50 protein-coding genes and 2 tRNA genes (1 of these 52 cut by a window edge) are annotated in these 56395 nt (G+C 74.0%); 28 read left to right on the top strand and 24 right to left on the bottom strand.

What is annotated here, in order from left to right; genetic code table 11:
* Positions 1-497, top strand: the end of a protein-coding gene (locus ACIQ9P_RS22860) for a DegT/DnrJ/EryC1/StrS family aminotransferase (RefSeq protein ID WP_402359028.1). It extends 637 nt beyond the left edge of the window; 497 of the gene's 1134 nt are visible here — the last part of the coding sequence; its start codon lies off the left edge, out of view; it ends in the stop codon at positions 495-497.
* Between the two features lie 71 nt (positions 498-568).
* Here the strand turns inward: ACIQ9P_RS22860 and ACIQ9P_RS22855 are convergent, their stop codons facing one another.
* The 4 genes from ACIQ9P_RS22855 to ACIQ9P_RS22840 form a co-directional block, all read right to left on the bottom strand.
* Positions 569-1738, bottom strand: a complete 1170-nt coding sequence (locus tag ACIQ9P_RS22855; RefSeq protein WP_402359025.1) for a UDP-N-acetylglucosamine--N-acetylmuramyl-(pentapeptide) pyrophosphoryl-undecaprenol N-acetylglucosamine transferase — start codon at positions 1736-1738, stop codon at positions 569-571.
* A 305-nt stretch (positions 1739-2043) separates the two neighbouring features.
* Positions 2044-2127, bottom strand: a tRNA-Leu gene (locus tag ACIQ9P_RS22850).
* 43 nt (positions 2128-2170) lie between these two features.
* Positions 2171-2311, bottom strand: coding sequence for a DUF397 domain-containing protein (locus ACIQ9P_RS22845; RefSeq protein WP_402359022.1), 141 nt, complete (start codon positions 2309-2311; stop codon positions 2171-2173).
* Positions 2268-3209, bottom strand: a complete 942-nt coding sequence (locus tag ACIQ9P_RS22840) for a Scr1 family TA system antitoxin-like transcriptional regulator (protein WP_402359019.1) — start codon at positions 3207-3209, stop codon at positions 2268-2270. The genes ACIQ9P_RS22845 and ACIQ9P_RS22840 overlap by 44 nt, the downstream gene beginning before the upstream one ends.
* 184 nt (positions 3210-3393) lie before the next feature.
* Between ACIQ9P_RS22840 and ACIQ9P_RS22835 the strand changes: the two genes are divergently transcribed.
* Positions 3394-3870 (top strand): ATP-binding protein, encoded by a 477-nt coding sequence (locus tag ACIQ9P_RS22835; protein ID WP_402359016.1) that lies wholly within the window; start codon positions 3394-3396, stop codon positions 3868-3870.
* A 17-nt stretch (positions 3871-3887) separates the two neighbouring features.
* Here the strand turns inward: ACIQ9P_RS22835 and ACIQ9P_RS22830 are convergent, their stop codons facing one another.
* The 3 genes from ACIQ9P_RS22830 to ACIQ9P_RS22820 form a co-directional block, all read right to left on the bottom strand.
* Entirely contained in the window at positions 3888-4388 is a 501-nt protein-coding gene (locus tag ACIQ9P_RS22830; protein WP_402359013.1) for a cupin domain-containing protein, read from the bottom strand.
* Between the two features lie 199 nt (positions 4389-4587).
* The gene (gene gltX, locus ACIQ9P_RS22825; protein WP_402359748.1) at positions 4588-5964 is read right to left on the bottom strand and encodes a glutamate--tRNA ligase; all 1377 of its coding nucleotides are present in this window, start codon (positions 5962-5964) and stop codon (positions 4588-4590) included.
* Positions 5965-6135: 171 nt separating this feature from the next.
* Positions 6136-7251 carry an FAD-dependent monooxygenase gene (locus ACIQ9P_RS22820; protein ID WP_402359010.1) on the bottom strand — a complete coding sequence of 372 codons (1116 nt, stop codon included), beginning with the start codon at positions 7249-7251 and terminating at the stop codon, positions 6136-6138.
* 220 nt (positions 7252-7471) lie between these two features.
* Here ACIQ9P_RS22820 and ACIQ9P_RS22815 point away from each other — a divergent pair, with 220 nt between their 5' ends.
* A complete protein-coding gene (locus ACIQ9P_RS22815) occupies positions 7472-8407 on the top strand; it encodes a TetR/AcrR family transcriptional regulator C-terminal domain-containing protein (RefSeq protein WP_402359007.1) in 936 nt (311 codons plus the stop codon).
* Between the two features lie 37 nt (positions 8408-8444).
* Here ACIQ9P_RS22815 and ACIQ9P_RS22810 read toward each other — a convergent pair whose 3' ends face one another.
* Both ACIQ9P_RS22810 and ACIQ9P_RS22805 read right to left on the bottom strand, forming a co-directional pair.
* Positions 8445-9035: a hypothetical protein gene (locus ACIQ9P_RS22810; protein ID WP_402359004.1), complete on the bottom strand. Its 591-nt coding sequence runs from the start codon at positions 9033-9035 to the stop codon at positions 8445-8447.
* A 100-nt stretch (positions 9036-9135) separates the two neighbouring features.
* On the bottom strand, positions 9136-10101 hold the full coding sequence (locus ACIQ9P_RS22805; protein WP_402359001.1) for a GlxA family transcriptional regulator: 966 nt from the start codon (positions 10099-10101) through the stop codon (positions 9136-9138).
* Positions 10102-10186: 85 nt separating this feature from the next.
* Here ACIQ9P_RS22805 and ACIQ9P_RS22800 point away from each other — a divergent pair, with 85 nt between their 5' ends.
* The gene (locus ACIQ9P_RS22800) at positions 10187-10810 is read left to right on the top strand and encodes a cysteine hydrolase family protein (protein ID WP_402358998.1); all 624 of its coding nucleotides are present in this window, start codon (positions 10187-10189) and stop codon (positions 10808-10810) included.
* Here the strand turns inward: ACIQ9P_RS22800 and ACIQ9P_RS22795 are convergent.
* Complete coding sequence (locus ACIQ9P_RS22795) at positions 10797-11654, bottom strand: SDR family oxidoreductase (RefSeq protein WP_402358995.1); 858 nt, start codon at positions 11652-11654, stop codon at positions 10797-10799. The genes ACIQ9P_RS22800 and ACIQ9P_RS22795 overlap by 14 nt on opposite strands.
* Before the next feature lie 174 nt (positions 11655-11828).
* Between ACIQ9P_RS22795 and ACIQ9P_RS22790 the strand changes: the two genes are divergently transcribed.
* Positions 11829-12743 (top strand): sigma-70 family RNA polymerase sigma factor, encoded by a 915-nt coding sequence (locus tag ACIQ9P_RS22790; RefSeq protein ID WP_402359746.1) that lies wholly within the window; start codon positions 11829-11831, stop codon positions 12741-12743.
* A 112-nt stretch (positions 12744-12855) separates the two neighbouring features.
* Here ACIQ9P_RS22790 and ACIQ9P_RS22785 read toward each other — a convergent pair whose 3' ends face one another.
* The 3 genes from ACIQ9P_RS22785 to ACIQ9P_RS22775 form a co-directional block, all read right to left on the bottom strand.
* The gene (locus ACIQ9P_RS22785; protein WP_402358992.1) at positions 12856-14361 is read right to left on the bottom strand and encodes a trypsin-like serine peptidase; all 1506 of its coding nucleotides are present in this window, start codon (positions 14359-14361) and stop codon (positions 12856-12858) included.
* 109 nt (positions 14362-14470) lie between these two features.
* The gene (locus tag ACIQ9P_RS22780; protein ID WP_402358989.1) at positions 14471-14989 is read right to left on the bottom strand and encodes a DinB family protein; all 519 of its coding nucleotides are present in this window, start codon (positions 14987-14989) and stop codon (positions 14471-14473) included.
* 26 nt (positions 14990-15015) lie between these two features.
* On the bottom strand, positions 15016-15594 hold the full coding sequence (locus tag ACIQ9P_RS22775) for a nucleosidase (protein ID WP_402358986.1): 579 nt from the start codon (positions 15592-15594) through the stop codon (positions 15016-15018).
* Between the two features lie 458 nt (positions 15595-16052).
* On the opposite strand from ACIQ9P_RS22775, the gene ACIQ9P_RS22770 reads away from it, so the two are divergent.
* The 10 genes from ACIQ9P_RS22770 (at position 16053) to ACIQ9P_RS22725 (ending at position 29826) form a co-directional block, all read left to right on the top strand.
* A complete protein-coding gene (locus tag ACIQ9P_RS22770; RefSeq protein ID WP_402358983.1) occupies positions 16053-17360 on the top strand; it encodes a hypothetical protein in 1308 nt (435 codons plus the stop codon).
* Between the two features lie 13 nt (positions 17361-17373).
* Positions 17374-18393 carry a glutamate ABC transporter substrate-binding protein gene (locus ACIQ9P_RS22765; RefSeq protein WP_402358980.1) on the top strand — a complete coding sequence of 340 codons (1020 nt, stop codon included), beginning with the start codon at positions 17374-17376 and terminating at the stop codon, positions 18391-18393.
* Between the two features lie 283 nt (positions 18394-18676).
* Entirely contained in the window at positions 18677-20152 is a 1476-nt protein-coding gene (locus ACIQ9P_RS22760; protein WP_402358977.1) for a hypothetical protein, read from the top strand.
* Positions 20153-20157: 5 nt separating this feature from the next.
* Entirely contained in the window at positions 20158-22806 is a 2649-nt protein-coding gene (locus tag ACIQ9P_RS22755; RefSeq protein ID WP_402358975.1) for a tetratricopeptide repeat protein, read from the top strand.
* Between the two features lie 3 nt (positions 22807-22809).
* Positions 22810-24156, top strand: coding sequence for a PP2C family protein-serine/threonine phosphatase (locus ACIQ9P_RS22750; RefSeq protein ID WP_402358972.1), 1347 nt, complete (start codon positions 22810-22812; stop codon positions 24154-24156).
* 284 nt (positions 24157-24440) lie between these two features.
* A complete protein-coding gene (locus ACIQ9P_RS22745; protein ID WP_402358969.1) occupies positions 24441-25796 on the top strand; it encodes a VWA domain-containing protein in 1356 nt (451 codons plus the stop codon).
* A gap of 73 nt (positions 25797-25869) precedes the next feature.
* Positions 25870-27096: an FHA domain-containing protein gene (locus ACIQ9P_RS22740; RefSeq protein ID WP_402358966.1), complete on the top strand. Its 1227-nt coding sequence runs from the start codon at positions 25870-25872 to the stop codon at positions 27094-27096.
* Positions 27097-27254: 158 nt separating this feature from the next.
* Positions 27255-28172 carry an ATP-binding cassette domain-containing protein gene (locus tag ACIQ9P_RS22735; protein WP_402358963.1) on the top strand — a complete coding sequence of 306 codons (918 nt, stop codon included), beginning with the start codon at positions 27255-27257 and terminating at the stop codon, positions 28170-28172.
* A complete protein-coding gene (locus tag ACIQ9P_RS22730; protein WP_402358960.1) occupies positions 28169-29317 on the top strand; it encodes an ABC transporter permease in 1149 nt (382 codons plus the stop codon). The genes ACIQ9P_RS22735 and ACIQ9P_RS22730 overlap by 4 nt, the downstream gene beginning before the upstream one ends.
* Before the next feature lie 104 nt (positions 29318-29421).
* Positions 29422-29826, top strand: a complete 405-nt coding sequence (locus tag ACIQ9P_RS22725) for a globin (protein ID WP_402358957.1) — start codon at positions 29422-29424, stop codon at positions 29824-29826.
* Positions 29827-29856: 30 nt separating this feature from the next.
* Here the strand turns inward: ACIQ9P_RS22725 and ACIQ9P_RS22720 are convergent, their stop codons facing one another.
* From ACIQ9P_RS22720 to ACIQ9P_RS22700, 5 genes are all read right to left on the bottom strand, one after another.
* The gene (locus ACIQ9P_RS22720; protein ID WP_402358954.1) at positions 29857-30552 is read right to left on the bottom strand and encodes a hypothetical protein; all 696 of its coding nucleotides are present in this window, start codon (positions 30550-30552) and stop codon (positions 29857-29859) included.
* Positions 30553-30634: 82 nt separating this feature from the next.
* On the bottom strand, positions 30635-31075 hold the full coding sequence (locus ACIQ9P_RS22715) for an acyl-CoA thioesterase (protein WP_402358951.1): 441 nt from the start codon (positions 31073-31075) through the stop codon (positions 30635-30637).
* Between the two features lie 113 nt (positions 31076-31188).
* Positions 31189-32853, bottom strand: coding sequence for an energy-dependent translational throttle protein EttA (gene ettA / locus ACIQ9P_RS22710; protein ID WP_402358948.1), 1665 nt, complete (start codon positions 32851-32853; stop codon positions 31189-31191).
* Between the two features lie 462 nt (positions 32854-33315).
* Positions 33316-34806, bottom strand: a complete 1491-nt coding sequence (locus ACIQ9P_RS22705; protein ID WP_402358945.1) for a Cys-Gln thioester bond-forming surface protein — start codon at positions 34804-34806, stop codon at positions 33316-33318.
* Positions 34807-35165: 359 nt separating this feature from the next.
* On the bottom strand, positions 35166-35687 hold the full coding sequence (locus tag ACIQ9P_RS22700) for a single-stranded DNA-binding protein (protein ID WP_402358943.1): 522 nt from the start codon (positions 35685-35687) through the stop codon (positions 35166-35168).
* Positions 35688-36323: 636 nt separating this feature from the next.
* Between ACIQ9P_RS22700 and ACIQ9P_RS22695 the strand changes: the two genes are divergently transcribed.
* A tRNA-Arg gene (locus ACIQ9P_RS22695) sits at positions 36324-36399 on the top strand.
* Between the two features lie 219 nt (positions 36400-36618).
* Here ACIQ9P_RS22695 and ACIQ9P_RS22690 read toward each other — a convergent pair.
* Complete coding sequence (locus ACIQ9P_RS22690; protein ID WP_402358940.1) at positions 36619-37233, bottom strand: TetR/AcrR family transcriptional regulator; 615 nt, start codon at positions 37231-37233, stop codon at positions 36619-36621.
* A gap of 77 nt (positions 37234-37310) precedes the next feature.
* Between ACIQ9P_RS22690 and ACIQ9P_RS22685 the strand changes: the two genes are divergently transcribed.
* Positions 37311-37871: a GNAT family N-acetyltransferase gene (locus ACIQ9P_RS22685; RefSeq protein ID WP_402358937.1), complete on the top strand. Its 561-nt coding sequence runs from the start codon at positions 37311-37313 to the stop codon at positions 37869-37871.
* Positions 37872-37933: 62 nt separating this feature from the next.
* Here the strand turns inward: ACIQ9P_RS22685 and ACIQ9P_RS22680 are convergent, their stop codons facing one another.
* Positions 37934-39448 carry an MFS transporter gene (locus ACIQ9P_RS22680; protein ID WP_402358934.1) on the bottom strand — a complete coding sequence of 505 codons (1515 nt, stop codon included), beginning with the start codon at positions 39446-39448 and terminating at the stop codon, positions 37934-37936.
* A gap of 150 nt (positions 39449-39598) precedes the next feature.
* On the opposite strand from ACIQ9P_RS22680, the gene ACIQ9P_RS22675 reads away from it, so the two are divergent.
* The 3 genes from ACIQ9P_RS22675 (at position 39599) to ACIQ9P_RS22665 (ending at position 41918) form a co-directional block, all read left to right on the top strand.
* Positions 39599-40279 (top strand): TetR/AcrR family transcriptional regulator, encoded by a 681-nt coding sequence (locus ACIQ9P_RS22675; protein ID WP_402358931.1) that lies wholly within the window; start codon positions 39599-39601, stop codon positions 40277-40279.
* 71 nt (positions 40280-40350) lie between these two features.
* Positions 40351-41163, top strand: a complete 813-nt coding sequence (locus ACIQ9P_RS22670; protein ID WP_402358928.1) for an enoyl-CoA hydratase/isomerase family protein — start codon at positions 40351-40353, stop codon at positions 41161-41163.
* Positions 41164-41318: 155 nt separating this feature from the next.
* Positions 41319-41918: a hypothetical protein gene (locus ACIQ9P_RS22665; RefSeq protein WP_402358925.1), complete on the top strand. Its 600-nt coding sequence runs from the start codon at positions 41319-41321 to the stop codon at positions 41916-41918.
* A 43-nt stretch (positions 41919-41961) separates the two neighbouring features.
* Here the strand turns inward: ACIQ9P_RS22665 and ACIQ9P_RS22660 are convergent, their stop codons facing one another.
* The gene (locus ACIQ9P_RS22660; protein WP_045939259.1) at positions 41962-43179 is read right to left on the bottom strand and encodes an acyl-CoA dehydrogenase family protein; all 1218 of its coding nucleotides are present in this window, start codon (positions 43177-43179) and stop codon (positions 41962-41964) included.
* Positions 43180-43352: 173 nt separating this feature from the next.
* On the opposite strand from ACIQ9P_RS22660, the gene ACIQ9P_RS22655 reads away from it, so the two are divergent.
* Together ACIQ9P_RS22655 and ACIQ9P_RS22650 are read left to right on the top strand one after the other, a co-directional pair.
* Positions 43353-44027, top strand: coding sequence for a TetR family transcriptional regulator (locus tag ACIQ9P_RS22655; protein ID WP_402358922.1), 675 nt, complete (start codon positions 43353-43355; stop codon positions 44025-44027).
* A 126-nt stretch (positions 44028-44153) separates the two neighbouring features.
* Entirely contained in the window at positions 44154-45608 is a 1455-nt protein-coding gene (locus tag ACIQ9P_RS22650; RefSeq protein ID WP_402358919.1) for a cellulase family glycosylhydrolase, read from the top strand.
* Positions 45609-45676: 68 nt separating this feature from the next.
* On the opposite strand, the gene ACIQ9P_RS22645 is transcribed toward ACIQ9P_RS22650, so the two are convergent.
* On the bottom strand, positions 45677-47701 hold the full coding sequence (locus ACIQ9P_RS22645) for a M3 family metallopeptidase (protein WP_402358916.1): 2025 nt from the start codon (positions 47699-47701) through the stop codon (positions 45677-45679).
* 192 nt (positions 47702-47893) lie between these two features.
* Here ACIQ9P_RS22645 and ACIQ9P_RS22640 point away from each other — a divergent pair, with 192 nt between their 5' ends.
* A complete protein-coding gene (locus ACIQ9P_RS22640) occupies positions 47894-49609 on the top strand; it encodes a bifunctional 3'-5' exonuclease/DNA polymerase (RefSeq protein ID WP_402358912.1) in 1716 nt (571 codons plus the stop codon).
* A gap of 44 nt (positions 49610-49653) precedes the next feature.
* Here the strand turns inward: ACIQ9P_RS22640 and dhaM are convergent, their stop codons facing one another.
* The gene (gene dhaM / locus ACIQ9P_RS22635) at positions 49654-50046 is read right to left on the bottom strand and encodes a dihydroxyacetone kinase phosphoryl donor subunit DhaM (protein WP_402358909.1); all 393 of its coding nucleotides are present in this window, start codon (positions 50044-50046) and stop codon (positions 49654-49656) included.
* A gap of 157 nt (positions 50047-50203) precedes the next feature.
* On the opposite strand from dhaM, the gene dhaK reads away from it, so the two are divergent.
* Both dhaK and dhaL read left to right on the top strand, forming a co-directional pair.
* The gene (dhaK, locus tag ACIQ9P_RS22630; protein WP_402358906.1) at positions 50204-51199 is read left to right on the top strand and encodes a dihydroxyacetone kinase subunit DhaK; all 996 of its coding nucleotides are present in this window, start codon (positions 50204-50206) and stop codon (positions 51197-51199) included.
* Between the two features lie 61 nt (positions 51200-51260).
* Positions 51261-51947, top strand: coding sequence for a dihydroxyacetone kinase subunit DhaL (dhaL, locus tag ACIQ9P_RS22625; RefSeq protein WP_402358903.1), 687 nt, complete (start codon positions 51261-51263; stop codon positions 51945-51947).
* On the opposite strand, the gene ACIQ9P_RS22620 is transcribed toward dhaL, so the two are convergent.
* Positions 51944-53134, bottom strand: coding sequence for a PP2C family protein-serine/threonine phosphatase (locus ACIQ9P_RS22620; RefSeq protein ID WP_402358900.1), 1191 nt, complete (start codon positions 53132-53134; stop codon positions 51944-51946). The genes dhaL and ACIQ9P_RS22620 overlap by 4 nt on opposite strands.
* Before the next feature lie 148 nt (positions 53135-53282).
* On the opposite strand from ACIQ9P_RS22620, the gene ACIQ9P_RS22615 reads away from it, so the two are divergent.
* From ACIQ9P_RS22615 to ACIQ9P_RS22605, 3 genes are all read left to right on the top strand, one after another.
* A complete protein-coding gene (locus ACIQ9P_RS22615) occupies positions 53283-54224 on the top strand; it encodes a PrsW family glutamic-type intramembrane protease (RefSeq protein ID WP_402358897.1) in 942 nt (313 codons plus the stop codon).
* 375 nt (positions 54225-54599) lie between these two features.
* Positions 54600-54818, top strand: a complete 219-nt coding sequence (locus ACIQ9P_RS22610; protein WP_402358894.1) for a heavy-metal-associated domain-containing protein — start codon at positions 54600-54602, stop codon at positions 54816-54818.
* Between the two features lie 264 nt (positions 54819-55082).
* Positions 55083-56395 (top strand): heavy metal translocating P-type ATPase (locus ACIQ9P_RS22605; RefSeq protein ID WP_402358892.1); only part of this gene is annotated, 1313 nt, incomplete at its 3' end.

Here is a 56395-nt window from a genome sequence, read left to right as displayed (position 1 = left end):
GGATGCTCGGTGTAGTGCAGTCCCAGGCCGAACGCCAGGCCATCACCAGTTACAGCGTGGAAGGCTTCGGCCTGCGCTACCAGATGTCCTCCATCAACGCCGCCATCGGCCTCGCGCAGCTGCGCCGCTTCACCGAGACGGAGACGACCCGGCGGGAGCTGTGGGTCGCCTACCGCGACGCGCTGCGCGACATCCCGGCGGTGGAGCTGGTTGACGTGGACGTGACCCGCACGGTGCCGCACCTGTGCGTGGTCCGGGTGCCGCACCGCGAGAACGTGTTCCGGCTGATGAAAACCCAGGGCATCGCGGTGGGCGTCCACTACCCGCCCAACCACCTCCAGTCAGCCTTCAAGCCCTGGCACCGGCCACTGCCGGTCACCGAGAAGATCAGCAAGGAGATCCTGAGCCTGCCGTTCCACCAGCACCTCACCCAAACCGACATCGACCGCGTGGTGAACTCACTCGAACAGGCCCTCACATCGGCAGGAGGACCGTGATGCGCACGACCCTGGCCGTATGCCTTGGCGACAGCCCTGCCCATCGGAGGTCGAGGCCCCAGACCTGCTGATCAGGCGGAGGCGGCGGAAAGCAGCACGTCGACCAGTCGCTCGGCAGCGTCGGGGCGGCCCATCTGCCGAGCCTGGTAAGCGATCTGTCCCCGGAGCCCGGGGTCGGTGAGGAGCGGCTCGATCGCGTCTTGCAGCAAGGTGGCGTTGACCTCTCCGGTCAGCGCCACCGCTGCGCGTCGCCGCTGCAGGTGCATCGCGTTCTGGGCCTGTTCGTTGCCGGCCGACGTCGCGAGCGGCACAAACACAGCGGCCTTGCCCAGGGCGGTGAGCTCGGCGATCGTTCCGGCGCCGCTGCGGGACAGGACGACGTCGGCCAGCGCCAGCACGTCGGGGAGCTCGGGGCCGACGTATCCGGTCAGGTGGTAGCGGGCGGCCAGGTCCGGCTGCAGGGCGTTCACCGTCGCGCTGAGGGCGCCGAGGTTCGCGGGCCCGCACTGATGGATCACGTTCGCCCGCGAGAGGAGCCACGGAAGGGAGTCTCGCACCAGTTCGTTGATCTGCTGCGAGCCCTGGGCGCCGCCGGTCACGTACACGGTCGGCAGTCCGGAGGTGAAGGAGTGCAAGCCGAGCGCGTCGACTGCCTTCCGGGCGTGGCCGGCCAGCACCTCGGGCCGGACCGGATTGCCCGTCACCACCGTGGTGCCGCGCACCGACTCCGGCAGAAGTTCGAGGGTGGCCTCCGAGGAGACCGCGAACCTGGTGGCCGCGCGCGCGAGCGACCGGTTCGCCAGCCCGAGTCGCACAGTCTGCTCGTGAACGACCAGCGGCCTGCGGCACATCTTCGCCGCCAGACCGACCGGCACCGCCACGTACCCGCCGGTGGCGAGGACGACGTCCGGCCGGAAGCCGGCGACGATCGCGCGGGCCTGGGCCACGCCGAGCGGAACGCGGCTCATGTCGCGCACGTTCGCGGGCGACACGAGCTTGAGGGGGTTGGACGAGCGCCGGACCTTGCCCGTAGCGACCGCGCGAAAGGGGATGCCCTCGCTGGCGGCGACTCGGTTCTCCAGGCCACCGTCGACGCCGACCCACAGCACCTCCAGCGCGCGACCCGCCGCGGCGAGCCGAGTCTGGAGGGTCCGGACCGCGGTCAGGGCCGGGTACGTGTGGCCGCCGGTCCCGCCTCCGGTCACGATCAGCCGGAACGGCTCGCTGCTGTGCTGCGTCACGGGGTGCTTCCTCTGTTCGCGGACGTCGTCCAGTCCACGCTAGCCCCTGCTTGGAGAGCCCATTGGGACCGTCCCAGACGCCTTCGCGGCCGTCGACCTGCACGCCGACCCGGACCGCTGGGCTGCCGAGCCTTACACGAGCCAGGACGCAGCTGCCGCCACCCAGGTCTGCTTCGCAGGGGTGACCGAATCCGCTAACAAGCGCGAACGCGGATCGCCCCGCACGCCGCCGCGAGGGGTGATCCACAGGTCCGGAAACTGGAACGGCCGGTCGGACCCGAGGGTCCGACCGGCCGTTCTCTGTGTGCGCGAGGGGGGAGTTGAACCCCCACGCCCTTTCGGGCACTGGAACCTGAATCCAGCGCGTCTGCCTATTCCGCCACCCGCGCAACTGGGTGATGGGTAAATAGTAGCCCATCTCCCGGGGTGGTCTTAACCAACCGGGAGGGTGCCGTCCCGGAGGGCGGAGACGAAGGAGTCCCAGGCTGCGGCGGGGAAGAGGAGGACCGGACCGGAGGGGTCCTTGGAGTCACGCACCGGGACGAGGGCGGGGGTAGGGGATGTGAGGGCCACCTCGACGCACTCGCCCCCGTCGTCCCCGCTGTAGCTGCTCTTGCGCCAGCCGGCAGTCACGAGATTGACGTTCCTCATAGCGGTACTCCTCCATCGCATCGGCGATCAGGGCACTGGATTCACCGACCGAGAGTACATCTCCCCGCACGAGGTCGAAGTCCCGCCGAGCCTCGGCCACCACGGCCGGGGCGTCACTCATGTGCCCGCGGTACAGGCTCTCCGAGTAGACCCACTCCCGCCCGTCCGGCAGCAGGAGCAGGGACAGGGAGGTGGCGGGCATCTTCGTCACCGGGCGGGCGAACGGCGCCACTTGGATGAAGATGTTGTACCGCTCGCCGACGGAGAGGAGGTGCTCCATCTGTCGCCTCATCACACCCGGTCCACCGACGACGGTACGAATAGCGCTCTCATGGAGAGTCACCAGCAGTGTCGGACCACCGGCGGCCAGGAACCGGCGCTGCCGGCTCAACCGGGTGGCGACCCGCTCGGCCACCATTCGCGGGTTGTTGCGGGCATCGCCGAGACTGAAGATCGCATGGGCATAGTCCGCGCACTGCAACAGGCCATTGAGTCGGCAGTACTGGAGCACACGGACAGCTTCGGCTTCCTCCTCCAGTTCGACGTACTTGTGGAACCAGTCGGGGTGCTCGATATCGGCTTGCCAATCCACGCGTTCCCACAGCGTTCGCAGCAGCCCGCCCGTTCCGAGGATGTCGTCACAGGCGATCACCGTGTCGAGGTGCATCGTCCGGCGACCACCCTCGATACGCGTGACCACGGTCCGGTCACAGTGCAGAAGCTTCGCCAGCGCCTCCTGCGTGAGCCCCGCCCGTTCCCGAGCGAACCGCACTGCCTCCCCGAAGAGTTCCGCCGGACTCGCTGTGGGTGCGGCGCTCACCTTCCGATGTGCCACCTCGGTCCCCCTCTTGTGCCTTGGCCTCATACACCACGAATCGGCAGTCACCGTACCCGGGAACCCGCGATGATTGATGGCGGAACGCAGTTATTCGCTCGCACAGTGTGAATTCCGCGCCCCACTCGCGAGCCTGTTCCACTCCCCCCTCCCACCGGAAGGCTTCGCCATGCCCTGTCTCCGCCTCCCCCGCCGGCCCCGCGAGTTCGCCGCCCGGTTCCCCTCCCGGGCCGACTCCGCCCCCCTCGCCCGCTCTTTCCTCCGCGCCTACCTCGCCGGGCTCCCCCGCGGTGAACGCTATTCCGACGTCGCGGAGTTGCTGCTCGGCGAGCTCGTCACCAATGCCGTCCGGCACTCCGACGCCCCGCCGGACCGCCTGATCGAAGTCCGGTTCGCCGTCGCCCCCGCCGACCGCCTCCGGCTGGAGGTGCACGACGCCGGCGGCGGCCGCCCCGTCCTGCGGCCCGACGTCGACCCCGAGGAGGAGTGCGGACGCGGCCTCCTCCTCGTCGACGAACTCGCCGAGCGCTGGGGCTGCTGCCCCCGTGCCGGGGGGATCGGCAAGTTCGTCTGGGTGCTGGTCTCCCCCGCGTCCGGGTTCACCGATCTCGTCTTCGGCCGCTCACCGAGACTCGTCACGGTCTGAGGGTGACGGGCCGGGCGTCACTTCCCGGCCGCGGCCTCCAGGGTGGCGCGCCACAGCGGGCTGTCGACGTAGTGGTTGTCGTACAGCTCGGACGAGTCCTTGATCTCCTGCGGGCTCGCCTCGCCCCGCATCACCCGGCCGAGCAGCCGAAGGTAGTCGAAGCGCGGCATGCCCGGGGTGAAGACGAACAGCACGTCGGCCTCCGAACCGGGGGCGGCGGCGAAGGCGTGCGGGGTGCGCGGCGGGACGAGCAGGAAGTCGCCGCTCTCCAGGGTCTCGACCTTCTCGTCCAGCAGGACCCGGAGCTGGCCGCCGATGACGAAGAACAGCTCGGAGGCCCGTGTGTGGAAGTGGGCCGGGGCACCGACCGCGCCCTTGGCGAAGGTGGACCGGTAGCTGGTGACCGGGCTGCCGTCGGTGCCGTGGTCGGCGAGCAGGGTCATCACGCTGCTGGGGTCGCTGGTGGTCTCGGCGGTGGCGGCGCGGGTCAGGATCGGCTTGGTCGGGCTGGCGTTCATGGTGGTTCTCCCCGTCTCGGGCGGCTCCGGCTCCCCTGCCGTCGCCTTGTGATGATCACTCTATGAGTGTGATCGACCGGCCGAGGGGTTCATTCAGGCGGCAGAATCATGGGTCAATTCGGCCGCGCGACCAGCCCCGGGAACGCCCGAGGGCCGCACCCCGCCGATGCGGGGTACGGCCCTCGGAACAGCGCTCGCGTCAGGCGGCGGCCAGGCGCTCCGCCGCCGCGTCCAGACGCGCCAGGGTCCGCTCGCGGCCCAGCACCTCGATCGACTCGAACAGCGGCAGGCCCACGGTGCGGCCGGTGACCGCGACCCGGATCGGCGCCTGCGCCTTGCCCAGCTTCAGCCCGTGCTCGGCCGCGACGGCCTCCAGCTCGGCCTTCAGCGGCTCGGCCTTCCAGTCCGCGAGGGCGGTGAGCTTCTCGCGCGCGGTGCGCAGCAGGGCCAGCGCGCCGTCCTTGTCCTTCATGGCCTTCGCCCAGGACTGCTCGTGCTCCACCGGCTGCGGCAGGAACAGGAAGTCGACCTGCTCGACGATCTCGCCCAGCACCGCGATCCGGGACTGCGCCAGCGGGGCCAGCTCGGCGAACGCGGCGGCGTCGAAGTCCTCGGCCGCCCACGGCGCGCGGTCGGCGGCCAGGAACGGCGCGCAGGCCGCGACGAACGCGTCCACCGTCAGGGCGCGGATGTACTCGCCGTTGAACGAGCGCAGCTTCGCCACGTCGAAGAACGCCGAGGCGGCGTTCACCTCGGAGATGCTGAACAGCTGCTCCAGCTCGGCGTACGGACGGATCTCGACGTCGTCCTTGGGGCCCCAGCCCAGCAGCATCAGGTAGTTGACCATCGCCTCGGGCAGGTAGCCCTCGGCGAGGTAGTCCTCCAGCGCCACCTTGTCGCGGCGCTTGGAGAGCTTCTGCCGCTTCTCGTTGACGATCACCGGCAGGTGCGCCCAGACCGGCGGGGTGGCGCCGAGGGCCTCCCACAGCAGCTGCTGCTTCGGCGTGTTGGAGAGGTGCTCCTCGCCGCGGATGACCTCCGTGACGCCCTGCTCCAGGTCGTCGACCACGTTGGCGAGCAGGAACACCGGGCTGCCGTCGCCGCGGGCGATCACGAAGTCCTCGATCGCGGAGTTCGGGAAGGCCGGCTCGCCGCGGATGAGGTCGACCACGACGGTGGCGCCCTCGTCCGGGGTGCGGAAGCGCATGGCCCGGCCCTCGGCGTACTCCAGGCCACGCTCGCGGCAGAAGCCGTCGTAGCCGGTCTGGGCGGAGCCGGTGCGCTCGGCGGTCTGCTCGCGGGTGCAGTCGCAGTAGTAGGCGCGGCCGGCCGCGTACAGCTTCTCGGAGGCGGCACGGTGGATGCCCGCGTTGGCGGACTGGAAGTACGGGCCCTCGAAGGACGGGTCGCCCTCGTGGATGCCGATCGCGGCGAGGGCACTGATGATGCCGTCGGTCCACTCGGGCTTGTTGCGGGCGGCGTCGGTGTCCTCGATCCGCAGGACGAAGACACCGCCCTGCTGTCGTGCCGTCGCCCAGTTGTACAGCGCCGAGCGGGCGCCGCCGACGTGGAACATGCCGGTGGGGCTCGGAGCGAAACGGACGCGGACGGGACGGGAAACCTCGGTCATGGAACCAAAGGGTATCGGGCCGGGAGGCCGTCCCCGTCACACGCACCCCGCCCCGGAGCCGCGCGCGTCCCGTCCCCGAGGCGCGCGCGTCCCGCCACGGACGTCGCGCGCACCCGGCTACGCGGCGTCCAGGTCGATCGCGTTCTTCGCCCGCTCGACCGACTCCTCGGCCGCCGGGCCGCCCGGGTTCTCGGTGGCGAGGGCCTGGTTGAGGGTGACGAACGGGCGCATCCGGCGCTCGTAGCTCCCGAGCGCGGCCCGGTGGTCGGCTCCGGCCTCCCGGGCCCGCTCCAGTTCCTGGGCGAGCACGTAGGCGCCGACCAGGGCGAGGCTGGTGCCCTGACCGGAGAGCGGCGAGGCGCAGTAGCCCGCGTCGCCGAGCAGGACGGTGCGGCCGACGGACCAGGAGTCCAGGTGGATCTGCGCCATCACGTCCGCGTAGAAGTCGGTCGAGCGGTGCAGGGCGTCCAGCAGCCGGGGGGTCTCCCAGCTCAGCGCGGCCATCCGCTCGGCGACGATCGTGCGGGCCGCCTCGGGGTCGCGCTCGGCGGGCGCGTCGCTCCCCCAGCCGAAGACGATCCTCAACTCGGTGTTGCCGCGCACCGGGTAGATGCCGTAACCGGCGTCGCCGTCGCGCTGCCAGAGCTGCCAGTCCTCCAGGCCGAGGAAGTTGTCGGCGGCGAAGATCGCCACATGGGTGCCGAGCGGGTGCAGGAACTCCACCTCCGGGCCGAAGGCCAGCCGCCGCACCCGGGAGTGGAGGCCGTCGGCGCCCACCACCAGGTCGAAGGTGCGCGGCTGTCCGTGCGCGAAAGTGACGTGCACCCCGCGCGTGTCCTCGTACAGCGAAGTGACGCTGTCGCCGTGGACGAACTCGACGCCCGCCGGGGTGCGGTCGTGGAGGATCTCCATCAGGTCGCCGCGCAGCAGTTCGACGTCCCCGTTGTCGAGTCGACCGCTGCTGTAGGTGGCCTCCTCCGAGCGGTGCAGCTCGGTGCCGTCGGCGTCGAGCACGGACATGCCGCGCATCCGGGTGCGGGCGGCGTGGACCGGTTCGGTGACGCCCGTCCGCTCGATCACGTCGAGGGCGACGCCCCGGATGTCGACGGCCTGGCCGCCGGAGCGCGGGGCGGGGGCCAGCTCGACGACGGTGGGGGCGAAGCCCCGGCGGGCCAGCCAGTGGGCGACGGCGGTGCCGGCGATACCGCCGCCGGAGACGAGGACGTTCTGCATCGGGTGCTCCCCTGGTTCGCTGTGCCGGTGCGGCGTCGTCCGCCGCGAACACTCTGAATGTACGCTGTACGCGCAGAGCCTCGCAAGGCTCGAACTCGCAGGTCAGAGCCGTTTCTGAGCTAGGACAGAGGCCGATTCGGGGCCGATTCCCCTGGTAGCGTCTGCGCTAGTACAGGCCGGCCCGGCCGCCGAAGAAGATCTCGAACAGGAGGGCGCCGCCGTGGCACCCGAGACGGACCCGCCGTTCCGCCGCATCGCCGCCGACCTCCGCCGCCGGATCGCCACCGGCGAACTCGGCCCGGGCGCGCGCGTCCCCTCGACCCGGCGGCTCGCCCAGGACTGGGGCGTCGCCCTCGCCACCGCGACCAAGGCGCTCACCGTGCTCCGCTCGGAGGGACTGATCGAGGCCCGGCCCCGGGTCGGCACCGTGGTCGCCGCTGCCGCTACCGCCGCCGCACCCCGACCGGCCGCCGCCGAGGGCGAGTTGAGCCGCGAGCGGCTGATCGCGGCCGCCCTCGACATCGCCGACACGGAAGGGCTCGCCGCCCTGTCCATGCGCGCCGTCGCGGCCCGGCTCGGGACCGCCCCGATGTCCGCCTACCGGCACGTCACCAGCAAGGACGAGCTCGTCCTGCTCGCCGCCGACGCCGCCTTCGGCGAGGCCCGCTACCCGGCCGACCCGCCGGACGGCTGGCGGCCCCGCCTCGAACTCGGCGCCCGCACCCTCTGGGGGCTGTTCCGCCGCCACCCCTGGCTCGCCGAACTCGGCTCCGTCACCCGGCCGTTGCTGCTGCCGAACCTGCTCACCCACGCCGAATGGGCACTCTCCGCCCTTGACGGCCACGGGCTCCCGGCCGCCGGCGTCCTCGACATCCACGTCCTGCTCTACAGCTACATCGAGGGCCTCGCCGCCAACCTCGAACGCGAGGCCCGCGCCCAGGCCGCCACCGGCCTCACCGGCGACCAGTGGACCGACACCCGCTTCGCCACCCTCGACCCCCGCACCGCCGCCGCCCGCTACCCGGTCTTCACCCGCCTGATGACCGAACTCGGCGACAGCGGCTACGACCTCGACCTCGACACCCTCTTCGAGTCCGGCCTCACCACCCTCCTCGACGGCCTCACCGCCCGGATCGAGGGCGCGGGCCGGGGGTGAGGCCCCTGCCCCGACGGCCTGCCCCGACGGGGCGGTGTCACCAGCCGAGCTGCGCCTCGCCCAGCACCTCGCCACCGACAGCCTCGGCGAGCTTGCGGGCCCGCTCCTCCTCGTCGCCGAACCTGCCCACGTGGACGAAGACGGTGTGGTGGCCCGCCCAGGGGGCCAACTGGGCCGAGTCGCTGTGGAACACGATCTGGACCCCGTCGTACTTCGGCGAACCGACGCTGCCGGTCTCCGGGTCGTCCGGCCACCGGCCGTGCCAGTCGACGGCGGCCGTGCCCCGGCCGACGGCCGCCGCGAAACGCCGCTCAGCACTCCCCGTCGGGACGTCCAGCTGGACGTCCAGGGGAAGGTGCGGCTCCAGCGCGGCATCGTCCGCCGTACGCGGGTCGAGCTCGAACGGGAGGTACTCCCCCGCCGGACCGGTCCGCATCTCCATGTGGTGGAAGCGGGCGCCGGGCAGGACCTCGGCCATCCGCCGGACGTCGGCTGCCGTCATCAGCTCGGCGTAGAGCCCGACCTCGTCCTCGCCGTGGGCCAGCAGCGCGCGCAGCCGCTCGGCCCACGCGTACGCCTCGGCCGGGTCGGTGGTCCGGAGGACGGGATACGCCGTGGAATTGCCCATGGACCGAACGGTCACACAGCGGCGCTGTCCTCCGCCAGCGGATTCCGCACGGCGACGGTGACGGCGCCCGCGCCTCGGACGTCGACCCGCACTCCGGACATCAGCCCGCGTCCCGGCCGCGGAAGGTGCGGCGGTACTCGCGGGGCGGGACGCCGAGGCGGGTGGTGAAGGGCGGGCGGAGGGAGACGGCCGAGCCGAAGCCGCAGCGGACGGCTACCACGTCCACCGGGAGGTCGGTGTCCTCCAGGAGGCGCTGGGCGGTGAGGATGCGCTGGTCCAGCAGCCAGCGCAGCGGGGTGGTGCCGGTCGCGGCGGCGAAGCGGCGGGCGAAGGTGCGTTCGGACATCAGGGCCAGGGCGGCCATCCGGCGGACGGTCCAGGGGGTGTCGAGGGCGGCGAGGACCTCGGTGCGGACGCGGGCGAGCGGGTCGTCGTCGGCCGGCGCGGGCTCCGGGACGGGCGAGGGGATGAACTGGGCCTGGCCGCCGGAGCGGAAGGGCGCGGTGACCATCGCGCGGGCGATCGACGCGGCCGCCCGTTCGCCGTGCGCCGCGCGGACCAGGTGCAGGCAGAGGTCGATCCCGGCCGCCACCCCGGCGGAGGTCCACAAGCGGCCCTCGCCGGTGAACAGCACCTCGGGCCGCACGTCCACCGCCGGGAAGCGCTCCGCCAGGCGGTCGGCGAGGGCCCAGTGAGTGGTGGCGGTGCGGCCGTCCAGCAGGCCCGCCTCGGCGAGGACGAAGGCGCCCGCGCAGAGCGAGGCGATGGTGACGCCGCGCCCGTGGGCGACCCGCAGCGCGGCGTGCACGGCCGGATCGCGCGGCTCGTCCGGCCGTTCCACACCCGGCACCACGACCAGGTCGCAGGCGGCCAGCGCGTCCAGCCCGAAGTCCGGAACGCGCTCCAGCCCGCCGCCGAGCCGCACCCGGGCACCGTCCGGGCCGCAGACCCGCAGCTCGAAGTCGGGGACGCCGGGAAGGCCCGCCCGGTCGGCCCAGACCTCGCCGATCACCGCGTAGTCGAACGGCCGCACCCCGTCGAAGACCAGACACCCCACCGTGCGCATGGGGGAAGCGTAGTGGCAGGATCGTATCGACGGGTGGCTCCACCGCCGCTCACGGGTGCGTCGGGGCCCGCCGCAGCATGGACGCATGACGAACACCAGCGCCTTCGACGCCCCGCTCACCATCGACACCGACGCCGTCCTGGTCGTCATCGACGTCCAGAAGGGCTTCGAGGACACCGCGTTCTGGGGCGGGCGCGACAACCCCGACGCCGAGCAGCGGATCGGCGAACTGATCGACGTGTGGCAGGCCACCGGGCGGCCGATCGTCGTGGTCCAGCACGCCTCCACCGGCGGCCCGCTCGATCCCGGTACCCCCGGCTACGAGTTGAAGGACTTCGTGGCGGCGGTCGAGCCCGCGCTGCACATCACCAAGACGGTGAACAGCGCCTTCTACGGCACCCCGGACCTGCACGCCTGGCTCCAGGAGCGGGGCGCCCGGCAGGTGGTGGTCACCGGGATCATCACCAACGTGTGCAACGAGACCACCGCCCGGATGGCGGGCAACCTCGGGTACGACGCGGTCTTCCCGATCGACGCCATGCACGCCTTCGACATGACCGGCCCGGACGGCGTGACCCTCCCGGCCGCCGAACTCGCCCGGGCCACCGCGACGGTGCTGCACGCGATGCGGTTCGCGAAGGTGGTGCCGACCGCCGCGGTGGTCTCGGCGGCGAAGACCGGCGAGCCCACCGCCGTCAGCGGGTCCTGACCTTGCCGGTGGCCGCCGCCGGAGCAGCCGCACCCGCAGCCGCACCCGCCGGGAAGGTCTCGGCCAGGAACGCCTCCCAGGTGCGGGTGCCCCGCGCGGCCCCGGGCCGGGCCAGGTTGACGCCCTCCCGGTAGCAGCGGCCGACCTTGCCGGGCGCGCGCAGCGGCAGCATCGGGCGGCGCTTCCCGCTGGCCAGCAGGTGGTCGCGGGTGAGGTCGCCCAGCGTGCGGACGGCCGGACCGGCGAGGTCCGGGACGAGCCCGGCGGGCGCGGCCAGGGCGAGTTCGACCAGACGCTCGGCGACGTCGCGCGAGTCCACCGGCTCCCAGCGGATGCCGCCCAGCTTCGGGACGAGCGGCAGCCTGGCCATCGCCGCCGCGGTCTTCAGGGTCAGGTCGTGGAACTGGGCGGCGCGCAGCACGGTGCACGGGATGCCCGAGCCGAGGACGGCCCGCTCGGCGGCGTGCTTGGCCCGGAAGTAGCCGAGCGGCACCCGGTCGGCGCCGATCACCGAGATGTGCACCAGGTGCTTCACCCCGGCCGCGCGGGCGGCGGCGACCAGGTTGCGGGTGGTGGCCTCGTCGTTCTTTGCGTCGCCGGCCAGGTGCAGGACCACCTCGACCCCGGCCAGGGCCGCGTCCACGTCCTTCCCGCCGCCGCCCTTCCCGTCGGCGCCGGTGAGCAGGTCTCCGACCACGTACTCGACGCCGTCGGCGGCCGGGCGGGGGTTGCGGGTGAGCACCCGGACGTCGCGGCCGGCCGCCCGCAGCAGCGGTACGACGTGGCGGCCGAGGGTGCCGGTGCCGCCGGTCACGAGAACGGGGGCGCTGGTCGGGAGAGTCATGATCGTCACTCCTTGGGCGAACGGAGGCCGCGCTTCCGGCGGACCCGCTAGGTTTCGTGCTTCCGGAGCTTTGACCCACGGCGACAGAGGAATGTGACACGGGTGGACGAGAATTTTCCGGCGGCGGACACGGCGGAGGACGCCGGTACCGCGAGGGGCGCCGGGTCGGGGGACGTGGACTCGTTCGAGACGCACCGGCCGCACCTGCGGGCCGTCGCCTACCGGATGCTCGGCTCGATCGCCGAGGCGGAGGACGCCGTCCAGGACACCTGGCTGCGCTACGACCGCACCGACACCTCCGGGGTGGAGAACCTCGGCGGCTGGCTGACCACGGTGATCGGGCGGATCTGCCTCAACCAGCTGCGCTCGCGGGCCCAGCGGCGCGAGGAGTCCTTCGAGTCCCGGGTCGCGGCCGGCGGCGGGGGCGGCGACATCGAGCCGTCGCGGATACCGGACCCGCTGCTCAGGCGGACGGACGCGCCGGACCCGGAGCAGGAGGTGCTGCTGGCCGACTCGGTCGGGCTGGCGCTGATGGTGGTCCTGGAGTCGCTCGCGCCGGCCGAGCGGGTGTCCTTCGTGCTGCACGACATGTTCGCGGTGCCGTTCGAGGAGATCGCCCCGCTGGTCGAGAAGACGGCGGCGGCCACCCGGCAGCTCGCCAGCCGCGCCCGGCGCAAGGTGCAGGGCCGGGCGCCCGCGCCGGACCGGGACCTGGCCCGGCAGCGGGTGGCCGTCGACGCGTTCTTCGCCGCCACCCGCACCGGGGACCTCGACGCGCTGCTCGCGGTGCTGGACCCGGACGTGGTGCTGCGCGCCGACGGGGCCGCCGCCGGGCGGGAGCAGCGGCGTCCGGTGGTGCTCAACGGGGCCCGGACGGTCGCGGGCCAGGCGGTCATGTTCCGCGGCCTGTCCCCGTACGCGCGCCCGGCGCTGGTCAACGGCGCGGCGGGCGTCGTGGTGATCGGGGCGAACGGCCGGCCGATGTCGATCATGGCGTTCACCGTGGTGGGCGGCGTGATCGTGGCGATCGACGTGCTCACCGACCCGGACCGGCTGGCCGCGCTGGACCTCACGGCGTTCGCCGACTGAGCCCGTTCCCCGACCGGGCCCGTTCCCCGACCGGGCCACCATGACGGGCGGGAACGCGGCCGCCCCCACGCACCGGAGTGCGCGGGGGCGGCCGTCCTGCGTCCGGCGGGCGTCAGCCCTTCTTGGAGATGAAGTCGTACGCACCGGCGGCGACGTCGTCCAGGTACGGACCGGCCTGGTACTTCGGGTCCCCGACGTGCTGGCCGACCGAGACATTGCTGACCAGGGCCGGCTTGCCGTCCTTGACCGCCAGCCAGCCACCGCCGCTGGAACCGCCGGTCATGGTGCAGCCGATGGCGTGCATCGGCGGGCGGGCCGGGTCGTAGGAGAGCCGGCTCGGCCGGCCGCTCTCGCAGCGGTTGAGCTCCATGCCGTCGAACGGCGGGGCCGCCGGGTAGCCGTACTCGGTGACGTTGAGCTGCTCGCGCGGGGCGTTGAACCAGACCGGCACGGCGTCGCCGACCGTCTCCTCCAGCGACTTGCCGCCCTCGGCGGGCTGCACCCGGATGATCGCGAAGTCGTACTGGGTGGCCGGCGAACCGCCGTCCCCGCCCTCGGCCTTCCACTGCGGCGAGGTGACCGCCTGGGTGGCGTTCCAGATGCCGAGCGGCGCGTACTGCGCCTCCTCGGCCTGCTTGCCGCCGCTCAGCGCGCCGGTGCTGTTGAACGCCGGGATGAAGGAGATGTTGCTGAAGTACTTGCCGCCCTTGCCCTGGTGGATGCAGTGCCCGGCCGTCCAGACCAGGTTGCTCCTGCCGGGGTGGGCCGGGTCCGCGACCACCGTGGCGGAGCACTGGTAGTGGCTCAGCCCGGCGGCCGCCTCGGCACCGCTGCCCGGCGCGTCCGCGAACAGCTTCCCGTGCACGGCGAGCTTGGTGTACGGGTGCGGGAGCGGTTGGGCGTTGACGGTCTTCGGCAGCGGGTCGTTGCCGTTGTCGGCCGGCTGGGCGGGCTGCGCCGGGGCCTGGGTGGGCTGGGCGGGCTGCGCCGGGGCCTGGGTCGGCTGGGCGGGCTGCGCCGGCGCCTGGGTCGGCTGGGCCGGGGCGGCCGGCGGGGCCGGGGCCTGCGAGGCCGGCTGCTGGGTGTTCGACGGCTTCGGCACCGCGGGCGGCGGGGTCGGGTGCCCCGGCTGGGTGGGCTGGCCGGCCGGCGGCTTGGCGGACGCCGTGGCCGGGGTCGTCGGCGCACCGGGCGGCGTCGGCTGCGCGGGCTTGGGCGGAGCCTGCGTCGGCTGCGCCGGGGCCTGGGTGGGCTGCGCGGGCTGCGCCGGGGCCGCGGGCGGGGCCGCGGGCGGCGGGAGCGGCTCGTTGGGCTTGGCCTTGAGCAGCTTGTCCAGCGTCCAGAAGCCCTTGGCGGCGGCCGGGAGGGCGTAGTCCTTCGCCCACTTCTCCCAGTCGTCGAACTTCCACTTCTTCAGGTCTTCGAGGTTGGCCGGCAGCCCGATGTTCGGCGCCGCCCCGGCACCCGCGGCCGCGGTGACGGCGGTGTCGGCCGAGCTGTTGTCCGGGCCGCAGGCCGCGGTGGTGAGCAGCGTCAGCGCGAGCGCCGAGGCACCGAGAGCCGTCCTGGCGGCGTGCGCGGTGCGAAGGCGCCGACCGCTACGGTCAGAGAATGACATGAACTTGTGTTCCCCCTGTGTGAAAAACACCCGGCGCCGCCGGAGCGGCGCCGGGTACTGCGCGGGGGAGTATTCCACTCACCGTCAGGAGGGCGGCCACCCGCCCCCGTCAGCGGCCGACCGAACCGTCCAGCAACTCCCGCAGGATGTCGGCGTGACCGGCGTGCCGACCGGTCTCCTCGATCATGTGCACCAGCAGCCAACGCATCGACGGCGCCTCCGCGTTGGGCCGCAGCGAGCGCACCCCGGGGAGGTCCGGCCGGTCCGCCGCCGCGGCGATCACCTCGTTGGCCCGGGCGATCGCCTCCCGGTACGCGGCCACCGACCCGGCCACCGTCTCGTCGCCGGGCGAGGGCGCGTCGTCGTCCCACAGCCCGACGTCGTCGCCCCGGTAGGCCCAGAGGAACCAGTTGAGTTCGACGGCGGTGAGGTGGCGCACCAGCCAGAGCAGGCTCGTCCCGGAGCCGACGCCGGGCCGGCGGGCGTCCTCGTCGGACAGTCCGTCGGTCTTGGCGATCACGCAGGTGCGCAAGTAGTCGAGGAAGGCGAGCAGCGTGGTGTGCTCGTCGGCGTTCAGCCCCGGCGGCCGGAGGTCGGCCCGGGCGGGGGCGTCGGTGTCATCGGTCACCCCACCCACCCTAGGGCGTGGGCGCGTCACCAGCCCTGGGCGTGCAGCCAGTCGGCCAGGTGGCGGGCGCAGTCGTCGACCGAGTCCTGCCAGGCGCGGGCGGCGTCGTCGCCCGCCTCGTCGCTGACGTGCTTGACCAGGCGGACCGGCAGCCCGGCCCGGTGGGCGACGGCGGCGACGGCGTAGCCCTCCATGTCCACCAGGTCCGCGTGCTCGGCGAGGCGGTCGCGGGCGGCCGGGTCGGAGACGAAGAGGTCGCCGGTGGCCAGGACCGGCCCGTCGCCGCCCTTGCCGACGACCAGCGGCGCGCCGTAGGTACGGCCGGTGAGGGCGTACAGGGCGGGGGTGTCCAGGTCGTGCTGGATCACCTGGGTGACGGTGTGGGTGCCCTCCCAGCCGGGGCGCAGGGCGCCGGCGGTGCCGAGGTTCACCACCTCGGAGGGGTGGCGGCCCCCGGCGAGGACGGTCGCCAGCGCGGCCGCGGCGTTGACCTTGCCGATGCCGGTGAGCAGCACCGGGAGACGGTCGCCGAGGTGGGCGGCCTCCTCCCGGACGGCGACGACGAGCAGCGGGCGGTCGGCGGAGATCGTTCCCAGAAGGCGCATACCGCCATCGTACGAAGGGCCGGGCCGCCGGAGCGGACACGCACCACCCGCGCCCGGGGCGCGCGCCCCACCGGAACGTGTCGGCCGTCGCGCCGCCCGGACCCGACCTCCGCACAAACGGACCCCGATCCTCCGGTCAACTCGGGAACCGCGTAGGGTGCGTGCCGCGTCGACCCGTTCGCCGCACGGCCCGAGGGGGGACGGGGCCCGGCGGGCGAAGCAGCGACGGGACAGCTCAAGATCCGCGCAACTCGGGTGTGGCCGCGGGGAGTGACGGCCATACTGCTGGCAACGGCCGGGCCCCGGAGACGGGGGGCGGGCCACAGGGGAGGGGGTGGCTGGTGGCGACACCGGTACGCACGGAGGGGCCGGGCGCGCACGCGCCGGAACGGCCCGCGGGTACGGTGCCGGCCCAGCGCGGGGCCGGTGGCACGGGGGCGGTGGTGCTCCCCAGGGGCGTGGCCGCACGGCTGGGCCGGGCCACCCGGACGGCGCCGGGGCGGCTGCGGCTGGCCGGGGCGCTGCTCGCGGTCCTGACCCTCGCGTTCGGCGCGCTGACCGCCGTCCAGATCAACTCCCGGGCGGCCGCGGCGCAGCGGGTGGTGGACCACAGCCAGCCGCTCAGCCAGGCCGCCGCCGACATCAGCCGCTCGCTGGCCGACGCCGACGCCACCGCCGCCACCGGCTTCCTGCTCGCGGGCTCCGAGCCCCGGGCCGTCCGCGACCGCTACGAGCAGGACCTCAGGACGGCCTCCCGGCTGATCTCCGAGGCCGCCGCCCGCACCACCGCGTCCTCGCCGCTCCAGGAGCTGCTCTCCACCCTCAATCAGCAGGTGCCGGTCTACGCGGGGCTGGTGGAGACCGCCCGGGCCAACAACCGGCAGGGCTACCCGCTCGGTGGTGCCTACCAGCGCTACGCCTCCGAGCAGATGCGCAAGGTGCTGCTGCCGGCCGCCCAGCAGCTGTCGGCCTCCGAGAACGCCGTCCTGGCCGACGACCTGGCCGACGCCCGGACCACCCCGTGGGCCGGGTACGCGCTGGGGCTGGTGGCGCTGACGGCGCTGGTGTGGGTGCAGATGACGCTGTTCCGCCGGACCAACCGGGTCTTCAACATCGGGCTGCTGGCCGCCACCGGCGCCGTGCTCGCCGCGGTGCTCTGGCTGACCGTGGCCGCGACCGGGGCCGCCTCGGCCCTCGCCCGCGGCGAGCGCGAGGGCGGCGCACCGCTGCGGGCGCTCAACGCGGCCCGGGTGGACGTGCTGACGGCCCGGCTGGCGGAGAACCTGCACTACGTGGCCCGGGGGTCCAGCGGCACCTACGCCGACCTGTGGGCGAAGACCACGGAGCACCTGTTCACGTCCGATCCCGGGCGCGACACCGGGCCCGGCACCCTGGTGCAGGCCCAGTCGCTGGCACCGCCGACCGCCCAACAACCGCTCGCCCAGGCCCTGGCCGACTACCAGCAGTGGCGCGAGCGGCACACCGCCGCGACCAAGCTGGAGAACGACGGTGACTACCAGGCCGCGCTGGACGCCACCGTGACGGCCCGGGCGGCCGACGCGCCGAACACGGCCGAGGCTTCGTTCAGCGCCGCCGATCAGCAACTCGCCCACGCGGCCGTCCTGGAGGAAGGCGTGTTCCGGGACTCCGCGCTGGGCGTCGACGGGGACCTGCGCACCGCCGCCGCGGCGGTCGCGGTCCTGGGCCTGGTGGCCGCCGCCGCCGCGCTGGGCGGCCTCGGCCGCCGACTGGCCGAGTACCGGTAGAGGGGACGGAAGCATGGTCACGAGCACTGGCACTGGCACGAGCACCGGCACTGGCACTGGCAGGGATCGGAACCGGCGCCGGGCGGCCGCGCTGCGCGGGGCCCGGACGGCGGTGGCGCTGACACTGCTGGCGAGCGGCGCCCTGGTCCTGGGCGCGGGCTCCTCCCCCACCGTCGGCACACCGCGCCAGGTGCCGCTGGCGGCGCAGCAGGAGCGGTCCGGGCAGTCGGAGCAGACCGGACAGGCCGACTGCGACCTGTACCGGAGCGTCCCGCCGAGCACCGAGGACGGCCCGGCGGTGAAGGCCGTCAAGGCCAAGCGCAGCCTGGTCGTCGGCGTCGACCTGAACAGCTACCGGTGGGGTTCGCGCAACCCCAACACCGGGCAGGTCGAGGGCTTCGACATCGACCTCGCCAAGGCGATCGGCACCGCCATCATGGGCGACCCGGACAAGGTGGTCCTCAAGGCGGTACCGACCGCCGACCGGATCAAGTTCATCCAGGAGGGCCGGGTCGACATCATCGTCCGGACCATGTCGATCACCTGCGAGCGGATGGAGCAGGTGGCCTTCTCCCGCCCCTACTTCACCACCAGTCAGCGGGTCCTGGTGCCGCGCTCCTCGACCGCGAAGACCATGGACGAGGCACTGAACGGCACCACCGCCTGCGCCGCGTCCGGCTCCTCCGCCCAGGAGGAGTTGAAGACCCGTCCGCTCAAGCAGCTGATCACGGTGGAGAACCACCTCGACTGCCTGGTGCTGATGCAGCTGGGCAAGGTCGACGCCACCATGACCGACGACGGACTCGCGGCCAGCCAGGCCGCGCAGGACCAGACCGTCCGGGTCCTCGACGGCGAGGTCCGGCCGGGCGTGATGGGCGTCGCGATGCTGAAGACCAGCACCGATCTGACCGCCCGGGTGAACCAGGTGCTCAACGACTACTACACCGGCGGCAGCTGGCGGCGGGCGTACGACACCTGGCTGAAGCCCTACCTGCTGGACGACGCCGACCGGCACTGGCCGACACCCCGGTGACGGGGCCTCGGGGCGGGACCGGGCGTCCGGCCGGGCATCCGACCGGACGCCCGACCGACGGCTCCCCGGTGACCGGGCCCGGCCCGGCGGTCGGGGCGCGCGCTAGGGTCGGGGCGGATTCCCCGGGAACCGGAACGGCGGAACCCGGAACGACGCGGCACGGCACGACGGAGCACGGCACGACGGAGCACGGCACGACGGAGCACGGCGCGGCAGCACACCGCGCGACGGCACACGGCAGGACGGCCCACGGCTCGCAGCAGGTGGAGGAGGGGAGGGGACGATGGCGGCTTCGGCCGGCCCGGCACTGAGCCGGGAGGAGGTGGACCGCGCGCTGGCGCGCCTCGGCGCGGAACGCGACGCGGTCGAGTCCGCGCTGCTCTCGCTCCAGGACCACCCCGGCCTGCGCCTGCTCGACGGCGCCGGACTGACCGGGCGGACCCAGGAGCGCTGGTCCGTCGTCGGACAGGGCCTGCCGCTGCTGTGGGCGCTGTTCGACCGCTACTCGGAGGCGCTGGCCTCGGCCCGCGCGGTCCGGGCCCGCCGGGCCAGGCCGGGCGGACCCGAACTCGCCGAGCTCAGCGAGCTGCTGACCGGCGACGCGGTCACCGTGCCCGGCGGCGCGCCCGACGGCCCGCAGCGGCTCGGCGCGCCCGCCCGGCTGGTCGAGCGGGTCAGCCTGGACGAGCTCATGGAGCGGATGAACGCCTGGTACGCCACCGTACTGGAGGTGGTCTCGGCGGCGGACGCGGTCTGGACGGCGCTGCCGGCCCGGATCGATCTGCTGATCGCCGAACTGCGCCGGGTGCAGACCCTGGCGGCCTCGCTCGGCGTGCGCTCCGGCACCCACCCGCTCGGCGACGACCTGGAGGCGCTGGACGCCGACCTGGAAGGGCTGCGGACCGAGGTCCGCACCGACCCGCTCGCGCTCTGGCGGCCCGCCCGGGTCCCGGCCCAGCGCGGCACGGTGCCGGACGGCGGCGCCACGGCCCTCCCCTCCGGCGTGGTGGACACCGAGCGCTTCGACCGGGCCGGGCGGGCGCTGGACGGCGTCCGGCTGGAACTGGAGAACCTGCTGCGGCTGCGCGACGACGCCGAGGAGCGGCTGCAGGGCGTCGGTGACCTGCTCCAGCGGGCCGACGCCACCCTCGCCGAGGCCCGCCGGGCCCGCGGCGAGGTGCTGGCGAAGATCGCCGCCACCGAGGTGCCGGCCGTGCCCGGACCGGCCTCGGCGCTGCGGGAACGGATCGTGCTGGCACTGGAGTTGCGGCAGAACGGGCAGTGGTACCGGCTGGCACCGCTGCTCGACGCGCTGGAGGACGCCGCCGCCAAGGAGCTGGCGCGAGCCCGGCAGTCGCTCACCGAGGTGACCCAGCCGCTGGCCGTCCGGGCAGAACTGCGCGGGCGCCTGGACGCGTACAAGGCGATGGCGGCCCGGCTCCGGGTGGCCGAGGACCCGGTGGTGCTGGAACGCTACGAGAAGGCGCGCTGGCTGCTGTGGAGCGCGCCGTGCGACCTGCGGGCGGCGGCCGGCGCGGTGGCCCGGTTCCAGCAGGCGCTGCGCCCGGCGCCGGGCGAGCCCGGGGCGGGCTCCGCGCCCGCCGGAACCGGGCCCGGCGGCGCCGTGCAGGACCGGATCGAACGGGACGGGATCGGGCCGTACGGGACCGGACAGGACGGGACCGGGTGGGGCGGGGCGGCGGCCGGCGGGGAGCCGGCCGACGGACAGGCTGTCGACGGACGGGTACAGGGGGGCTGACGGTGATGGGCGAGACGTGCGTACGACCGGAGTGCGGCACCGGGACGATCGACGCGGACGGCTACTGCGACGAGTGCGGCCTCGCCCCGGCGAGCACCACCTCGACGCGCGCGGGCACCGGGTCGACGCCCACGGGCACCGGGCCGAGCCGCACCGGCTCCGGCTCCGGCACCGGCACCGCGACCGGGACCCGTGGCGGAACGGCCACCGGCCGGAGGTCCGTCGCCGGACCGGGCGACCCCTGCCCGCGCGACTGCGCCGGGACGGTCGACCCCGACGGCTACTGCGACGAGTGCGGCCTCGGCGCCGCCTCCGCCCCACCGGCCGCCGGTGACCGGGACACCGGCGCGGCCCGCAGCACCTCCGTCCGCAGCACCTCGGTCCGCAGCGGTTCGGCCCGTTCGCTGTCCGGCCGTTCCCGCTCGCACCGCTCCACCCGCACCGGCAGCGGCCGCTCCGTCTCCGTGCGCAGCAGCCGCGGCAGCAGCTCCGCCAACCGGCACCGGCTGGGCGCCGGCCTGGTGACGGTGCCGACCGTCCCGACCGCCGATCCGTCGCTGGCGGTCCTGGAGAACCCCGAGGTCCCGGAGCGCAAGCGCTACTGCTCCAAGTGCGACACCCCGGTGGGCCGGGACCGGAACGGGCGACCCGGCCGCCCGGACGGCTTCTGCACCAAGTGCGGCACCCCGTACTCGTTCACCCCCAAGCTGCGCCGCGGTGACCTGGTCGGCGGGCAGTACGAGGTGGTCGGCTGTCTCGCGCACGGCGGGCTCGGCTGGATCTACCTGGCCGTCGACCGGCGGGTCAACGACAAGTGGGTGGTACTCAAGGGCCTGCTGGACACCGGCGACGAGGACGCCCTGGCGGTGGCCGTCGCCGAGCGCCGCTTCCTCGCCGAGGTGGACCACCCGAACATCGTCCGCATCATCAACTTCGTCGAGCATCCGGACCTGCGGACCGGCGCCACCGACGGCTACATCGTGATGGAGTACGTCGGCGGCAAGTCCCTGAAGGACATCGCCAACGAGCGCCGCACCCCGGACGGCCGGCGCGACCCGCTGCCGGTCGAGCAGGCGATCGCCTACGGTCTGGAGGCGCTGCCCGCGCTGGGCTACCTGCACTCCCGGGGCCTGGTGTACTGCGACTTCAAGATCGACAACGTGCTGCAGACCGGCGACGCGCTCAAGATCATCGACATGGGCGCCGTGCGCCGCCTCGACGACGACGGCCCGATCTACGGCACCATCGGCTACCAGGCGCCCGAGATCGCCACCGACGGCCCCTCCCCCGCCTCCGACCTCTACACGGTGGCCCGCACCCTGGCCGTCCTCAGCTTCGACTTCCAGGGCTACTCCACCACCTACCGGGAGACCCTGCCCGGCCCCGAGTCGGTCCCGGTCTTCGCCTCCTACGAGTCCTACTACCGCCTGCTGGTCCGCGCCACCGACCCGGACCCGGCCCGCCGGTTCGGCTCCGCCGAGGAGATGGCCGACCAGCTCACCGGCGTCCTGCGCGAGGTGCTCGCGCTCCAGGACGGCCGGGCCCGGCCCGCCCAGTCCACCCTGTTCGGCCCCGAGCTCCGGGTCGTCGACACCGAGCTGGTGGCCGCCACGGTCCGTCCCGGCGAACTGCGGCTGACCGCCGTCGACCCCGCCGCCGCCGCGCTCGCGCTGCCCGTCCCCCGGGTCGACCCGGCCGACCCCAACGCCGGCTTCCTCGCCACCCTGCTGGCCGCCGACCCGGCGGAGGCGCTCACCGCGCTGGACGGCGCCCCGGCCGACTCGGTCGAACGCCGGCTGCGCGCCCTGCGGGCCCTGCTCGAACTCGGCCGGAAGCACCAGTCCGCCGAGGCGCTGGCCGCGCTGGAGCAGGACCACCCGGACGACTGGCGGGTGGTCTGGTACCGGGGCCTGGCCTCCCTGGTCACCGCCGCCGAGGCCGACACCGCGACCCCCGCCGGCACCGCCACTCGCACCGGCACCGGCACCGGCACCGAGGAGCCGGCCTCGGCCCGCGAACGGGCCCTGCGCGCCGCCGCCGAGGCTTTCGACGCCGTGTACGACGCCTTCCCCGGCGAGGCCGCCCCCAAGCTGGCCCTCGCCGTCTGCGCCGAACTCCTCGGCGACGGCGGCGACGCGGCCGAGTTCTACCGGCTGGTGTGGAGCACCGACCAGAGCTACCTGAGCGCCGCCTTCGGGCTGGCCCGGGTCCGGCTCGCCGAGAACGACCGGGCCGGCGCCGTCGCCGCCCTGGAGACCGTCCCGGCCACCTCCAGCCAGTACACCGCCGCCCGGATCGCCGCCGTCCGGGCCCGGCTGCGCGAGCGGCCCACCACCGACCCGCTCGACGCCGACCTCGGCGCGAGCTCCGAGCAGCTGACCGCGCTGCGCCTGGACGACCGCCGCCGCGAGGAACTCGCCGTCGAGGTGCTCGGCGCGGCGCTCGGCTGGGTCACCGCCGGATCCCCCCGGGGGACCGGCCCCGACCCGGCACCGGGCGAGGTCAGCGTGCTGGGACGGCCCGCGGTGGAAAGGGAACTGCGGTTCGCCCTGGAGCAGTCCTACCGGGTACTCGCCCGGTTGGCCGACCGGGCCGAGACCAGGATCGAGATGGTGGAACGGGCCAACCGGGCCCGTCCCAGGACGTGGGTGTAACTGATGCCGCAGCAGACCGTGTGCCAGAGCTGTGCCGAGCCGATGGACCCGGAGGACGTCTTCTGCGGGTCCTGCGGGGCCGGCCGGGACGGCCGTCCCGCCCCCGGCGCGATGCCGGCCGGCTGGTCCGCCGCCCGGGCCGGCGGGGAGGACCACCCGCCGACCCTGCCCAACACCCCCTCCGTGCTCGCCCAGGGCGACCGGAGCGCGGTCGCCTGCGCCCACTGCGGGCTCCGCCAGGTGACCCCCGACGGCTACTGCGAAGCCTGCGGCCGCGCCCAGCCGCGCCCCCGCGACCACATGGAGAAGGCGCTGGCCGGCGTCGCCGGTGTCAGCGACCGCGGCCTGCGGCACCACCGCAACGAGGACTCCTTCACCATCGCCGCCTCCTCGCTGCCCGGCGGCGAGCCGGTCGTGGTGGCCGTGGTCTGCGACGGCGTCTCCTCCTCCGACCGGCCCGACCAGGCTTCCGAGACCGCCGTCGACGCCGCCTCCGAATCGCTGCTCAGCTCGCTGGAGGCGGGCACCGACCCGACTCTGGCCATGCGCCGGGCGATCGCCGACGCCGCCGACGCGGTGGCCGCCCTCGCCACCGACGGCACCCGGCCGCCCCGGCCCGACCTCAACGCGCCGGCCTGCACCTACGTCAGCGCGATCGCGTCCGGCGGCCGGATCACCATCGGCTGGGTCGGCGACACCAGGGCCTACTGGATCCCCGACGACCGGGTCGCCGCCGAGCCGTTCCGGCTCACCCAGGACGACTCCTGGGCGGCCCGGATGGTCGAGGCGGGACTGATGGGCGAGGCCGAGGCGTACGCGGACCCGCGCGCCCACGCCATCACCGGCTGGCTCGGCGCGGACGCCGAGGAGGTCGTGCCGCACACCCTCGACTTCACCCCGCACGTGCCGGGGGTGCTGCTGGTCTGCACCGACGGCCTGTGGAACTACGCCGAGGCCGCCACCGACCTGGCGTACTACGTCCGGCCGGACGCCCGGACCGAACCGCTGGCCGCCGCGCAGTCGCTGGTGAAGTTCGCCGTGGCGGCCGGCGGGCACGACAACATCACCGTCGCCGTGCTGCCGATCGACCCGCCCCCGGCGGCCGCGGCGGCCGGGGAGGACGCCCGGACCGCGACCGCGCTCGACCTGCCGGTGATCACCGCCACCGGGGCGGCCCCCGGGACCGGACCGGCGGACGAGGAGGAGGACCACGCGCCGACCCTGCCGGACATCCCGGTGATCGGCTCGGCCGCCGCCCCGCTGCCCCCGGTCCCGCCGCCGCCCGCGGTGCCGCCCCTTCCGCCCGTGCCTCCCGCACCGCCCGCACCGCCGGTGCCACCGGCCCGCTGACCCGACCGACCGGGCCCGCGCGTCCGCCGTTCCGCCCGCACCGCCGGGGCCCGCACTGCCCGGTGCGGGCCCCGGCGCACGGGCGGCGGCGGGGCCGCACACCTTGAGCCGCACGCCCGAGCCGCACACCCCGAGCCGCGAGTACCGGGCCCCGACCACCGGGCGACCCGCCCGGAGCCACACCCCGCACCGAGCCACCGCACCGAGCGACCACCCGCGCCCCGTCCCACCGGCGCGGCCACCACCCGCGCACCATCCGACGATCCGACGGGAGCCACCGGCCCATGGCAACACTGGCGAAGCCGAACCTGCCCAAGTTCGACGTGGAGATCTTCCAGAACGAGTACCTCGCGGACGGCGCCCGCGAGGTGAACGCCATCGTCACCGTCACCGCGACCGGCGGCGGCACCTCCGGCGGCCGCCCGCTCGGCATCGCCGACGCCTCGGCGGGCGGCGACGGGCAGTCCGCCGCCGTGGTGATCCTGGTGGACTGCTCCGGCTCGATGGACTACCCGTCGAGCAAGATGCGCGGCGCCCGCGAGGCCACCGCCGCCGCCGTCGACACCGTCCGCGACGGCGTGGCGTTCGCCGTGGTGGCCGGCACCCACGAGGCCCGCGAGGTCTTCCCCGGCGACGGCACCCTCGCCATCGCCTCGCCGGAGACCCGGGCCCGGGCCCGGGAGTCGCTGCGCCGCCTCACCGCGGCCGGCGGCACCGCCATGGGCAGCTGGCTGACCAAGGCCGACCAGCTCTTCCTCACCCGCCGGGACATCCCGATCCGGCACGCCATCCTGCTCACCGACGGCAACAACGAGCACGAGACCGCCGCCGAGCTGGAGCGCGCGATCGGCCGGGTCACCGGCCACTTCACCGCCGACTGCCGGGGCGTCGGCACCGACTGGAAGGTCGAGGAGCTGCGCAAGATCGCCTCCGCGCTGCTCGGCACCGTCGACATCGTCCCCGAGCCGTCCGGCCTGGCCGAGGACTTCCGCTCGATGATGGCCGGCGCGATGGGCAAGCAGGTCGCCGATGTCGCCCTGCGGATCTGGACGCCCGCCAACGCGGTGGTGAAGTTCGTCAAGCAGGTCGCCCCCGCGCTGGAGGACCTCAGCGGCCGCCGGGCCGACAGCGGGCCGCGGGCCGGCGACTACCCGACCGGCTCGTGGGGCGACGAGAGCCGCGACTACCACGTCTGCGTGGAGGTCCCGGCCGCGACCGTCGGCAACGAGATGCTGGCCGCCCGGATCAGCCTGGTGCTGCCGCCCTCGGTCGCCGGGGGGACGCCCGAGGTGCTGTCCCAGGGGCTGGTCAAGGCGGTCTGGACCGACGACCTCGCCTCCTCCACCCGGATCAGCCCGCAGGTCGCCCACTACACCGGGCAGGCGGAACTGGCCGCGGCGGTCCAGGAAGGCATGGAGGCGCACCGCGCGGGGAACGTCGACCTCGCCACCGCCAAGCTGGGCGCCGCCGTCCGGATCGCCCACGCGACCGGGAACGACGGCACCTTCAAGCTGCTGCAGAAGGTGGTGGACGTGGTGGACCCGAAGGAGGGTACCGTTCGGTTCCGTAAGAACGTGAGCGAGGCCGACTCGATGATCGTCGAGACCCGGTCGACCAAGACCGTCCGCGTGAAGAAGTGACCGCCGAAGCGCCGACCGGGCCGCGAACCGGCCGGGCCCAGCCCCGGCCGAGCTGGAATTGAGGGGGGACCTGATGCCGATCTGCCCTAGGGGCCACGAGTCGCAGGCCGAGGACTGGTGCGACTTCTGCGGCTTCCCGATGACGCCGCCGCAGCCGCTGCCGCCGCCGCCCGGCGCGCTCCACGGCGCCCCGGGGGCGCACGGGGCACCCGGCGCGCCGTACGGTGCCACTCTCCCCCCGGGCGCCATGCCTCCGCCGCCGCCCGGCGCGGTGCCGGCACCGGGTCCGCCGCCCCCGCCGCAGGCCCCGCAGGGTTTCCCCGACCTCACCGAGGGCCTGGTGATCTGCCCGATCTGCCGCAGCCCGCAGACCGGGCGGTTCTGCGAGGAGTGCGGGTACGACTACGACCTGTCCTCCCCGCAGCGCGCGCCGCAGCCGCCGTTCCCGGCGCCCGCGCCGCCGCCCGCTCCCGCCCCGCTGAACATCCCGGCCGCGTACGGGGGCGCCCCGGCGGCGCAGGCCGCGCCGCAGCTCGCCGAGGCCCCGCCGCTGCCGCCGCAGCAGCAGCACGGCGCGCCCCCCGGCTACGGCTACCCGCCGCCCGCCCACGGGCAGCAGGCCGCCGCGCCCGGCCCGGCCGAGGCGCCGCCGTACGGGCAGCCGGCCGAGGCGCCCTACGGACCTCCGGCCGAGGCCCCGTACGCGCAGCCGGCCGAGGCGCCCTACGGGTACCCGCAGCAGCCCCCGGCCCCCCGCGAGGACTCCGGCCCGGTCTACGCCCAGCCCGGACCGGCCCGGCGCGGCGACGAGTTCGGCACCTCGTTCCATCTGGCCCCGCCGGTGTCCGCGCAGCCCGAGCCGCCGCAGGCGCCGCCCGCCGAGCCGGTGCGGACCACCTGGTTCGCGGTGATCGCGGCGGACCGCCAGTACTTCACCGACATGATGGCCCGCAGCGGTCCGGAGGCGGCCGGGCTGTTCTTCCCGCCGTACTGCCCCGAGCGGCGGATCCCGCTGACCGGTCGCGGCCAGCTGCGGATCGGGCGGCGCAGCCAGCACCGCGGCACCGTGCCGGAGATCGACCTCTCGGTCGCGCCGGAGGATCCGGGCGCCTCGCACCAGCACGCCCTGCTGGCCGAACAGCCGGACGGCAGCTGGGTGCTGGTCGACCAGGACTCCACCAACGGCACCACGGTGAACGGCGGCGCGGAGCCGATCTCCCCGCACACCGCGATCCCGCTGGGCGACGGCGACCGCGTCCACATCGGCGCCTGGACCACGATCACCCTGCACCGCGCCTGAGCGGGTACCGGCGACGGTGGGCCGGTGCGGCCCCGGGGCTTCCCGGGCCGCACCGGCCGTCCCATCGGCCCCGGCCGGTGGACACTTTATAAAAATGATCATCAAATGATGCTTCTGCATCTCCCCGTAGCGGCCCCGCACCCCTACTCTCAGCCACTATGACTGCTGCAATATCCGCCGACGGAATCCGTCAGCGGTACGGGGACGTACAAGCCGTCGACGGAGTGTCACTCACCGTCGAAGCCGGCGAATTCTACGGAATCCTGGGCCCGAACGGCGCCGGGAAGACCACCACGCTGGAGATCCTGGAGGGGATCCGCAAGCCCGACGAGGGCCGGGTCGAGCTGCTGGGCCTGGCGCCCTGGCCGCGCAACCCCCAACTGCTGCCGCGCATCGGCGTCCAGTTCCAGGCATCCGCCTTCTTCAACCGCCTCACCGCCCGGGAGACCATCCGCACCTTCGGCTCCTTCTACGGCGTCGGCCCCAAGCGCGCCGACGCGATGCTGGAGCGGGTCGGCCTGACCGAGTCGGCCGGGGTGATGACCGACAAGATGTCCGGCGGCCAGGCCCAGCGGCTCTCGATCGCCTGCGCCCTGGTCCACGGACCGGAGCTGGTCTTCCTCGACGAGCCCACCACCGGCCTCGACCCGCAGGCCCGCCGCAACCTCTGGGACCTGCTGCGCGACATCAACGCCGAGGGCCGCACCGTCGTCCTGACCACCCACTACCTGGACGAGGCCGAGGTGCTCTGCGACCGCGTCTCGGTGATGGACCACGGCCGGATCCTGCGGACCGGGGCACCCGCCGCGCTCGTCCGCGAGATCGACGACACCGTCCGGATCAGCGTGGAGTCGGGGCAACTGTCCATCGACACCGCGCGCGAGCTGCTCACCGCCGCCGGGGCGGAGATCGCCTCGCTGGAGGACGACAGCGTCTCGCTCTCGCTCTCCACCCGGCTGCCCGCGCCGGTGCTCTCCGTGCTGGCCGAACGGGGCGCCCTCCGCGGCCTGGAAGTCCGCGGCGCCACCCTGGAGGACGTCTTCCTCCAGCTCACCGGACGGGAGTACCGCGCATGACCGCCGAGTCCACCACGGCCGCGCCCGCGCCGGCCCCCGCCCCCGGCGGCACTCCCCCGGCCCCGGCCGAGCGCGAGCGGGTCTCCGCCTTCGCCAGCCTGTCCCGGGTGATGGTGGTCGCCTTCGTCCGCGACCGCGCCGCGATGTTCTTCGTGCTGCTGTTCCCGCTGATGTTCCTGATGCTGTTCGGCACCCTGCTCAAGGGCGCCTCCAGCCCCCACGCCAAGGTCGAACAGGTCGGCGCCGTCCGGCTGCTGGACTCGGTCCAGGGCGACGCCCGGACCGGCCTGGACCAGGTGCTGACCATCACCAAGGGCGACGACGAGGCCGCCGCCCTGGAGAAGGTCCGCAAGGGCGACCTCGACGCCATGATCAAGGAGGGCCCGGACGGCAAGGTGGTGGTCCGCTACAGCGCCGCCGACCAGGTCCGCTCCGGCTCCGTCCAGGGCATCGTCAACTCCGTGGTCCAGCAGGCCAACCAGGCCGCCACCGGCAAACCCCCGGCCTTCGTCATGGAGAGCAGCCCGGTCGAGGACGGCTCGCTCAAGCCGATCCAGTTCCTCACCCCCGGCCTGCTCGGCTGGGCGGTGGCCACCGGCGCGGTGTTCGGCGCCGCGCTGACCCTGGTCGGCTGGCGGAAGAAGATGGTCCTGCGCCGGCTGCGGCTCGCCCCGGTGAGCGCCGGGGCGATCATCTCCTCCCGGATCGCGGTCTCGGTCCTGACCGCCCTGGTCCAGACGGCCGTCTTCCTGGCGGTCGCCACCCTGCCGTTCTTCGGGCTGAAGCTCACCGGCGACTGGTGGCTGATCGTCCCGCTGGTCGTCTGCGCGACCATCGCCTTCATGTCGATCGGCCTGCTGGCCGGTTCGGTCGCCAAGACCGAGGAGGCGGCGAACGGCATCTCGCAGATCATCGTGCTGCCGATGTCGTTCCTGTCCGGCTCGTTCTTCCCCACCGACGGCATGCCGGGCTGGCTGGAGGCGATCTCCCAGGCGCTGCCGCTGCGCCACCTGGTCACCGCCTCGCAGTCGGTGCTGTCCCGGGGCGGCGGCGTGATGGACGCGCTGCCGACCATGGGCGGACTGCTGCTGTTCGCGGCCGTGCTGACCGGCATCTCCTGGAAGCTCTTCCGCTGGGAGGACTGACCGCCCGCCCCTCCCTCCGGCAGGCCCCGGCGGGGTCGTACACCCGAGGTCCTGGTCCCCAGGTCCCGGTGTACGGCCCCGCCGCCGTCTGCGACCATGGTCGGGTGAACGAGATCCGGCGTGGCACGCCCAGCGAGGAGACCTTCTTCGAACAGGTCGGTGGCGAACCGACCTTCCGGCGGCTGGTCCACCGGTTCTACCAGGGCGTCGCCGAGGACGAGTTGCTCCGGCCGATGTACCCGGAGGAGGACCTCGGGCCGGCCGAGGAGCGGTTCACGCTCTTCCTCATGCAGTACTGGGGCGGCCCCCGCACGTACAGCGAGCAGCGCGGTCACCCCCGGCTGCGGATGCGGCACGTGCCGTTCACGGTGGACCGCGCGGCGCACGACGCCTGGCTGAAGCACATGCGGGTGGCCGTGGACGAGCTGGGACTGCCGGCGGAGGCCGAGCGGCAGCTCTGGGACTACCTCACCTACGCCGCCGCGTCGATGGTCAACACCGAGGGCTGACCAGGACGCTGGGGCCGCGCCCGGGCTCCCCTAGGGGCGGACCGGGCTGAGGCCCAGGCCCGCGCCGAGCGCCGCCGCGGTGCGCAGGGCCACCGAACCCGCCGGGGCGGAGAGCCGCAGCCAGCCGCCGGCCCGGTGCACGCCGAGCGGGACCCGCGGGTCGAGGAAACCGATCACCCGGGCCGCGTGGGCGGCGCGCAGCGGCAGTTCGGGCAGTGCGGCGACCGGGCGGGACCAGATCTCGTCGGCCAGCGCGTCGAGCACCGGCCTGGTCCGGTGGTGCTCCGGGACGGCCTCGCTGCGCTCGCGGAACTCCCGTACGGCGGCCATCACTTCGCCGTACACCTGGGCGGCGGGCGGTTCGCCGACCGGCCGCCAGCCGGTGCGCGGGGGCAGCAGTCCGGCCCAGGCCGGGCCGGTGACCGGGCCGGGCAGGGCGAGGGTGTTCGCCCCGGTGTCGACACCGTCCAGAAGCTGCCCGGCCGAGACGGTCAGGTCGACCGGCCCGTCGAGCCCGGCCAGCCGGGCGGTGCGCACCGCCAGCACGCCCGAGCCACCCAGCGGCAGCCGTCCGAAGACGGCCAGCACGCCGCTGCCGTCGGGCTGCGGCACGCCCTGCGACCGGACCGCCGCCGCGCGGTCGAAGCGCAGCAGTCGGACCAGGAAGGCGGCCAGATCGGAAGCCTCCCCGGCGTCGGCGAGGGCGAGGGTGGCGGTGCTGTTCAACGCTGCGGCTCACATCCGGGGTATCGGGGGTGGAACGGTCGGTCGGTCGGCGGGTGCCGGCGGGCGCGGGGACCGGGTCCGGTCAGACCGCGACGGCCGGCGCCTCGTCCACGAACCGGGTCAGGAACTCCCGCTCCACCGGGCTTATCCGGCGCGGTCGGCCCTCGGCCAGGTCGTAGGGGACGACCACGGTCGAGGCCCGGACGTAGACCGTCTCGGTGCCGTCGGCGGCGGTGTCCTTGATCTCGTAGGAGACCGTCAGCGAGGCACCGCCGATCCGGGTCACCCAGGTCTCGATCGTGACCGGCTCGGGCCGGTGCACCAGCGGACGCTTGTAGTCGATCTCGTGGCGGGCCACCACCGAACCGCCCGCGAACTCGCCGGCGCCGGCCTCGGCGGCCTGGGTGAACATGAAGTCGATCCGGGCCTCCTCCAGGTAGCGCAGGAAGACCACGTTGTTGACGTGCCCGAAGGCGTCCATGTCGGACCAGCGCAGCGGACAGGCGTAGATGTGGCGTGACATGGGTGTTCTCCTCGACGTCCGGTGCCCGCCGGCGGGGGGTGCCGGTCGGGCCGCGGCCCGGCAGGCCCGCCCCCGGTGGGGCGGGCCTGCCGGGCCGTCGTCATGGCCGACTGTCAGCCGCGGGTCAGCTTCTTGTAGGTGGCCCGGTGCGGACGGGCCGCGTCGGAGCCGAGACGCTCGACCTTGTTCTTCTCGTACGAGTCGAAGTTGCCCTCGAACCAGAACCACTTGCTCTCGCCCTCGTAGGCGAGGATGTGGGTGGCGACCCGGTCCAGGAACCAGCGGTCGTGCGAGATGACCACGGCGCAGCCGGGGAACTCCAGCAGCGCGTTCTCCAGCGAGGAGAGGGTCTCGACGTCGAGGTCGTTGGTGGGCTCGTCGAGGAGCAGCAGGTTGCCGCCCTGCTTCAGGGTGAGCGCCAGGTTGAGGCGGTTGCGCTCACCGCCGGAGAGCACGCCGGCCGGCTTCTGCTGGTCCGGGCCCTTGAAGCCGAACGCCGAGACGTAGGCGCGGGACGGCATCTCGACCTGGCCGACGTTGATCCAGTCCAGACCGTCGGAAACGACCTCCCAGAGGGTCTTCTTCGGGTCGATGTTGGAGCGCGACTGGTCGACGTAGCTGATCTTGACCGTCTCACCGACCTTGACCGTGCCGCTGTCCGGGGTCTCCATGTCCTGGAGCATCTTGAACAGGGTGGTCTTGCCGGCGCCGTTCGGGCCGATGATGCCGACGATGCCGTTGCGCGGCAGGGTGAAGCTGAGGTCGTCGATCAGGACCTTCTCGCCGAAAGCCTTGTTGAGGTTCTCGACCTCGATGACGACGCTGCCCAGGCGCGGGCCCGGCGGGATCTGGATCTCCTCGAAGTCCAGCTTCCGCATCTTGTCGGCCTCGGCCGCCATCTCCTCGTAGCGGGCCAGACGCGCCTTGGACTTGGCCTGGCGGCCCTTGGCGTTGGAGCGGACCCACTCCAGCTCTTCCTTGAGCCGCTTGGCGCGCTTGGCGTCCTTCTGGCCCTCGACCTTGAGCCGGGACTGCTTGGTCTCCAGGTACGTGGAGTAGTTGCCCTCGTACGGGTAGGCGCGGCCGCGGTCGAGCTCCAGGATCCACTGGGCGACGTTGTCCAGGAAGTACCGGTCGTGGGTGACGGCGACGACGGTGCCCTTGTACTTCTCCAGGTGCTGCTCCAGCCAGTTCACCGACTCGGCGTCCAGGTGGTTGGTGGGCTCGTCGAGCAGCAGCAGGTCGGGCGCCTCCAGCAGCAGCTTGCAGAGCGCGACGCGGCGCTTCTCGCCACCGGAGAGCTTGGTGACCGGCCAGTCGCCGGGCGGGCAGCCCAGGGCGTCCATGGCCTGCTCCAGCTGGGCGTCCAGGTCCCACGCCTCGGCGTGGTCCAGGTCCTCCTGGAGCTTGCCCATCTCGTCCAGCAGGGCGTCCGAGTAGTCGGTCGCCATCAGCTCGGCGATCTCGTTGAAGCGGTTGAGCTTCCCCTTGATCTCCTTGACGCCGTCCTCGACGTTCTCCAGCACGGTCTTGGACTCGTCGAGCGGCGGCTCCTGGAGCAGCATGCCGACGGTGAAACCGGGCGAGAGGAAGGCGTCGCCGTTGGAGGGGTGCTCCAGGCCGGCCATCATCTTCAGCACGGTGGACTTACCGGCACCGTTGGGGCCCACGACGCCGATCTTCGCCCCGGGGAGGAAGCTGAGCGTCACGTCGTCAAGGATGACCTTGTCGCCGTGCGCCTTGCGCACCTTGCGCATCGTGTAGATGTATTCCGCCACGTGAGATCGCTCCGGCGTCGTCGGGAGTAATTCGGCTTGCAGCCTTCCATTGTGCCGCACCGGAACGGGAGCCCCGAACGGCTGCTCCCCCTCGACGCCCGCCCGCCCCGGGCGGCTCCGGCGCCCCGCCACCGGGCCCGGGCCCGATTCCGCGCCCGGCCCCGCACCCGGCTCCTCCGGACCACCCCGGCGGGCCCCGCGGCCCGCCACGGACCCCTGTGACCCCCTGTGGCCCCCGCCGCGCCGGACCGGGCCCGCGTCCGGGCGCCGAGGTCCGTTCCCGGGCGGCGGGATCCGTTCCCGGGCGCCGGGGTCCGTGCCGTCCCGGGCCGGTGTCCGGACGCGCAACGGCCCGGCTCCCCGCACGCGTGGTGCGGGGAGCCGGGCCGTTACGGGCGGTTCGGCGCCCGGTGGGACCGGATCAGTGACCCGGTCCTACCGGAGCGGCCTCCGGCCGGTGCCTCAGGCGGCGTCGCCGTGGCGGTTGCGACGGCGCAGCAGGAAGACCGCGGCGCCACCGGCCACGACCAGTCCGCCGGCGACGGCGGCGATGACCGGGGTGGCGTCACTGCCACCGGTCTGGGCCAGACCGCCGGTGGTGCCGGGGGCGGTGCTGGTCGGCGCCGGGTGGGCGGCCGTGGTGGTGGCCGAGGCCGACGGGGTGGCGCTCGGGGTGACCGGGGCCGTGGTGGTCGGGGCCGCGGTGGTCGGCGCCGGGGTCGACGGCTTGGTGCTCGGGGTGGTGGCCGACGGGGTCGGGGTCGGCGTGGTCACACTGGTGTTCTTGCAGTCCAGGATGCCCTTGAAGTTCTTGCTGAAGCCGTTCGGGCCGGTGACGGTGATGTCGTAGGCCGTGTCCTCGGCGACCGGGACGATCACGGTCTCGATCTTGCCCGGCTGGACGGTGATGTCCTTGCCCGGCTTCACCGAGACGGTGGCGGCCTCGTCGCCGCCGTTGGCGACGGAGACCTTGACGCCGTTGTTCACGCACTCGACCACTGCGGTGCTGTCGACCAGCGGGCCCTTGGCGGCCTTCCAGGTCGCCTTGGCGGCGTCCTTGACGCTGAGCTTGGTGGAGCCCGCCAGGATCATGGTCTGGCTGTGCTTCTCCGGGGTGTAGCCCTTGCTGAGGAAGACGCGGCCGCTGGGCACGACCGTCTCCGCGGCGGCGTTGATGCCGGCGGTGCCGTCCGGGGTCCCGGCCGGGACGTCCAGCCACAGCTGGGTGTCCTTGGCGATCGGACCGGCCAGGTCGGAGACCTGCTTGCCGTCCTTGTCGACCAGCTTGACCTTGTCGGCGGCGTCGCCGGAGACGGCGAACTTCACCTCGTTGGCGCTGGAGTTGAGGGTGAACGGGCCGAGCTTGGTGCCCGGCTTGCCCGACACCGAGTCCGGGGTGAGGCTCAGCGAGGGCTTGGGCTCGGCGGCGATGCCCTTGTTCTTCTCGCTGACCAGGTAGTCGCGGAGCTGCTTGGCCTCGGCGTCGACCGGGATGGCGTTCTTGCCGTCGGAGAACTTCCAGATCGCGGCCTGGGTGCCCGCGGCGGCGTCCTCCTTGGTGAGCTCGCCCTTGACGCCGGCGTCGGTGGCCAGCTTCTTGAGGTCCGTCACCTGCGGGTAGGAGTTCTCCAGGATCCAGCGGATCTTGGAGGCGTCCTGGGCCTTCTCCGGGCGGCCGAGCGAGCTCGACTTCCAGTCGGACTCGCGGTACTCGATGGCCTTGGTGATGTCGACCGGGTGGTCGATGTCGATGCAGTACGTCTTGATCTCGCCGTCGGCCGTCTTGAGGGTGAACAGCCCACCCTGGATCGAGTGGCTCCCCTCGATGGCGATCTCCTCGCTCATCAGGGTCGGCTGGACCACCGCCGTGACACCGCCGCCCGGCTCGTCGGCCGCGGTCGCCGCACCGGCCGCGAACAGGCCCCCGCCCAGCGCAGTGCTGGTCGCGAGCATGACAGTGGTTATGCGGGGAAGCGCCCGCCCCTGCCTCTGGAACATCTTGGGATCCCTTCGGGCCGGGCCATGCCGATGGCAGCCCGCCTTGCTTGCCGCGCCCCCTGTGGCGCCGCTTCACGATGTGAACCAGACGAATCCTATGGAGCCCCGGGAGTCCGGAAACCCCCATGCGAAATTAGGACGATTCCGTATCTGTATCGTTATCAACCCTCCCACTATCCACACAAGCTGACGGGTAGCCAGAATTACCGGATCATTCCGCTAACCGGAACAGGATTGCGCGTGCGGGCGCAACGACCGTCTCGATTCGCATATTTGTCGACAGTCGGACGACCCCTCGGACACCCGGTGGGCCGCTAGGTGTCACCCCCGCTTTCCCCCTCGGTCGCCGGCCCGTCGCCGCCCTCCACCGCCCGCCGCCCCCGCAGGGCGTCCACGATCCACCCGGGCACCGCCTCACCGAAGCCCGCCCCGGTGCCGGCACCCGCCTCCTCCGGCACCCCGGCCCGACCTCCCGGCGCCCAACTGAACCTGGCCGTACCGCGACTCAGGTCGTGCCCGACCGAGCGGGCGTCGATCTCGACCCGGCTGCGCTTCGCCTCCCCCTCCGCCCACTCCCGCACCCTCAGTCGCCCGCTCACCACCACCGGGTCGCCCTTCGTCAACGAGTCGATCAGATGCCCGGCCAGCGAGCGCCACGCCGTCACCGTGAGCCACTGCGTCTCGCCGTCGACCCAGACCTCCCGGGCCCGGTCGTAGCGCCGCTCGGTCGAGGCCAGCCGGAAGTTCGCCACCGGCACCCCGCCGGGGGTCAGCGCGTACGTCACCTCCGTGGCGACATTCCCGATCACCGTCACCTGCGTACCGTTCACTGCCACGCTCCGCTCTCCTTGTTGCACCGTACGGAATCGACCGGCACAGCGAGAGAGTGCGCTTCTCGGGAAATCCGCGCAGCAGAGATCGGAAATCCTGTGGACAAAACGGGCCTGTGGAAAACCGCTGTCGCCCGCAGGGGTGAATTTCGGCCTTTGTACGACCGGCGCACCCTAACTCTGCGCGGCCATGACAACAAACGAAGGCCCTCGCACGGCCCCCGACACCCCCAGGGGTGGCCGCGCCGACCGTCCGCGCACGTCATCCGACCGAAGGAACCCGAATACGGCCCCCCACCCGCGTCGACACCGCCCCGGCCGCGGCGCTTTCTCCGTGCCGAATCCATAACGGGTGGGCAGACAGCCCCGTAACGAGTGCACAACGTCCGGCGCCGAAGACGGCCAGAGCGCTGCACACACGGCGTTCACCTGCGATTATCGGACCGCTCCACCGAGGCCGACACACCAACGGCGGTGTCGTAACACCCGGCCGAGGAACGGGGCACCCTTATCCTGTCCCCTGACAGGCAGGGACCCGCCACCCCCCACACCCCGTCCTCAGGCACGGGGACGGACAGCGGGCGCCGCGCGCCCACCGCCCGATCCCGGCAACGGTCACGCCCTCCGGGCGCCGCCCGTCCCGCCCCCATAGCTCAGCGGATAGAGCACCCGCCTTCTAAGCGGTAGGTCGCAGGTTCGAATCCTGCTGGGGGCGCCACGCACCTCGCGCCGCCGGCCCTCCCGGCAGTTCGCGCATTACCCGTACCGGTCAATTGCGGACGCACCGCGGAGCGACCCGCCCCGCTTCGACACCCAGCGCGCATAAGCCGTGACCAAGCGTGTCATGCACTCCCCGAAAAGCCCCGGCCGAGGAATTCCGGCGCCGTAAACACCTCCGGCGAACACCCGCCGCGCACCTCGCGCCGACGGCCCGTCGTCAGCTCGCGGCCAGTCCCGCGAGATAGGCGTCCAGCAGTTCCACCTGCCGCTCCGCCGGGAACTCCCCCGGGGCGAACAATGCCTGCACCACCAGCCCCAGCACGAAGCCCTGCGCACCCGCCGCCACCGCCTCGGCCCCCGGCCCGGCCGGGAGTTCGCCCAACCGCCGCGCGTCCGCCACGCACTCCGTCAGCACCCGCCGCGAACGGGCGTACCGAGCCGCGTGCGCCTCCGCCAGCTCCGGGTCCGCCAGGGCCACGCCCCACGAACCGACCCAGATCCGATTGCCCGCCCGACCCGGCCCGTCCAGGGGCAGGATGTCCAGCAGCGCCGCCCGCAACCGGGCCAGCCCCGCCGCCGGCGGCGGCCCGCCGTCCGCAGGCACCAACCGCCGCGGCCGCTCCAGCGAACGCCGGTCGAGCAGCTCCAGCGCGTGCGAGACCAGCGCCTTCTTGCTGGGGAAGTAGTGCGTCAGCAGCCCGGTGGTGGCTCCCATCTCGGCGGCCACCGCACGCAGCGTGAGCGCCTCGAAACCCCGGGTCGACAACACCCGCCACACCGCCTCCGAGACTTCGGTCCGGCGGGCTTCGTGATCTCCACGGGCGGGTGTCATGGGGTTATCTTACGTACCGAACGTTTGTTACGCATGACGCACCGATCCGACCGATCCTCGTTGCGAAAGGCCCGCCCATGTTCGCCGTCCCCCTCTCCGAGAACGCCGAGCTCCGCCCGCTGGAGCCGTGGCACGCACCCGAGTACCTGGAGCACATCGAGCGCGGCCGCGCCCACATCGACGCCTGGATCAACTGGGCCAGCCTCGCCACCGACCTCGACTCGGCCCGCGCCGTCCTCCAGCGCTACGCCGACCGGCAGGCCGCCGACACCGCCCGGCTGTACGGGATCTGGCTGGACGGGACGCTGGTCGGCGGCGTGATGTTCGTCCAGTTCGACGCCAAGAACGGCAGCTGCGAGATCGGGGTCTGGACCGAGCCCGCCGGCCAGGGCCGGGGTCTGGTCGGCACCGCCGTCCGGCACCTGATCGACTACGCCTTCACCGTCCGCGGCATGCACCGGATCGAGTGGCACAACAAGCCGGACAACCTGCGCAGCCGCGCGGTCGCCCAGCGGATGGGCTTCACGCTGGAGGGCGTGCTGCGCGAGAGCTACCTGCACGACGGCCGCCACCAGGACGGCGAGGTCTGGTCCCTGCTCACCCACGAGTGGAAGCCCCAAGGCGCCCCCACCGGCTGAGCCCCGCGCAGACCGGCGGGGCCCGGTGGACGGATCCACCGGGCCCCGCGCCGCGTCCGCCCTCAGACGGCCCGCTCCCGCTCCCCGCCCGGGCGCAGCCGCAGCGCCAGCAGCAGGGCCAGCACCATCACGCCGGCGGCCGAGAGGAAGACCGTGTCCACGGCGTCCACGAAGCCCGCCACCGCGTGTTCCCTGGCCGCGCCGGACAGCCGGCCGACCGCGCCCAGCGGCACGCCGGGCTCGTTCGCGGTGAACACCCGGGCGAGCACCGTGCCGAAGACCGCCGCGCCCAGCGCGCTGCCCATGGTCTGGAAGAACCGGACGCCGGTGGTGGCCACCCCCAGCTGGTGCGCCGGGGCGGCGAGCTGGACCACCGTGATCAGGTGCCCGATCAGCTGGCCCAGACCGACGCCGAGCAGCAGCAGTTCGGCCCGCACCAGCCACAGCGAGGTCCCCGAGCCGCTCAGCCCGAGCAGCAGCAGCGCCGTGGCGGAGCAGACGGCGCCCGCGGCCAGCACGGCGCGGACCGACACCCCCCGCGCCTCCAGCCGGTTGACCACCAGCCCGATCGCGGTCATCCCGACCGCCATCGGGATCAGGTAGAGGCTCGCCGAGGTCGCGGCGACACCCCGGGCGACCTGGAGGTAGAGCATCACGTACATGATCGCGCCCATCATCCCCATGCCGACCAGGCCCTGCAGCGCGAAGCCGATCCGGATCTCCGGGATCCGGAACAGCGACAGCGGCAGCACCGGGTCGGCGGCGGTGGCCTGGCGGCGGAGGAAGAGCAGGAACACCAGCACGGTTCCCGCGGCCAGGCCGAGCAGTTGCGGGGAGGTCCAGCCGAAGGTCCGGCCACCCCACTCGGCGACCAGCAGCAGACCCGTGACGGAGGCGGCGGCCAGGGTGGCGCCGAGGAAGTCCGGCCCGCGCCGGCCGGTCCCCGCGGGCAGCCGCAGCACCAGCGCTGCCCCGACCAGGAGCAGCAGGCCGACCGGCAGGTTGACGTAGAAGATCCAGCGCCAGTTCAGGTGCTCCGCGAGCAGCGCGCCGATCAGCGGGCCGACGGCCATACCGCCACCGGCGACGATCCCGCCCGCGCCACCGCCGCCGCCGGCCTCGTCCGGGTTCCTCAGCTGGGCCATCACCACCATGGTCACGCTCATCAGCCCGCCGCCGCCGATGCCCTGGACCGCCCGGAACGCGATGAGCTGCTCCATCGAACCGGCGGCGCCGCAGAGCGCCGAGCCGACCAGGAAGGTACCGACCGCGCCGATCAGCACCCGCTTCGCCCCGTAGAGGTCGCAGAGCTTGCCGTAGAGCGGCAGCAGCGCGGTGGCGGCCAGCGCGAACGCGGTGACCAGCCAGGGCAGCCGGTCGACGCCGTGCACCGGGTCGAGGTCGCGGACGATCGGCACGGTGGCCGCCGACACGATGTTCGTGTCGAGCACCGCCAGCACGATCGTGACCAGACAGAGCAGCATGCCCAGTTTGCGCTGCGACTCGGTCATCAGCGCCGGTGCGGTCGCCCCGGACACGGTCGGCGCCGGTGCGGTCGGCGATGTGGTCACGGCCATCGGAAGTCCCCCTGGGATCGCGGAGTTCGGGCGACGGGACGCCCGGCGCCGGACCGGTCCGACCCGGCGGCGCGGCACCACCATGGCAGGCTTTTTTGACTCGGTCAATTCTTCGTCCAGCTACATATTTGATCCTGGTACAGTCATGGCATGACGAGAATCGAGGTCGACCCCGGGGCCGACATGGCCGGACTGGGCCTGCGGGAGCGCAAGAAGCTGCAGACCGCGATCCGGATCTGGCGGACCGCCATCGCCCTGTTCGCCGAACGCGGCTTCGACGAGGTCTCGGTGGCCGAGATCGCCGCCGCCGCCGAGGTGTCCAAGATGACCGTCTTCAACTACTTCGCCACCAAGGAGGACCTCGTTCTCGGGCCGATGGAGCAGCACATCGACGAGCCCGCCCGGGTGGTGCGCGAAGCGGCCCCGGACGTCCCGGCGGTCACCGCGCTGCACGCTCAGTACGTCGCCGCGCTCGCCGCCTTCGACCCGGCGTCCGGCCTGAGCGACCAGCAGCAGGTGGTCGACGTGATCCGCCTCGTCCACAGCACCCCCGTGCTGGCGCAGCGGGCCCAGGCCGGGTTCGGCGCCGGGGCCCGGACGGCGCTCGCCGCCGAACTGCTCGCCCGGGACCCGGAGCACGACCCGCTGCTCGCCCGGGTCGCCGCCGCCCAGCTGCTCGGCACCCGGCTGACGCTGACGGAGGAGAACCAGCGCCGGATGATGGCGGGCGACCGGGCGGCGGACGTCCTGCCCGAGGCCCTGGCCAACGCCGACCGGGCCTTCGGGCTGGCCGCCGACGGACTCGGCGACTACGGCGCCACCCGGTCCTGAGCCGCACCGCCGGACCCCGGGAGACCGGACTCTGCGAGAGTGGCCGCACCCACACCCTCCCGGAGGTGCCCATGGCCACCCGGCCGCCGCTGACGCGCGACCGCGCCCCGCTGCCCACCGAGACCGAGGGCCTCAACGCCCACGTCGGCGAGGACGGCGTCGCGGTGCTGGAGTTCGACCGCCCGCACCGGCGCAACGCCGTCACCCTGGCGATCTGGCAGGCCCTGCCGGAGGTGCTGAAGCGGCTGGCCGAGGAGCCGGGCGTGCGCGCGCTGCTGGTCACCGGCGCGGGAGGCACCTTCAGCGCCGGTGCCGACATCGACGAACTGGCCCGGGTCTACGGCGATCCGGACCGCGCCGACGCCTACCACGCGGTCAATGTCGCCGCCGAGGAGGCCCTGGCGGCGTTCCCGCACCCGACCCTCGCGGTGGTGCACGGCGCCTGCGTCGGCGGCGGCTGCCAGCTGGCGGTCGCCTGCGACCTGCGCTTCGTCGCCGAGAACGCCCGGCTCGGCATCACCCCGGCCAAACTGGGCGTGGTCTATCCGGCGGTGCCCACACTGCGGCTGGCCCGGCTGGTGGGCCCGGCCCGCGCCAAGTACCTGCTGTTCTCCGGCGAGTTGCTGTCCGCGCCGGAGGCGGCCGAGCTCGGGCTGGCCGAACGCGTCCTGCCCGCGGCCGAGCTGGACGCCGCGGCGCTGGCGTTCGCCCGGCTGCTGACCACCCGCTCGCCGCAGACCATCGGCGCGGTCAAGGCCGCGCTGGCGGTGCCGCCGGAGCGGGCGGCCGCCGCCCTCGCGCCCTGGGAGCGCCGCTCGCGCGAGGCCCCGGACGTCCGCGAGGGCCTCGCCGCCTTCCTCGAACGGCGCCCGCCCCGGTTCTGACCGGGCGCGCCCACGAACCCCGGGGCGGAGCCGGGCGGGCCTGGACGGAGCCGGGCGGGCCTGGACGGAGCCAGCGGGGCCGGGGGCGAAACCGGCCGGGCCGATACGATCATGGGACCGATCCGCAGCCGAACCCCGCCTGGAGCGCCACCCCGATGACCACCGCGACGACCGCCGACACGCCCGCGACGGCCCAGGCCCGCCGGATCACCGACGGCCTGGAGCCGAAGAACGTGATCATCGCGATGCTGCTCCTGCTCGGCGGCCTCCGCTACGGCTGGACCGGCCTCGCCTGGGCGGCGTTCGCGGCCGTGTTCACCGCCGTCCTCCCGACCCTGTTCATCCACTACGGCATGCGCCGGGGCACCGTCGGCGACCGGCACGTGGGCCACCGGCAGCGGCGGCTGACGCTCTTCCCGCTGATCATGGCCTCGGTCGCGGCCGGCCTCGTGGTGATGCTCGTCGCGGACGCCCCGCGCGACCTGACCGCGACGGTGGTGGCGATGCTCGCCTCCCTGGTCCCGATCCTGGTGATCACCGTCTGGTGGAAGATCTCCGTGCACACCGCCGTGGCGAGCGGCGCGACGGTCTGCCTGGCCGTCGCGCTCTCGCCCTGGTGGCTGCTGCTCTACCCGCTGGTCGCGGCGATCGGCTGGTCCCGGGTGGTGCTGCGGGACCACACCACCGCGCAGACGGTCGCCGGCACGGTGGTGGGCGCCCTGTCGGCCGGGCTCACCTTCTGGTTCGCCCGCTGACCCCCGGCCCCGCGCGGGCCGACCCCGGCCCGGCCGCGGGAGGTCAACGGATCGGCAGCCCCGAGACGGCCCGGGCGATCACCAGCCGCTGGATCTCGCTGGTGCCCTCGAAGATCGAGTAGATCGCGCTGTCCCGGTGCATCCGCTCGACCGGGTACTCCCGGGTGAAGCCGTTGCCGCCGAGGATCTGCATCGCCTGCGCGGTGACCCACTTGGCGGTCTCGCCCGCGTAGAGCTTGGACATCGAGCCCTCGGCCGAGGTGAACGGCTGGTTGGTGGCGGCCATCCAGGAGGCCCGCCAGACCAGCAGCCTGGCCGCGTCGATCCGGGTCTTCATGTCCGCCAGCTGGAAGGCGACACCCTGGTTGTCGATGATCGGTCGGCCGAACTGCACCCGGGTCTTCGCGTAGTCCAGCGCCACCTCGTAGGCGGCCCGGGCGATCCCGATCGCCTGCGCGCCGACGGCGGGCCGGGACGCCTCGAAGGTGGCCATCGCGGCGTTCCGCCCGGACTTGCGGACGCCCTCCCGGGCCCGGGCGAGGCGCTCGTCCAACTTCTCCTTGCCGCCGAGCAGGCAGTGCCCGGGCAGCCGGACGGAGTCCAGCACCACCTCGGCGGTGTGCGAGGCCCGGATGCCGTGCTTCTTGAACTTCTGGCCCTGGCTCAGCCCCGGGGTCCCGGGCGGCACCACGAAGGACGCCTGCCCGCGCGCGCCGAGCGCCGGGTCGACGGTGGCCACCACCACGTGGACGGCGGCGATCCCGCCGTTGGTGGCCCAGGTCTTGGTGCCGTTCAGCACCCACTCGTCGGTGGCCTCCTCGTACACGGCCCTGGTGCGCAGCGCGGAGACGTCGGAGCCGGCGTCCGGCTCGGAGGAGCAGAACGCCGCCACCTTGACGTCGTCCGGGGTGCCGAACATCTGCGGCGCCCAGGTGCCGATCTGCTCGTCCGTGCCGTTGGCGAGCACCGCGACGGCGGCGAGGGTGGTGCCGACGATGGACAGGCCGATGCCCGCGTCGCCCCAGAACAGCTCCTCCATGGCGATCGGGATGCCGACGCCGGAGGGGTCGAAGTACTGCTGGGCGTAGAAGTCCAGGGAGTAGATGCCGAGCTTGGCGGCCTCCTGGATGATCGGCCAGGGGGTCTCCTCGCGCTCGTCCCACTCGGCGGCGGCGGGCCGCACCACGTCGGCGGCGAAGCCGTGCAGCCAGTCGCGGACGGCGATCTGGTCCGGACCCGGGTCCAGCGAGAAGGTGCTCATGGTGGGGGCCTCCGAAGGTGGGTGCGACCGAAAAGGGTGCGACCGGGGATTCGACCGAAAGTGCGACCGACCGGGGTGTTACCACCGGTAACATCATCGGAGTCTGCTACTGCTTGGTAACCGGTGTCAACGCCGGTACCGGAACCCCCGGCACGGAAGCGAAGGAACAGCGCATGGACCCAGAGCCCCGCCGGGAGCAGCTGCTCAACGCCGCCGACCGGGTCGTCCAGCGCGAGGGGCCGGGCGCGAGCATGAACGCCATCGCCGCCGAGGCCGGCATCACCAAGCCGATCCTCTACCGGCACTTCGGCGACCGGAACGGCCTGATCCGGGCCCTGACCGAACGCCACACCGGCGGGCTGCTGGCCGCCGTCCGGGCCGCGCTGGCCGAACCGCTGGAACGCCGCGACCGGGTCGAACACGTGCTGGACACCTACCTCGCCGGGATCGAGTCCCGCCCGCAGGTCTACCGGCTGCTCACCCACCCCGAGCCCGGCGACCCCAGCGGCGCGGGCAACGCGCTCGCCCCCGCCCTGCGGCAGATCGCCGAGGAGATCACCCGGGCCGTCGCCGGCCAGGTCGACCTCGGCGCCGACCGCGAGCTGCTCGCCGAGGTCTGGGGCCGCGCCATCACCGGCATGGTGCTGGCGGCCGGGGACTGGTGGCTGGAGTCCCGCCCCTGCTCGCGCACCCGGATGGTCCAGGCGCTCGCCGACCTGCTCTGGGGGCGGCTCGCCGCCGCCGCCGACCTGCCGACCGCCGCCCTGCCCGCCGGACCGGCCACGGCCACGGCCACCGACATGGGCATCGGACCGGGTACCGGACCGGCCGACCGGCCGACCGGCTGACCCGCGCGCCTCCCCCGACACCCCTTCCCCCTGGCGCGTTCTCCTCCGGGTCCGCCCCGCTCCCTTGTGCGGCGCGGGCCCGGCGGGCATCATCGGGCCCCACCCCCGCCCGCCCCGGAGGTCCCGATGCGCCTGCACCGCACCGCCGTTGCCCTCCTGATCGCCGCCGCCCTCGCCCTGCCCGCCGCTCCGGCCCGGGCCCATTCCCCCTCCCGCGCACCGGCGTTCCCCACCGGCACCGCCACCGCCCCCGACGGCCGCACCGACCTCACCGACGCCGCCGGCCGCCGGCTCCGGCTGCGCGGTTTCAACCTCGACAAGTACGCCGAGGCCACCGATCGGGACCTCGCCGCGATCGCCGCCCGGGGCTTCGGCCTGGTCCGGCTGCCGGTCTCCTGGACCAGACTGGAACCGGCCCGGGGCCGCCTCGACCCGGCCGAACTCCGACGGCTGCACCGGCTCCTGGACGCGGCCGACCGCTCCGGCCTGCTCGTCCTGGTCGACCTCCACCAGGACGTCTACGGCCCGTACTTCGGCGGCGGGGACCGGGGCGTCCCGCCCTGGGCCACCCGTGACGACGGCCTGCCGTTCGAGCCCGACCCCGACGACTGGTTCGCCGGCTACTTCCAGCCCGGCGTCCAGGCCGCCTTCCGGCACCTCTACGACGACCCCGACCTGCGCGCCTGGCAGGCCGACTTCTACACCCGGCTGGCCCGCGAACTGCGCGGCCACCGCTCGCTGCTGGGCTACGACCTGTTCAACGAGCCGTTCGGGCCGGTGGACGGCGACCCGGCCGACCCGGAAGTGCTGGCCCGCGCCGCCGCCGAGCTGGAACAGGACCGGCTGCCCGCCATGTACCGGCGGCTGATCGCCGCCGTACGCCGGGCCGACACCCGCGCCTGGCTGTTCGTCGAACCGACCGTCCTGGTCGGCCAGGGCGTCCCCACCCGGCTTCCCGGCTTCACCGACCCCCGCCCCGGCGCGCCCCGGCTCGGCTACGCGCCGCACTTCTACGACACCGCCGTCGAGTCCGGCGCCGACTGGGACCCGGCCGGCGGCTTCGTCGAGCGCTACACCGCCGCGATCACCGCCTACCCGACCGCCCACCGGCTGCCGGTCCTGGTCGGCGAGTGGGGCCCGCCGAACTCCCGCACCCCCGGCAACACCCTGCTGGTCCGCCGCCAGGTCGACGCGATGGACGGCTTCGCGGGCGGCTGGACGCTCTGGTACTGGTGCCGGGGCAACGGCGGCTACTGCGCCCTCGACCCGGCCGGCCGGCCCGCCCCGGGCGAGGAACCGGCGTTCGGACCGTACCCGGTCGCCACCGCCGGCACGGACGCCCGCACCGGCACGGACGGCGGACGGCACACCGTGCGCTGGAACGCCGACGGCACCGGCCGGAGCACCGAACTCGTCCTCCCGGCCGCCGTGTTCCCCAGCGGCGCCCGGGTCACCGTCCGCCCCGCCGGCGCCCTGACCGAGGTCGAGCAGCCGGCCGGCGACCGGGCCGGACGCGCCCGGATCCGGCTCCCGCGCGCCCGCCCGGGCACCCCGGTCGAGGTCACCCTCGAAGCCCGCTGAGCGTCGGCCCGACAGCCCGACAACCCGGCGGTGCGGCCCGACGCCGCACCGCCGGGCCGACGCCCCCGCTACAGCAGCCCGCGCCGGGCCAGCAGCGGGCCGGTCTCCGGGTCGCGCCCGACCACCGCGCGGAAGGAGTCCAGCGCGTCCCGGCTGTCGCCGCGCGCCAGCAGCTCGCGCCGGAACACCTCGCCGCTCTCGCGCACGCTCCGCCCGCCGGCCTCGAACCACTCCACCGTGTCGGCGTCCAGGACCTCGGACCAGATGTAGGCGTAGTAGCCCGCGCTGTACCCGCCGGCGAAGATGTGCCCGAAGTACGTGGTCCGGTAGCGCGGCGGGACCGCCGCCACCGCCAGCCCGGCCTTCGCCAGCGCCGCCGCCTCGAACTCCTCGGCGTCCGCCACCTCCTGGCCCTCCGGCAGGGTGTGCCAGGCCCAGTCCAGCAGCGCCGCCGCCAGGTACTCGACCGTGCGGAAGCCCTGCCCGAACGACTCCGCCGCCTCGATCCGGCCGACCAGCTCGGCCGGCAGCGGCTCGCCGGTCACGTGGTGCCGGGCGTAGTTGGCCAGGACCTCCGGCCGCACCATCCACATCTCGTTGACCTGGGAGGGGAACTCCACGAAGTCCCGCGGCACGGCCGTGCCCGCGAAGTACGGGAAGCGCACGTCCGAGAACAGCCCGTGCAGCGCGTGGCCGAACTCGTGGAACAGCGTCCGCACCTCGTCCCAGGACAGCAGCACCGGCTCCCCGGGCGCCGGCCTGGCGATGTTCAGGTTGTTGTAGACCACCGGCCGCTGGCCCAGCAGCCCCGACTGGGTGACCAGTTCGTCCATCCAGGCGCCGCCGCGCTTGGACGCCCGGGCGTGGAAGTCGCCGAGGAACAGGCCGAGGGCGGAACCGTCCGCGTCGAACACCTCGAAGACCCGCACGTCGGGGTGGTAGCCGACCAGGTCGGGGCGCTCGGTGAAGCTCACCCCGTAGACGAGGTTCGCGGCGAAGAAGACGCCGTCCCGCAGCACCCGCTCCAGCTCGAAGTACGGGCGCAGCGCCGCCGCGTCCACCTGGTAGGAGGACTGCCGGACCTGCTCCGAGTAGTACGCCCAGTCGTGCGCGGCGATCTCCTCGACACCGTCGGCGGCGGCGACCTTGGCCAGCTCGGCGGCCTCCCGGCGGGCGTTGGCGACGGCCGGCGGCACCAGCCGGGCGAGCAGCGCGTCCACCGCCTCCACGGTGCCGGCCGTCTCGTCGGCCACCACGTAGGCGGCGTGGGTGTCGTACCCGAGCAGCCGGGCCCGCTCGGCGCGCAGCGCGGACATCCGGATCGCCAGCGGGCCGTTGGTCGCGGCGGCCCGGCCGAGCGAGGCGGTGAGCAGCCGCTCGCGCACCGAACGGTCGGTGAGCGAAGCCAGCTCGGTCTGGTTGGAGAAGTTCTTCAGGCTGAGCACATAGGTGCCGTCGCGCCCGAGCGCGCGGCCGTTCTCGGCGGCGGCCGCGATCGCGTCCGGGGAGAGGCCGGCCAGCTGCTCGGCGGAGTCCAGCACCAGCGCGCGGGCCTGCGAGTCGGCCGACACGTTCTGGCGGAACTCGGAGGCGGCGCTCGCCAGTTCGGCGTTGATCCCGCGCAGCCGGTCCTGCTGCTCGGCGCCCAGCAGGGCACCGGCCCGGACGAACGCGGTGTACCGGCGCTCCAGCAGCCGCAGCGTCTCCGGGTCCGGCTCCGGCTCGGCCCGACGGGCGTGGAGCTCCTCGATCCGGGCGAACAGCGCGGCGTCCAGGTGGATCGCGTCCCGGTGCGCGGCCAGCCGGGGGCTGATCTCCGCGTCGATCCGGTCGACCTCGGGGGTGGTGTCGGCGGAGGAGTGGTTGTCGAAGACCCCGCGGACCCGGCGCAGCAGCGCCCCCGAGCGCTCCAGCGCGACCAGGGTGTTCTCGACGGTCGCCGGCGCCGGATCGGCGGTGATCGCGGCGATCTCGGCCAGCTGCTCGGCCATCCCGCGCTCGAAGGCGGGCAGGTAGTGCTCCGGCCGGATCTCGGCGAAGGGCGGCAGTTCGTGGGCCAGGGTGCTGGCCGCGAAGAACGGGTTCTCGGTCATTCCGCCGACCTTACGCCGTGTCATCGGCGCTGCCTACGCCTCCTCCCGGCCACCGGCGCGGGCACGGCCGGGGCGCGCTCCGGCCCGGTCGCCGAACGGCCCGGCTCCGGTTGTCGTACCCTCCCGCTACCGTCGGCACCGACCGGCCGTACGCCCCCGGACGGTCACCGTCCGTACGAGAGGAGGAGCCCCGTGGCACCCAGGACCGCCCTCGCCCCCGACCCGCACGGCCCCGGCGGCCGGCTCCAGCCGCTCGACGAGGCGGGCACCCCGCTCGGCCCGCCCGTCCACGTGCCCGACCTCGCCGCCGCCGTCGCCGAACGGGAGGCCGCCGAGCACCCGCGCTGGGTGTGGGCCGCCGCCGAGTCCGGCTACGACCCGCTGCTCCCCCGGCTGCCCGGGCGGCTCGCCCGCTGCCACGACCTGCGGCTGGTCGAGGCGCTGCTGCTCGCCCACGAGGGCCGCTTCGGCGCCCCCCGGTCGCTGGGCGCCGCCTGGGCCCGGCTGCGCGGACTGCCGGTGCCCGCCGACCTGCCCGAGCCCGGTTCCGCGGAGGCCGACGACGGCCAGGACACCCTGTTCGCCCCCGACCGGCTCCAGCTGCCGCCCGGCACCGACCCGCTGGCGGCCGTGGTCGCCGTCCACGCCGAGCAGCAGCGCCGACTCGCGGCGATCGAGGACCAGGAGGCCCGGGGCCGGTACCGGCTGCTGCTGGCCGCCGAGTCGGCGGGCGCGCTGGCCGCCGCCGAGATGGGCCACGACGGCCTGCCCTGGCGGACGGAGGTGCACGACCGGCTGCTCACCGAGCTGCTCGGCCCCCGCCCGACCGTCCCCGGCGCCCAGCCGCGGCTGCTCGCCGAGCTCGCGACCGAGCTCCGGGAGGCGCTCGGCGGCCGCACCTTCAACCCCGACTCGCACGCCCAGGTGCTGCGCGCCTTCGCCGAGGCCGGGATCCAGCTCGGCTCCACCCGCTCCTGGGAACTGAAGCGGATCGACCATCCGGCGGCCCGGCTGCTGATCCGCTACAAGGAGCTGTCCCGGCTCCACGTGGCGCACGGCTGGGCCTGGCAGGACGCCTGGGTGCGCGACGGCCGGTTCCGCCCCGAGTACGTGGTCGGCGGCGTGGTCTCCGGCCGCTGGGCCAGCCGCGGCGGCGGCGCGCTCCAGATCCCGCGCATCCTGCGCCGCGCCGTGGTCGCCGACCCGGGCCGGCTGCTGGTCGTCGCCGACGCCGCCCAGCTGGAGCCGCGGGTCCTCGCCGCGCTCTCCCAGGACACCGGGCTGGCCCGCACCGCGGCCGGCGGCGACCTGTACGAGGCGCTGGCCGCCTCCGCCTTCCAGGGTGACCGCGACAAGGCCAAGCTCGGCCTGCTCGGCGCCATGTACGGCCAGACCAGCGGCGACATCGGCCCCCTGCTGGCGACCCTGCGCACCCGCTACCCCACCGCGATGGGCTACGTCGAGGCGGCCGCCCGCACCGGCGAGGACGGCGGCGTGGTGACCTCCCGGCTGGGCCGCCCGTGCCCGCCCGCCTCGGCCGACTTCCTCGACCTGACCGAGGCGGGCGAGGCCGGCGGCGAGGAGGGCGGCCGCCGGGCCCGCTCCCGGGGCCGGTTCACCCGCAACTTCGTCATCCAGGCCAGCGCCGCCGACTGGGCGCTGGCGCTGCTGGCCGCGCTGCGCCGCCGGCTGGCCGAGCTCCCGGAAGCCTCAACGGCGGACCGCCCGCACCTGGTGTTCTTCCAGCACGACGAGGTGATGGTGCACACCCCGGCCAATCTGGCGGACGAGGTGGCGGCGGCGGTCGAGGCGGCGGCGGACGAGGCCCGACGGCTGGTCTTCGGCGAGACCCCGGTCCGCTTCCCGCTGAGCACCGCCGTGGTGGAGTGCTACGCCGACGCCAAGTAGCCGCCGCCGGCCGTCGCCGCTGTCACCACCACCGCCACCGGCGCTCACAGTTTGCGGAAGTCGCGTGCCTCCTCGGCGGCGGCGACCACCTCGGCCAGCGCGGCCCCGGTCGAGGCCGTCACCGCGGCGGCGACGGCCCCCTCCACGAACGGCGCGTCGACCACCACGGCCCCGGGGCGGGGCTCGTCCTCCAGGACGGTCAGCGCGGTCAGCACCGAGCTCCCGAGGTCCGGCAGCACCACGACCCCCGCCCCGGAGTCCGCCGCCACCACGGCCCTGGCGATCAGCTCGTAGCTGCTGCCGAGCCCGCCGTCCTCGGTCCCGGCCGCCACCAGCACCCGCACCTCCGCCGAGGCGAGCTCACCCAGCAGTTCCCTCAGCCCCCCGGCCAGCGCGGCGCTGTGCGAGACCAGGACGATGCCCACGTGTCCACTCATGCCCCGACCCTAGGGGCCGCCGGCGAAGCCGCGCCGGACCGGCCGCAGATTGCTCCGAACGGGTGAGGCTCCGCCCGGCGGGCCGGATCCGGGACGCCGGACGCCCGTCCGGCGTAGCGTCGGGTCAGCACCGTCGGCCGAGGGGAGCGCGTACACCGTGAAGAAGCTCATCAACACCGCGGACACCGTCCTGGAGGACGCGCTGGCCGGAGTGGCCGCCGCACACCCGGAGCTGGCGGTGGACCTGGCCAACAGGGTGATCACCCGGGCGGTGCGGCCGTCGGCCCCCAAGGTGGCCCTGGTGTCCGGCGGCGGGTCCGGGCACGAGCCGCTGCACGGCGGCTTCGTCGGTCCCGGCATGCTGGACGCGGCCTGCCCCGGCGAGGTCTTCACCTCGCCCGTCCCGGACCAGGTGCTGGCCGCCGCCGAGGCCGTGGACTCCGGTGCCGGCGTGGTCTTCGTGGTCAAGAACTACACCGGTGACGTGATGAACTTCGAGCTCGCCGCGGAGCTGGCCGCCGAGCGGGGCATCGAGGTCCGCACCGTGCTGGTCGACGACGACGTCGCCGTCGAGGACTCCACCTGGACGGCCGGCCGGCGCGGCACCGGCGCGACGGTGGCGGTGGAGAAGATCGCGGGCGCGCTGGCCGAGCGCGGCGCGCCCCTGGACGCGGTGGCCGCCCTCGGCGAGCGGGTGAACGAAGCCTCCCGCTCGTTCGCGATCGCGCTGACCGGGGCGACCGTCCCGGCGGCGGGCCGGCCCGGCTTCGAACTGGCCGAGGACGAGATCGAGGTCGGCGTGGGCATCCACGGCGAGCCTGGCCGGCGCCGGGAGAAGCTCCGCCCGGCCCGCGAACTGGTCGCCGAGGTGGTGGCGACGATCCTCGCCGATCACCACCTGGGTGCCGGGGACGAGGTGATCGCCCTGGTCAACGGGCTGGGCGGGACGCCGCTGCTGGAGCTCTACATCGTGTTCGGCGAGGTCACCGCCCGACTGGCCGAGCAGGGCGTCACGGTGGCCCGCAGCCTGGTCGGCAACTATGTGACCAGTCTGGACATGGCGGGCTTCTCGCTCACCCTCACCAAGGCCGACGCCCAGTTGCTGGAACTGTGGGACGCCCCGGTGGACACCCCGGCCCTCAAGCGCGTCTGAAGCCGCGAGCCGCCGCCCACCACCGCCCGAACGCCCCGAACGCCCCGAAGGAGTCATCCCCATGGACGTCGACACCCGTCTCGCCGAGGACTGGGTCCGTGCGATCGCCGCGGCGGTCGAGCGGGAGGAGGAGCGGCTCACCGAGCTGGACTCGGCGATCGGCGACGGCGACCACGGCAGCAACCTGCGCCGCGGCTTCGCCGCCGTGCTGGCCGTCCTGGACGGCCCGGACGCGCCCGCACCGGACGGCGGCCCGGGCGCGGTGCTGACAAGGACGGGCACCATCCTGATCTCCAAGGTGGGCGGCGCCTCCGGCCCGCTCTACGGCAAGGCATTCCGCGCGATGGGCGCCGCGCTGCCGCCGCCCGGACAGCCGTCCGCCGACCCGGGCGGGCTGGGCGAGGCACTGGCCGCCGGGCTGCGGGCGGTCCGGGACCTCGGGCGGGCCGCGCCGGGCGACAAGACCCTCGTGGACGCCTGGACGCCCGCCCTGGACGCCTACCGGGAGGCGGTGACCGCCGGGGCCGGACTGCGGGAGGCCACCGAGGCGGCGGCCGGGGGCGCCGAACGGGGCGCCCTGGACACCGTGCCGCTGGAGGCCCGCAAGGGCCGTGCCTCCTACCTCGGCCCGCGCAGCGTCGGCCACGAGGACCCGGGCGCCCGCTCCACCGCCCTGCTCTTCCGCGCCCTGGCCGAGGCCACCGCCGCCCGGACGGCCGACGACCGGGCCGAAGGCCGCGCGCCCTAGGGCTGCACCGTCCAGACCGGGTCCGTGCGGGTGACGAGCAGCAGCAGCGCGTCGTCCCGCAGCTCGCCCCCGGTGTGCGCGAGCAGGTCGGCGTAGACCCGGCCGACGGCCGCTTCGAGCTCGGCGGCGGAGCGGGCCGCACCGCGCACCAGCGGCCCGACCCGTTCGGCCAGCGGGTAGAACTCACCGTTCTTCCGGTGCCTGGCCTCGATCACCCCGTCGGTGCACAGCACCAGCACGTCCTCGGTCCCGAACGCCTGGTCCCAGGTGCTCGGCTCGCCGTGGGCCAGTCGGCCGAGGCCGAGCGGCACCCAGGGGTCGGGGGCGTCCAGCACGTGCGCCCGGCCGTCCTGGTCGACCCGGATCGGCGGGACGTGCCCGCACTGGAGCAGTTCGACCACACCGGGTCGGTGGAACTCGGCGAACAACGCGGTGGTGAACTCACCGTCCGGCACGTGCCGCTCCACGCTGGCCTCGATCCTGGCGGCCACCCCGCAGAGCCCGGCCTCGTCGTACGCGGCCTCGCGGAAGGCTCCGAGCACCACGGCGGCGGTCTGCACCGCGCCCAGCCCCTTGCCGCGCACGTCGCCGACCGCGACCCGGGTGCCGTGCGGGGTCTCCAGGACGGAGTAGAGATCGCCGCCGATCTTGGAGGCGTCGGCGGCGGAGACGTACCGGACGGCGAGGCGCAGCGGCCCGACGGCCGGGCCGGGCAGCCGCAGCAGGGCCCGCTGGGCGGCCTCCGCGACGGAACTGACCGCGGCGAAGGCGGCGGCCCGGCGCATCCTGATCCTGGCCACCCAGGCGGAGAAGAGCGTCAGCAGCAGGTAGCTGATCATCGCGCCCCAGAGGAACCGGGCGTCGTTGATGGTGTCGACCTCGTCGTAGTGGCTGAGGCCGAAGACGGCGAGCAGGCCGAGCGCGCAGACACCGAGCAGTTCGAGCGGTCGCAGGGTGAGCGCGGCGATGCTGGGGACGACGGTCATCAGGGGCGCGAGGTAGCGGTCCCGGCCGGAGTAGAGGTCCGCCAGCCCGACCACCAGGATCGCGAGCAGGGCGGGTGCGGCCCGGCGCCAGAACGGGATGTCGAGCAGGTCGACGGCGAGCAGCGCGCCGCGCCGCCGGGCCGGCGGCTGCCCGGCGCCGGTCGGATCGGACGGCGACTGGGCTCGACGGATCGGAAACACATATCGAACATAACGGACGATCAACCCGCCCACCTGCGCACCCCGGGGCGCGGGCGCCGTCACTCCAGCGACTGTGCCGAAAGGTACCAAAGCACCCGATTTGTCATACAGTGCGACGAAAGCGGATCACACAAGGGAGCCCTCACCGGTGTCCGGATACCGCAACACCCCCCACCTCTCCGCCCCGCCCGTGCGCCGCTCGGCCCGCCCCGCCCAGTGGCCGCGGATCCTCCTCGGCGGACTGCTGCTGTGGATCGCGACCGTCGCCGTCACCTTCCTCACCGGCAACAGCAACCTGGTGCCGACGATCGTCCTGCTCGGCAGCTTCCTCGTCCCGGTCACCGTGGCGACCCGCGCGTACGAACGCCACGCCACCGGCCTCGGCGCCGACCGGATCCTCGGCTGCTTCGGCGTCGGCGGCCTCATCGGCGTCCTCGGCGCCTCCGTCCTGGAGACCTGCCTGCTCTCCCCCACCGCCTGGACGCACCTCGGCGTCGGCCTGATCGAGGAGGCGGCCAAACTGACCGCCCTGATCCTGGTCAGCCGCCGGCTGCGGGTGAGCGGCCTGCGGCACGGCCTGGTCCTGGGCGCCACCGTCGGCGCCGGCTTCGCGGCCTTCGAGAGCGCCGGCTACGCCTTCAACGCCGTCCTCACCACCGACGGACTCTCGCTGCGCAACCTGGTGGAGACCGAGATCCTGCGCGGGATCCTGGCGCCGGTCGGTCACATCCTGTGGACCGCGCTGCTCGGCGGCGTGCTGTTCCGCGAGCGGCGGGGCGGCCGGTTCCGCCTCACCGCGCCGGTCCTGCTGACCTACCTGGGCGTCTCGCTGCTGCACGCGCTCTGGGACTCGATGAGCGGCATCGCGGTCTGGCTGGTGGCGCGGAGCACCTCCGCCGACTGGCAACGCGCCCTGTTCGAGCTCGGGCGCCTGCCGAGCGCGACCACCGAGGAGGTCCACCTCTACACCCTGTACGACACGGCCGGGCTGATCCTGGTCGCGCTCGGCGGGCTGTCCTGGCTGCACCTGCTGGTCCGCGGCGACCGGCGGCCCCCGATCCCGGCCCAGCTCCCGTCCGCCCCGCTCTGAGACCCGCCGCCCCGGACCGGACCACCGGCACCGCCGGATCGCCGGACCCCGGAGCCGCGGACTCCAGGACTTCGGAGCCCCCGGACTCCAGAACTCCGGAAGCCCGGAACTTCGAGCGACTCTCGAACGACTTCCTGGAAGGCTCCGGGGCCGCACCCCGAATCCGCCCGCGCCACGGCGCGGATTCGAGCACAGCGTGTCCAGCCACCTACGCTCTGCTATCGGAACCCGATTCGGCTCGCCCGAACGGCAACCGGAATGCGATCCACACCACAAATTCCGCACTCCTACGGAATACCCCTTAGGGGTATGGTGTTCCCAAGAGCAGGGCCCGGGCGTACGCTCGCGGCCGTACCGAACTTCTCGGAGGCCCCGATGTCCAGCACCATCACCTACACCGTGACCGGCATGAGCTGCGGACACTGCGAGAACTCGGTGAGCAAGGAGCTCGCCGAGCTCGCCGGGGTGACGGAGGTCTCCGCCGACGCCAAGGCCGGCACGGTCACCGTCTCCACCAGCGACCAGCTGGACGACGAGCTGGTCCGTGCCGCCGTCGACGAGGCCGGCTACGAGCTGGTCGGCCGCGCGGCCTGAGAGCCCTCTTCGCGTGGCGGGGGCGCGGTCCGAGAGCCCCCGCCGCGCCCTCTCCCCAGGGCGTGTCCTGCGGATCACTGCCGGGGCCGCGACGCCGGAGCACGCACCTCGCCGCGTTGTCGTCGGTCGCCAATGGCCCCCAGCCTTGGGCCGGGAGGAGCCCCCTCCGCAGTGGCTCCCTCCTCCGCCTTGCGATGCACGCACCCCACCGCACCGGCCTACCCGACAAGATCCACAAGACACGCCCTAGGAGCTGATCAGCACATGAGCACCTCCACCCCGGGCTCCGCCGCCCCGGACGCGGCGAGCGCCATAGCCGGCCCGGCGGGACCGACCGCCGTCCGCGAGCGCGTCGAACTGTCGATCGGCGGCATGACCTGTGCCGCCTGCGCCGCCCGGATCGAGAAGAAGCTCAACCGGATGGACGGCGTCGAGGCGACCGTCAACTACGCCACCGAGAAGGCCAGGGTCGACTTCGGGCCGGACGTGAGCGTCGCCGACCTCATCGCCACCGTCGAGAACACCGGCTACACCGCCGAACTCCCGCCCCCGCCCGTGCCCGTCGCCCCGGCCGAGGCGCCCACCGGGACCGACGCCACCGGGCCGGCCGACCCCCTGCTCGACCGGCTGCTCGTCAGCGCCGTGCTCAGCCTGCCGGTGGTCCTCTGGTCGATGGTCCCGGCGCTCCAGTTCACCAACTGGCAGTGGCTGGCCTTCGCCCTCACCGGCCCCGTCGTGGTGTACGGCGGCCTGCAGTTCCACCGGGCCGCCTGGACCAACCTCAAGCACGGCGCCGCGACCATGGACACCCTGGTCTCGCTCGGCACCCTGGCCGCCTTCGGCTGGTCCTTCTGGGCCCTGTTCTGGGGCGACGCGGGCATGCCCGGGATGCGGCACGAGTTCTCGTTCTCGGTCGGCGACACCGACGCCTCGTCCATGCTCTACCTGGAGACGGCCTCGGCCGTCACCGTGCTGATCCTGCTCGGCCGCTACCTGGAGGCCCGTTCCAAGCGCCGTGCCGGGGCCGCGCTGCACGCCCTGCTGGACCTCGGCGCCAAGGACGTCGCCGTCCTCCAGGACGGCCGCGAGGTCCGGCTGCCGGTCGACCGGCTCACCGTCGGCACCCGCTTCGTGGTCCGTCCCGGGGAGAAGATCGCCACCGACGGCGTGGTGGTCGAGGGCGCCTCCGCCGTCGACGCCTCGATGCTGACCGGCGAGTCCGTGCCGGTCGAGGTCGCCGTCGGCGACACCGTCACCGGTGCCACCGTCAACGCCGGCGGCCGCCTCGTGGTGGAGGCCACCCGGGTCGGCGCCGACACCCGGCTCGCCCGGATGGCCCGCCTGGTCGAGGACGCCCAGAACGGCAAGGCCGCCGCCCAGCGCCTCGCCGACCGCATCTCCGCCGTCTTCGTCCCGGTGGTCATCCTGATCGCCCTCGGAACCCTGACCGCCTGGCTGCTGGCCACCGACAGCGCGACCGAGGCGTTCACCGCCGCGGTGGCGGTGCTGATCATCGCCTGCCCGTGCGCCCTGGGCCTGGCCACCCCGACCGCCCTGATGGTCGGCACCGGCCGCGG

This window comes from Kitasatospora sp. NPDC094019 (assembly GCF_044764505.1).
Classification (GTDB): domain Bacteria; phylum Actinomycetota; class Actinomycetes; order Streptomycetales; family Streptomycetaceae; genus Kitasatospora.
This window is presented reverse-complemented; position numbering and strand designations above follow the sequence as displayed.

Coding starts and splice junctions, on each gene's coding strand:
- ACIQ9P_RS22650 (WP_402358919.1), top strand. CDS start 44,154: ATGCGCCTGCACCGCACCGCCGTTGCCCTCCTGATCGCCGCCGCCCTC.
- ACIQ9P_RS22760 (WP_402358977.1), top strand. CDS start 18,677: ATGGCGGCTTCGGCCGGCCCGGCACTGAGCCGGGAGGAGGTGGACCGC.
- ACIQ9P_RS22830 (WP_402359013.1), bottom strand. CDS start 4,388: ATGAACGCCAGCCCGACCAAGCCGATCCTGACCCGCGCCGCCACCGCC.
- ACIQ9P_RS22645 (WP_402358916.1), bottom strand. CDS start 47,701: ATGACCGAGAACCCGTTCTTCGCGGCCAGCACCCTGGCCCACGAACTG.
- ACIQ9P_RS22795 (WP_402358995.1), bottom strand. CDS start 11,654: ATGACTCTCCCGACCAGCGCCCCCGTTCTCGTGACCGGCGGCACCGGC.
- ACIQ9P_RS22675 (WP_402358931.1), top strand. CDS start 39,599: ATGACGAGAATCGAGGTCGACCCCGGGGCCGACATGGCCGGACTGGGC.
- ACIQ9P_RS22805 (WP_402359001.1), bottom strand. CDS start 10,101: ATGCGCACGGTGGGGTGTCTGGTCTTCGACGGGGTGCGGCCGTTCGAC.
- ACIQ9P_RS22740 (WP_402358966.1), top strand. CDS start 25,870: ATGCCGATCTGCCCTAGGGGCCACGAGTCGCAGGCCGAGGACTGGTGC.
- ACIQ9P_RS22705 (WP_402358945.1), bottom strand. CDS start 34,806: ATGCTCGCGACCAGCACTGCGCTGGGCGGGGGCCTGTTCGCGGCCGGT.
- dhaL (WP_402358903.1), top strand. CDS start 51,261: ATGGACGTCGACACCCGTCTCGCCGAGGACTGGGTCCGTGCGATCGCC.
- ACIQ9P_RS22785 (WP_402358992.1), bottom strand. CDS start 14,361: ATGTCATTCTCTGACCGTAGCGGTCGGCGCCTTCGCACCGCGCACGCC.
- ACIQ9P_RS22750 (WP_402358972.1), top strand. CDS start 22,810: ATGCCGCAGCAGACCGTGTGCCAGAGCTGTGCCGAGCCGATGGACCCG.
- ACIQ9P_RS22670 (WP_402358928.1), top strand. CDS start 40,351: ATGGCCACCCGGCCGCCGCTGACGCGCGACCGCGCCCCGCTGCCCACC.
- ACIQ9P_RS22765 (WP_402358980.1), top strand. CDS start 17,374: ATGGTCACGAGCACTGGCACTGGCACGAGCACCGGCACTGGCACTGGC.
- ACIQ9P_RS22685 (WP_402358937.1), top strand. CDS start 37,311: ATGTTCGCCGTCCCCCTCTCCGAGAACGCCGAGCTCCGCCCGCTGGAG.
- dhaM (WP_402358909.1), bottom strand. CDS start 50,046: ATGAGTGGACACGTGGGCATCGTCCTGGTCTCGCACAGCGCCGCGCTG.
- gltX (WP_402359748.1), bottom strand. CDS start 5,964: ATGTTCCACGTCGGCGGCGCCCGCTCGGCGCTGTACAACTGGGCGACG.
- ACIQ9P_RS22775 (WP_402358986.1), bottom strand. CDS start 15,594: ATGCGCCTTCTGGGAACGATCTCCGCCGACCGCCCGCTGCTCGTCGTC.
- ACIQ9P_RS22660 (WP_045939259.1), bottom strand. CDS start 43,179: ATGAGCACCTTCTCGCTGGACCCGGGTCCGGACCAGATCGCCGTCCGC.
- ACIQ9P_RS22655 (WP_402358922.1), top strand. CDS start 43,353: ATGGACCCAGAGCCCCGCCGGGAGCAGCTGCTCAACGCCGCCGACCGG.
- ACIQ9P_RS22735 (WP_402358963.1), top strand. CDS start 27,255: ATGACTGCTGCAATATCCGCCGACGGAATCCGTCAGCGGTACGGGGAC.
- ACIQ9P_RS22810 (WP_402359004.1), bottom strand. CDS start 9,035: ATGGGCAATTCCACGGCGTATCCCGTCCTCCGGACCACCGACCCGGCC.
- ACIQ9P_RS22800 (WP_402358998.1), top strand. CDS start 10,187: ATGACGAACACCAGCGCCTTCGACGCCCCGCTCACCATCGACACCGAC.
- ACIQ9P_RS22820 (WP_402359010.1), bottom strand. CDS start 7,251: ATGCAGAACGTCCTCGTCTCCGGCGGCGGTATCGCCGGCACCGCCGTC.
- ACIQ9P_RS22835 (WP_402359016.1), top strand. CDS start 3,394: ATGCCCTGTCTCCGCCTCCCCCGCCGGCCCCGCGAGTTCGCCGCCCGG.
- ACIQ9P_RS22745 (WP_402358969.1), top strand. CDS start 24,441: ATGGCAACACTGGCGAAGCCGAACCTGCCCAAGTTCGACGTGGAGATC.
- ACIQ9P_RS22690 (WP_402358940.1), bottom strand. CDS start 37,233: ATGACACCCGCCCGTGGAGATCACGAAGCCCGCCGGACCGAAGTCTCG.
- ACIQ9P_RS22665 (WP_402358925.1), top strand. CDS start 41,319: ATGACCACCGCGACGACCGCCGACACGCCCGCGACGGCCCAGGCCCGC.
- ACIQ9P_RS22680 (WP_402358934.1), bottom strand. CDS start 39,448: ATGGCCGTGACCACATCGCCGACCGCACCGGCGCCGACCGTGTCCGGG.
- ACIQ9P_RS22730 (WP_402358960.1), top strand. CDS start 28,169: ATGACCGCCGAGTCCACCACGGCCGCGCCCGCGCCGGCCCCCGCCCCC.
- ACIQ9P_RS22610 (WP_402358894.1), top strand. CDS start 54,600: ATGTCCAGCACCATCACCTACACCGTGACCGGCATGAGCTGCGGACAC.
- ACIQ9P_RS22755 (WP_402358975.1), top strand. CDS start 20,158: ATGGGCGAGACGTGCGTACGACCGGAGTGCGGCACCGGGACGATCGAC.
- ACIQ9P_RS22715 (WP_402358951.1), bottom strand. CDS start 31,075: ATGTCACGCCACATCTACGCCTGTCCGCTGCGCTGGTCCGACATGGAC.